The organism is Enorma massiliensis phI, from assembly GCF_000311845.1.
GTDB classification, from domain to species: domain Bacteria; phylum Actinomycetota; class Coriobacteriia; order Coriobacteriales; family Coriobacteriaceae; genus Enorma; species Enorma massiliensis.
This window is the reverse complement of sequence record NZ_HE978574.1, coordinates 354,080-403,466: the sequence shown is the minus strand read 5'-3', so window position 1 is coordinate 403,466 and position 49,387 is coordinate 354,080. Positions and strand designations below refer to the sequence as shown.

General features: G+C 62.1%; 32 protein-coding genes and 1 riboswitch. Of the genes, 12 read left to right on the top strand and 20 right to left on the bottom strand.

All coding sequences use genetic code 11. The features are described from left to right. Window positions 1–283: 283 nt before the first annotated feature. The 5 genes from HGEM_RS01610 to HGEM_RS10395 all read right to left on the bottom strand — a co-directional run bounded on the left by HGEM_RS01610 (window position 284) and on the right by HGEM_RS10395 (window position 13,482). Window positions 284–1,018, bottom strand: coding sequence for a DUF4430 domain-containing protein (locus tag HGEM_RS01610; RefSeq protein WP_019127650.1), 735 nt, complete (start codon window positions 1,016–1,018; stop codon window positions 284–286). Window positions 1,019–1,161: 143 nt separating this feature from the next. Beyond that, a complete protein-coding gene (locus tag HGEM_RS01605) occupies window positions 1,162–8,142 on the bottom strand; it encodes a DUF4430 domain-containing protein (protein WP_020424274.1) in 6,981 nt (2,326 codons plus the stop codon). Window positions 8,143–8,185: 43 nt separating this feature from the next. Further along, a riboswitch (adenosylcobalamin-variant (AdoCbl-variant) riboswitch) is annotated at window positions 8,186–8,292 on the bottom strand. A gap of 172 nt (window positions 8,293–8,464) precedes the next feature. Next, entirely contained in the window at window positions 8,465–9,280 is an 816-nt protein-coding gene (lgt, locus tag HGEM_RS01600; RefSeq protein WP_019127649.1) for a prolipoprotein diacylglyceryl transferase, read from the bottom strand. Between the two features lie 105 nt (window positions 9,281–9,385). After that, entirely contained in the window at window positions 9,386–9,670 is a 285-nt protein-coding gene (locus HGEM_RS01595) for a NifU family protein (protein ID WP_019127648.1), read from the bottom strand. 482 nt (window positions 9,671–10,152) lie between these two features. After that, window positions 10,153–13,482: a DUF6020 family protein gene (locus HGEM_RS10395; RefSeq protein ID WP_230197200.1), complete on the bottom strand. Its 3,330-nt coding sequence runs from the start codon at window positions 13,480–13,482 to the stop codon at window positions 10,153–10,155. Window positions 13,483–14,077: 595 nt separating this feature from the next. Between HGEM_RS10395 and HGEM_RS01580 the strand changes: the two genes are divergently transcribed. Both HGEM_RS01580 and HGEM_RS01575 read left to right on the top strand, forming a co-directional pair. Then, the gene (locus tag HGEM_RS01580) at window positions 14,078–14,608 is read left to right on the top strand and encodes a response regulator transcription factor (protein ID WP_051008420.1); all 531 of its coding nucleotides are present in this window, start codon (window positions 14,078–14,080) and stop codon (window positions 14,606–14,608) included. Continuing rightward, window positions 14,578–14,946, top strand: a complete 369-nt coding sequence (locus HGEM_RS01575) for a sensor histidine kinase (RefSeq protein ID WP_019127646.1) — start codon at window positions 14,578–14,580, stop codon at window positions 14,944–14,946. Before HGEM_RS01580 ends, HGEM_RS01575 begins: the two co-directional genes overlap by 31 nt. 63 nt (window positions 14,947–15,009) lie before the next feature. On the opposite strand, the gene HGEM_RS01570 is transcribed toward HGEM_RS01575, so the two are convergent. After that, a complete protein-coding gene (locus HGEM_RS01570; protein ID WP_019127645.1) occupies window positions 15,010–16,839 on the bottom strand; it encodes an OPT/YSL family transporter in 1,830 nt (609 codons plus the stop codon). Window positions 16,840–16,997: 158 nt separating this feature from the next. On the opposite strand from HGEM_RS01570, the gene HGEM_RS01565 reads away from it, so the two are divergent. Continuing rightward, on the top strand, window positions 16,998–17,912 hold the full coding sequence (locus tag HGEM_RS01565) for a type III pantothenate kinase (protein ID WP_019127644.1): 915 nt from the start codon (window positions 16,998–17,000) through the stop codon (window positions 17,910–17,912). A 441-nt stretch (window positions 17,913–18,353) separates the two neighbouring features. Here the strand turns inward: HGEM_RS01565 and HGEM_RS01560 are convergent, their stop codons facing one another. From HGEM_RS01560 to HGEM_RS01500, 12 genes are all read right to left on the bottom strand, one after another. After that, complete coding sequence (locus HGEM_RS01560) at window positions 18,354–19,298, bottom strand: DUF4368 domain-containing protein (RefSeq protein WP_081580766.1); 945 nt, start codon at window positions 19,296–19,298, stop codon at window positions 18,354–18,356. 4 nt (window positions 19,299–19,302) lie between these two features. Next, entirely contained in the window at window positions 19,303–21,222 is a 1,920-nt protein-coding gene (gene tet(W) / locus HGEM_RS01555) for a tetracycline resistance ribosomal protection protein Tet(W) (RefSeq protein ID WP_000691721.1), read from the bottom strand. 665 nt (window positions 21,223–21,887) lie between these two features. Continuing rightward, window positions 21,888–22,904 carry a hypothetical protein gene (locus HGEM_RS01550; RefSeq protein ID WP_019127642.1) on the bottom strand — a complete coding sequence of 339 codons (1,017 nt, stop codon included), beginning with the start codon at window positions 22,902–22,904 and terminating at the stop codon, window positions 21,888–21,890. 396 nt (window positions 22,905–23,300) lie between these two features. Beyond that, window positions 23,301–28,010 carry a 2-hydroxyacyl-CoA dehydratase gene (locus HGEM_RS01545; protein ID WP_019127641.1) on the bottom strand — a complete coding sequence of 1,570 codons (4,710 nt, stop codon included), beginning with the start codon at window positions 28,008–28,010 and terminating at the stop codon, window positions 23,301–23,303. Beyond that, window positions 28,003–28,818, bottom strand: a complete 816-nt coding sequence (locus HGEM_RS01540) for a TetR/AcrR family transcriptional regulator (protein WP_338081877.1) — start codon at window positions 28,816–28,818, stop codon at window positions 28,003–28,005. The genes HGEM_RS01545 and HGEM_RS01540 overlap by 8 nt, the downstream gene beginning before the upstream one ends. Window positions 28,819–29,382: 564 nt before the next feature. After that, entirely contained in the window at window positions 29,383–30,240 is an 858-nt protein-coding gene (locus HGEM_RS01535; RefSeq protein ID WP_019127639.1) for an HAD family hydrolase, read from the bottom strand. Window positions 30,241–30,475: 235 nt separating this feature from the next. Further along, window positions 30,476–31,297, bottom strand: a complete 822-nt coding sequence (locus HGEM_RS01530; RefSeq protein WP_019127638.1) for a ZIP family metal transporter — start codon at window positions 31,295–31,297, stop codon at window positions 30,476–30,478. Between the two features lie 309 nt (window positions 31,298–31,606). Next, on the bottom strand, window positions 31,607–32,530 hold the full coding sequence (locus HGEM_RS01520; RefSeq protein WP_019127636.1) for a 4Fe-4S dicluster domain-containing protein: 924 nt from the start codon (window positions 32,528–32,530) through the stop codon (window positions 31,607–31,609). A 4-nt stretch (window positions 32,531–32,534) separates the two neighbouring features. Continuing rightward, the gene (locus tag HGEM_RS01515) at window positions 32,535–33,401 is read right to left on the bottom strand and encodes a transporter substrate-binding domain-containing protein (protein WP_019127635.1); all 867 of its coding nucleotides are present in this window, start codon (window positions 33,399–33,401) and stop codon (window positions 32,535–32,537) included. A gap of 79 nt (window positions 33,402–33,480) precedes the next feature. Next, window positions 33,481–34,263, bottom strand: a complete 783-nt coding sequence (locus HGEM_RS01510; RefSeq protein WP_019127634.1) for an amino acid ABC transporter ATP-binding protein — start codon at window positions 34,261–34,263, stop codon at window positions 33,481–33,483. 4 nt (window positions 34,264–34,267) lie between these two features. Beyond that, window positions 34,268–34,942, bottom strand: a complete 675-nt coding sequence (locus HGEM_RS01505; protein ID WP_019127633.1) for an amino acid ABC transporter permease — start codon at window positions 34,940–34,942, stop codon at window positions 34,268–34,270. After that, window positions 34,935–35,234, bottom strand: a complete 300-nt coding sequence (locus tag HGEM_RS01500) for a hypothetical protein (protein WP_019127632.1) — start codon at window positions 35,232–35,234, stop codon at window positions 34,935–34,937. The genes HGEM_RS01505 and HGEM_RS01500 overlap by 8 nt, the downstream gene beginning before the upstream one ends. A gap of 247 nt (window positions 35,235–35,481) precedes the next feature. Between HGEM_RS01500 and HGEM_RS01495 the strand changes: the two genes are divergently transcribed. The 7 genes from HGEM_RS01495 to HGEM_RS01465 all read left to right on the top strand — a co-directional run bounded on the left by HGEM_RS01495 (window position 35,482) and on the right by HGEM_RS01465 (window position 43,566). Then, complete coding sequence (locus HGEM_RS01495; protein WP_019127631.1) at window positions 35,482–36,354, top strand: LysR family transcriptional regulator; 873 nt, start codon at window positions 35,482–35,484, stop codon at window positions 36,352–36,354. A 137-nt stretch (window positions 36,355–36,491) separates the two neighbouring features. Next, window positions 36,492–37,343, top strand: a complete 852-nt coding sequence (locus tag HGEM_RS01490; RefSeq protein ID WP_019127630.1) for a putative RNA methyltransferase — start codon at window positions 36,492–36,494, stop codon at window positions 37,341–37,343. 92 nt (window positions 37,344–37,435) lie between these two features. Then, the gene (locus HGEM_RS01485; RefSeq protein ID WP_019127629.1) at window positions 37,436–38,167 is read left to right on the top strand and encodes a response regulator transcription factor; all 732 of its coding nucleotides are present in this window, start codon (window positions 37,436–37,438) and stop codon (window positions 38,165–38,167) included. Between the two features lie 295 nt (window positions 38,168–38,462). Continuing rightward, window positions 38,463–39,476 (top strand): ABC transporter ATP-binding protein, encoded by a 1,014-nt coding sequence (locus HGEM_RS01480; RefSeq protein WP_019127628.1) that lies wholly within the window; start codon window positions 38,463–38,465, stop codon window positions 39,474–39,476. A gap of 224 nt (window positions 39,477–39,700) precedes the next feature. Then, window positions 39,701–40,549: a hypothetical protein gene (locus HGEM_RS01475; protein ID WP_019127627.1), complete on the top strand. Its 849-nt coding sequence runs from the start codon at window positions 39,701–39,703 to the stop codon at window positions 40,547–40,549. Window positions 40,550–40,740: 191 nt separating this feature from the next. Further along, on the top strand, window positions 40,741–41,655 hold the full coding sequence (locus HGEM_RS01470) for a sensor histidine kinase (protein WP_019127626.1): 915 nt from the start codon (window positions 40,741–40,743) through the stop codon (window positions 41,653–41,655). 135 nt (window positions 41,656–41,790) lie between these two features. Continuing rightward, a complete protein-coding gene (locus HGEM_RS01465; RefSeq protein ID WP_019127625.1) occupies window positions 41,791–43,566 on the top strand; it encodes a 1-deoxy-D-xylulose-5-phosphate synthase in 1,776 nt (591 codons plus the stop codon). 311 nt (window positions 43,567–43,877) lie between these two features. On the opposite strand, the gene HGEM_RS01460 is transcribed toward HGEM_RS01465, so the two are convergent. Beyond that, the gene (locus HGEM_RS01460; RefSeq protein WP_019127624.1) at window positions 43,878–44,996 is read right to left on the bottom strand and encodes an aminotransferase; all 1,119 of its coding nucleotides are present in this window, start codon (window positions 44,994–44,996) and stop codon (window positions 43,878–43,880) included. A 42-nt stretch (window positions 44,997–45,038) separates the two neighbouring features. Beyond that, a complete protein-coding gene (locus tag HGEM_RS01455) occupies window positions 45,039–46,496 on the bottom strand; it encodes a basic amino acid/polyamine antiporter (RefSeq protein WP_019127623.1) in 1,458 nt (485 codons plus the stop codon). A 466-nt stretch (window positions 46,497–46,962) separates the two neighbouring features. Between HGEM_RS01455 and HGEM_RS01445 the strand changes: the two genes are divergently transcribed. Together HGEM_RS01445 and HGEM_RS01440 are read left to right on the top strand one after the other, a co-directional pair. After that, window positions 46,963–47,931 carry a helix-turn-helix transcriptional regulator gene (locus HGEM_RS01445; RefSeq protein ID WP_019127621.1) on the top strand — a complete coding sequence of 323 codons (969 nt, stop codon included), beginning with the start codon at window positions 46,963–46,965 and terminating at the stop codon, window positions 47,929–47,931. A 235-nt stretch (window positions 47,932–48,166) separates the two neighbouring features. Further along, window positions 48,167–49,249, top strand: a complete 1,083-nt coding sequence (locus HGEM_RS01440; RefSeq protein WP_019127620.1) for a 6-phosphofructokinase — start codon at window positions 48,167–48,169, stop codon at window positions 49,247–49,249. The last annotated feature ends 138 nt before the right edge of the window (window positions 49,250–49,387 follow it).

Genomic DNA, 49,387 nt, shown 5'->3' with positions numbered 1-49,387 from the left:
CGCCGGCGGGCGCTCGCCGCTCGCCCGCCGCGCCGCCACCAATACATGAAGCGATGCCTTAAGCAACCAAAAAAGGGGTACACGAGCGCCCGGAACCTAGACCGATGGGCCCACCCACCAGAAAAGGTGTACACGAGCGTCAAAAACGTGCCGAAAACCAGCGATTCGTGACGCTCATGTACACCTTTTGGTCGAGAAGAGGCCCTTTGATTTATGCAGAACCTCTCGATTAGGAAGAACTGTTTGCTTGGAGTGGCGCCTCTCGAGTGAAAAGAACGGGGCCCTATCCCGTGACGGTGTAATACCAGGTCACATGATCACCGTCACTCAGCGCGTACGACCCGGCGGACTGCATGACCACCCGTCCATTCACCATGTACTTCCAACCCGAAACGCCCGGGTAACGGCTATCGTTCTCAAAAAGGCCACCAATGCCTTCGACGTAGACGCCCATCGCCGTGCTCGACGAGGTCACATCGGAGCGAAGCGCACACAGGGCATCGTAGGGCGTGGCCCCTTCCTTGAACGTAAAGGTGCCCGAGCCGCTCACCGAACCGTCTGCCGCGCTTGAATCCACCACGACGGATACAGTAATGGTCTGCTGCTGGTTGTTCGACGTATCTGCATCGCCGTTACCTGCGTTGGACGGAGTATCTCCCCCGCCACCGGTGTTGGCTGCGTCAGACGAAGTGTCCCGATCGGAATCATTGGATGCGGACGAGCCATCAGACGAAGCGTCCGATGTCGAGGTATCTTGGCTGCCAGCCGTTTCCTCTGCAGCGTCCTCTTTCGTCGATTCTTCGGCACCGCCCGCTTCAGCTTGCTGCGCAGCCGTTATCGACGCGCTCCCCGAAGCGAGCACCGCGTTGGAGGGAGACACGTCATCACTCGTCGCCAGCGCGATGCCGCACACCGCGATAAGCGCCACGCAGCACGCCGACAGCACACCGAGCACGATACGCTGACGCATGCTCATGCGCGGTTTTTCCTCCACCTTCTGAGACTGATTTTCTTCCATGTTGGCTGCTCCTTCGCACCGCCAAAGCCAGGCTTGTATTCGTGATGCCAAAGCCGAGAGGGAATTGCTTGCATTTTGATGATGTTGGCCGGGCAGAAACCCCTCTTACGAAGGGCTCCAACCCGGCCTGTTGCGTCATCGGGCTATTCCGAGCGCTCTCGACGTTTCACGTAGACGATAATGACGACAAGACCGCAGACGCCGAGGATGATGCCGGCAATCGGCAGCCAGCGGAAGCTGCGTGGCTGCTCGGCCGCGCCCGCATCTGCGCTGCTCGACACGCGAGCACCCGCGCTCAGCGCCGTTTCGTCAGAAGAGCTGGTCTCCTCGGTAAGGGCATCATCGGCCGCCTCGTCAACCGCGGCATCGTCCGTCGCGATCGGTTGCCGTCCTGGCTGCACCGTACCGGTCGGACGGTGTGCTCCACCGTCGAGGTCGTCACCGCTGTCAACATCGCCCGTATCGTCGCCCGTGTTGGATGTAGAGCCATTCGTATTATCACCGGTCGTTCCATCGCCGTCGTCAGTCGGGGTCGGATCCGGAAGCGCGGCACCCGCCTCGAGCTTGAATAGGGTGCCGGAGTCGTTGACGTAGTAGAGCGCGCCGTCCGCGCCCACGACCACGCTCGCCATGCACCAGTCGGCCTGATCGTCGCCCGGCAGGTAGAGCACCGAGGCGTGGGCATCGCCCAGGTGGTAGAGGTAGGCGCCGCCGGAAACCGCGTTGCAGGTGAAGTACACATAGGTCTCGCCATCGCGCGCGCTCACGGTCGGAGCGCTCTTGACATCACCGGGGAGCTTTGCCTCGTTGGAAAAGCCCGTGATGCGGTGCTCGACGCCCATCGTAGCCAGGTCGATGACCGCGAGCACGCCCGTGGAGTCGTCGTTCGCGCCGCCCACGTAGGCGCGACCGTCCGCAATCGTGGGCGTGGAGGTAGAGCTGTCCGCAAAGCGCACGCTACCCGTCTGGGTGAGCGAGCCGTCCTCGGCGAGCGCCAAGCGGTGCAGGGTGCCGTCATTCGTGACCACGTAGAGGTCGGAACCGTCGGCCACCACGGAAACGTGCGCGTTTGCCCCCAGATCGATGGTTCCCGCGACCTCACCCGTGGCCGGATCGTAGGCGCGCACGACGCCCGCGCCGTCCACCGCCACGAGCCAGTCGCCCGCGAGCACGGCGCCGCACCAGTAGTAGCCTGCATCGCCGTCGCCGGAGGTGGACCAGACCACGGCGCCCGTTGCGAGCTCCACGCAGAAGAGCGTGCCCGTCTCGCCGGTCCAACTCGTGGTGCCAAAGTACGCGCGGCCATCGCTGATGGTGAGCGTGGAGAGCGCCTGCTGGCCCGCCGCCAGCTCATCGGTCAGCGAGACCGTGGTCAGGGTGTCCGCCGTGAGTGCCTGGAGCCGCCCGCCGTGGAGCGGCACCACCACGAGGCCATCCGCGTAGGCCAACCGGCACGCGGAGTCCACCGAGGTGGCGAGCGTTGCCGTGGCCAGGATCTTGCCCGTGGCGGCGTCAAGGACGCGCAGCTCGTCGCCGACGGCCAGGTAGAGGTTGCCGTTCACGACGATCGGGTCGCTCGCGTAGACGGAGCTGGCCATATCCGTGCCGAGGTCGACCGACCAAGCGAGTTCGCCGCCCTCGGTGGGGGTCGCCACGTCCGTGACCGCGCCGGGAGCGTAGGTGGGCCATGCGGCGTCATAGTCCGGGCGGGGCGCGTCCGGGTCAACCTCTACGTCGTTGGTCGGCAGCTCGGCGCCCTGGGCCGAGTAGTACCACGCGATCTCGTCTCCGGGCTTGAGCGTGACCTGGCCCGCGCCGGCGTCGGACGCCGAGCCGTTGACGAAAAGCTGCCAATAGCAGCCCGTATCCTCATCCCAGCCGAGTGTGCGGCCGTCGGTGGAGGTGATCGTGCTCAGGTAATAGCCCCCGGTGCCCACACCCGTGGCCTCGTGCTCAAGGCCCGCACTGGTAAGAAGCTCCTCGGTGAGCTCGGCCGCCGTGGAGCCCTCCGCCAGCTGGACACGCGTCGTCGGGACCCAGCTGGCGTCCTCGCCGTCCGCATCCAGGCCGATCACGGATGCCGTTACCGAGATGCGTGCCTGGCCAATGTCGTCGAGCGAGGCCCCCCAAGCAGAGTAGTACCACGTGATTTCGTCCCCGGCTTGGAGGGTGACCTCTCCGGCGCCGGCGTCGGACGCCGAGCCGTTGACGAAAAGCTGCCAGTACTTACCCGTATCCTCGTCGTATTCGAGCACGCGGCCGTCGGCGGAGGTGATGGAGTTGAGGTACCAGCCCTGGGAGCTGGTGCCGTAGTCGGCCGTGAGGCCGGCGTCGGCGAGCGCGGCCTCGGTAAGGTCTGCCGCCGTGGAGCCCTCGGTCAGCTCGTAGGCGGTGGTAACGACCCACGCCTCATCGGCGCCGGAAGCGTCCACGCCCACAATGCGCACAGTGGCGGTGACGCTGGGGTTCTGCTCCCCGGACGTGCCGAGCACCATGAACGTAGCCGAGACCTCTTGGTTGGCAAGCAGCGAAAACGCCAGCCCCCAGGTCTCGTCGTCCGCGTAACGCTCGGCGTAGCGCGCGTACTTCTCGCTCGAAAGCACGCTCGTGATGGTGACCTCGGTGTTGTACGTCGGCTGCGTAACCACGAGGTTTTCGTGCGCGATAACGCTCGCATCGCTCGAGCGGAAGAGGCGCCAGCCCGCGGAGCCCATGGGGTCGTACCCAGGAAGGTCCGTGGCAATGATGCCGTCGCCTGCCACGCCGGCAGCGGCGCTGTCGTATGCCCATGTGAGCACACTGTTCTCATCCAGATAGGCCTTCTGGAACGCGTGTAGGTTCGTCGTCACGGCATCCGCCGAGGCGTTCTCACCGAGCAGCGCCTGCCCGTAGCCCGCCTTTGCCGCCTCCATGAGGGCAAGCTCGGATGTGATGTCACCTGCCTCGAGCGGCGCAACCGTTAGTTGGATGGTCTTTGAAGCCGTGATCTCGGGGTTGGCCTTGCTCGTCACCGTGAGCGTGAGCTCAACCGGTGCCCCGTCCGCGTCGGGAAGCGGCTGGTAGACGTTACCGCGGTAGCCGTTGACCTCGATGGCGTCGGTGGATGCCGTGTACGTGATGGTGTAGTCCGCGCCGTCAATGCCTATCGCGCTGGGTCGCGGCAGCTGGAGGTCGCCCACCACGGCAGCGGGGTCGACGGCCGCACCATCGGCGCTGTAGGTGAGCGCATCGGCGGTAAACGCCGCGTCGACCTTCTTCTGCAACGCGGTTTGCTCGGCCTCGACCAGCGCCGGGTCGCCGAGCACGGTGACGGTGAACGTCTTCTCGATCGTAGTGGAGGGCCCGTCGCTCGCAACCACGCCAATGGTCGCGGTGAGCGTGACCTCTTGGTCGGCCGCCGTGCGCGTCACGGTGCCGGTGTAGTCGCTCCAGCCATAACCCGAGATGCGCACCGCATCGGAATCGGAACTCCAGGAGACGCTTGACCAGCTCCGCGTGTCGCCCGAACCATCGCTCAGCTTGTAGGGCAGCGTGAGGTTGCCGGTCACGGCGTTGGAGGTGTCGCCGGACGCGAAGCCGATGGAAAGGTCTGCGGCCTTCTCCTCGAGCAGCTCGACCACGCGCGCCTCATCCCACGGGATATTCACCGAACGGCCGGGCGTGTAGGTGGCTGTCTCGCCGTCTCGCGAGAGCTCAAAGGTGAGCCGCAGCTGGCGCCACTGCGTGTAGTTGGCGAAGCCCGTCACCACGTCGGGGTCGATGAAGAAGAACGTGATATCGCCGTTGGTGGCGTCGTTCGCCGTGGAGACGCCGAGGCTCGCCTGCTCGTTCTGGTTGACGAACGCGACGCCCGTCACGCGCACATCCACATCCTCGACGCCCATCTCGGCCAGCTTGGCTTGCAGTACGTCGTTAACGTTCGCATCCTCGCCATAGACGGGCTCGAGCCGCCAGTCCTCTGCATCGAGCTTCGCCACGATGCCCGCGAGTGAATCGGTCCCCACTACGGGGTTCGCGGAGACCGCTTCCACCGCTGAGGCACCGCTCGTGGCGACAACCTTAAGATAGCAGCCCGCAGCCTCAGCGGGGAGCGTAACCTCCGCCCCCTCGCCTATGCACGTATCGAAGGAGCCATCAGACGCCTCGTCCACGTACCAGCGGATGGTCACCTCGCCCGTTACGCTCGTGGTGTACCCATCCACGCCGTTAGCCCACACCGAGGCGCTCACGGCATCGTCCGTGAAGAGCGTGGTGGAGGAAGAGGTGAAGCTTGGCGAGACGCTTACGCGGGCGAGATCGTAGGTGCCCGCTGCGACGACGACAAACTCGTCGCTCGTAACGGTGTTATCGAGGGCGGAAGCGCTCACTTTAAGCGTTGCGCCCACCATGTCGTCCGTAAGCGCGAGCACGCCCGTCGCGGGGTCATAGCCATCGCCGAGTTCCTCAAAACTTCCGCCCGCGCGTGCGATGTACCACGTATAGGTGAGCTGCGCATCGGTGGGTGCGTCAACATCGTAGTAGCCGCTGCGCACCTGTGCCGCAGGCGTGATCGTGGCGCCCGCCTGCGCGCCCTGGCCGCTCGAGGAAAGCTCGACCGACGAAAGCGTGTACTGCCCCTGGAGCATGACAGGGCCCGCTGGGTCAACGTACGTGCTGCCCGAGTACGAGTAGCGGCCACGCTGGTACGTGCTCACCACGCTGCCGTCGCTCACGGCCTGTACGCGCAGGTAGAGGCCCTGGGCATCCCGCCCATCGATGGTCTTGGGGATGGTATAGGTGCTGCCCGTGGCGCCGGGGATGTCGGTGAACTCGGCATCGGACGTAGTGTTCGTCGTGGCGTACTGCCACTGGTAGGTCACCGTATCGGTGTCGGAAACAACCGTGGAGTAGCTGTTCTTGTATGCCGTGGCCGTAAGCGTGGACCCTATGCGCGCATCGCCCGTGACCTCCACGCGGTAGAGCTCCACGGCCCCGGGCATGATGAGAGGCCCCACCGCCGACGAGTCCTCCTCGCCGAAGCCGCCGTCCGCGCGGGCCTCGACGTACTTGCCGAGCAGGTCATACTCATCAACGACTTCCTGCGTGAGCTCGAGCGTGTTGCCCGTGGCCCCTTCGATCTTGGTATCCGTCGCCGACGAGCTGTCGCCGTAGTACCAAGCCCAGGTAACGTGGGTGTCGTCCGTCACGTCACCCGAAGCGGCACTCGCCGTGGCCGTGAGCGTCGCGCCCACATTCACCTTGCCGGACGCGTCGAGCGAGACGGATGTCACGTTGACCGATCCGGGCGCGGCGATCTTCATCGTTGCCGTGGTGGTGTACGTGCTGCCACCCACGTTTGCCGTGATGACGCAGCGCACATAGCAACCTTCGTACTTTGCAAGCTCGAGGCTCTGGCCCGTGGCACCCTCGATGTCCTCGAAGCCCGAGGTACGGCTCGTGGTGCTCATCTGCCACTGGTACGTCACCTTAGAGGAGTCGATGGGTACGCTGCCGCCCTGCTCGCGGGCGAACGCCCACGCGGTGTCTTCAGATGTGAACACATAGCTGCCGCTCGTGGCATCCGCGCTTCCCGCAAGAAACGCCGTGTAGATGTCAACCTGGCCCTCGAGCTTCACCGGGCCGATTGCGTTGTAGTACGAAACCTCGACGTCGTTTGCCCCGGCGCTGGCTTGCACACGGAAGCAGCAGCCGGCGTACTCGTCGCTGTCGACGGTGAGCGTGGGGCCCGTCTCGCACTCAATAACCGTCCAAGTAGTGGAATAGCTCGGCGAGGAAGTCTTGGCGTACATCCACGTGTAGGTGACACCCTCGGTCACATACGTGGGGCTGTACGAGGAGCCCGTGTACGCCTTGGCCTCGAGCGTCACCGGCATCTCGAGCGAGCCCGGCGTGGCAAGCTCCACCCCTGCGAGCTTGACGGCACCCTCGGCCATGACGGTGTCGGACGTGGTCGCGTCCTCCTCGTTCACGCCTGCAGAGGCTATGACGCGGACGTACTTGCCCTGCTGTGCCTCGGTCAGCGTGAAGGTTGGACCGTTGCCTGCGCCCTCGATGTCCTCGAACGTACCGTAACGCGAGTCTCCCTGCTGCCAGGTGTAGGTCACGTTCACGTCGTCGCCCGCCGGCGTGTTGTAGCTCACGTTGGCTGTGGCCGTGAGCGTCTCGCCCGCGCTCGGGCTCGAGTTGCTAAGCGTGACGGAGTAGAGCTCGGCCTGACCCTGCCCCAGCACGGGGCCGGGCAGGTAGTTCTGGTTGATAGTGTCGCCGTAGCTCGTGAGCGGCGCCCAGCGGTCGATGCCGTCCACCGTCACGCACACGATGATGTAGGAACCCGCGAGGTCCTCCGTGACGGTGAGGCTCTGCCCCGTGGCATCCTCGATGGGCGCATAGTCGCTCTTGTCGCTCGATTTCTCAGACGCGGCGTACCACTGGTACGTCCAGCCGTCCTCCGCGTCCACGCGCGAGAGCGACCAGCTAGACGAGCCGTCGTAGAGGTTGGCCCAAAGCACTGTGCCGGCGGAAAGTGACCCATAAGCCTGGCTGTACGAGCTTGTCTCGCTCGCAGAGTCCTGGATGAGCACCTTGGCGTTGGACGTGAGCGCCTGGGTGGAAACATCGCTGGCATTGGCCGAGGCCGCAGTGCTCGACGTCCGCGCCGTCGCGGTGTTCGAGGCTGAGGCATCCGCAGACGAGGGCGCCGCTCCATCGGGAGACTCAGAGCTTGCCGCGCTCCCGGTGCTCGACGCCTCGCTGCCGGAGCTCTCAGCAGCGGTATTCGATGTCGTGCTGCCCGCTCCCTGCGCGGCCTGCTCGCCTTGGCTTGCCGCGTCGTCCTTGCTGGTGTCCGCGCTCGATGAAGCAGGTTCCTGGCCGGTGGCCTCAGTGGAATCTGCCGAGGTGGCGCTCGTGTTACCGCTGGGAGACGTCCTGCTTTGAGGAATCGCGCTCTTCAACGCCTGCGCGCTGGCAGCGCTTTCCGCCGTGGCCGCCCCGGCCCATGCGTAGGTTGGCACCTGCCCCCACACGAGGAGCGCGGCCATGACGGCAGCGACCACACGATGCGAACGTGCGCTCCGCCGTAGCCTGCGTCCGGAGCGCACGCGGGGCGCCTTCCACTTGAACATGCTGACACCTCTCTATCCAGGACCCTGGCCGTATTGGGCCATGCGATGGAGAGGCGATCCGACTTGTCCGCGCGCGGCGATTCGCGCTGCGAGAGTTACGGTTACTGGTATAGCCGGGGACTTTCACCCCGATTCCCCTAGGCACCTGCGTGCCTGCGCAAAACGCGCCATCCATCAGGTCAGTTAAACAGATGTGCCTATTCTAGCCGTTCCCGAGGAAAAAGGGGCGGGCGCAGCGATGGGGGCGGCGCGCTGCCGAACGCGACGGCAGACGACAGCGCGCCGACGGATGCAAACACAGGACGCCGGCGCGCCTACACGCTTATATATAATCGCGCTGCGGGCGCTTGGCGTGCAGCGCATAGGCGATGAGCCCGATGCCGATAACGATGAGCGGCAAGCTCAGCAGTTGCCCCATGGTGATGACATCGCCCAAGATGTAGCCGAGCTGAGCGTCGGGCACGCGCACGAACTCGATGAGGAATCGCACGATCCCATAGCCCAAGATGAACGTACCCATAAATGTACCCTGCGGAAGCGGCGGCTTGCGGCGGCTCATGAGATGGAGGACCACGAAGAGCACCACGCCCTCGAGAAACGCCTCGTAGAGCTGGGAAGGATGACGCGCCACATCGCCCGCGGCGCCACCGAACACCACGCCCCAGGGCAGGTCGGTCGGTTTGCCCCAAAGCTCGCCGTTCACGAAGTTGGCGCAACGACCCAGGCAAAGCGCTATGGGCACGCCGATGACCGCAAGGTCTGCAATGGTCCACGCGGAGATGTGGTAGATGCGGCATACGATAGCGCCGCCCACAATTCCGCCCACGAGCCCACCGTGGAAGCTCATACCACCGTGGTTGGTCATGAAGATCTCGAGCGGGTGCGTCCAATAGAATCCGTCGCCATAAAAGATCACATAGAAGAGGCGCGCGCCGATGACGAGCCCGATCACCACGCCGAAAACGACCATCATGAGGTCGTCGACCGTGAGATTGAGCCCCCAACGACGCTGCGTGCGGTACATCACGATACCCGTAATGAGAGCACCCACAACATACGCGACGCCGTACCAATAGATCGTGATCGGCCCGACCGAAAGGGCCACCGGGTCAAGGCTTTGATAGAGTTCTGTGAGCATACATTCCCTGCCATGTTGAAGCGGGACCGAACGAACCTATTACCCGCATGAGACAGTTGTGCCGGGTTAAACTGTCTCATGCCGGCGCCGCTGTCACACGAATCGTTAGAACGGCGCGTACTCGTCGTACAGGCTCGAAAGCCCACCGTCGGCGTTGTCGTTTACGGCAACAACGCGCGTTACGCCGGGGACGTGCTCTTTGAGCACGCGCTCGATGCCCATCGAAAGGGTGAGCTGGCTCATGGGGCAGCCGGCGCAAGCGCCCTGCAGCTCCAGCGAAACCACGCCGTCCTCATCGACACCCACATACTCCATATCGCCACCATCGCCCTGAAGGTTCGGGCGAATTTGCTCAAGCACCTGCTTGAGCAGCTCTTCATTTACTGCCACAAGGGCTCCTTTCATGCCAATGCGAGCGCGCCGCTCGCAGATGCGTTCATGGTACTACAACGGTATACCCGTCTTCTCTTTCTTCCCTCGTTCTGGTTTACGGGCAGAAAATGTACGAAAAAGCCATCTGGGCAAGCTTCATCCGTAGATTTCCAGCCCGAAACCCTACGACCATGCACACGGGCGCACCGAGAGCATGACGACAACCTGCGAACATGGCGGCGATTGGTGCGAGCGGCGAACAGGCGGAAACCCTAGGAAAACGCTGATTATTAGGCAACGGAGCCATCCGTTCCGTCGTTGTTTCAACTTTTGGGCACTTCCCGACGCGGCGGGCGAGTATGGGCGAGCGGGGGAAAGGGAAAGGCGCAGCTCAAGGGGCTGGCGCCCGCCTGGCGGCGGCGCGGCTACCCGGACCCTCCGCCCGGAAGTGCCCAAAAGTTGCAATCCCGATCACCCGCGAAGATAAGCTCAGCGGCTTCCTAGCGCTGCCGCCTGCGCATCTCATCTTCAGCTCGATACACATCGAGCTCCCAGCGCTTTCTGGTCGCCTTGGCCACGGTGTCCAAGATGCATCCCGTGCTAAACGCAAGCGCTCCGCAGAACACGAGCCCAACGGCCAGAATCGCCGAAGGCACCTTGCTCACGTACCCCGTCTGCGCGAACTCGGCGACCACGGGAATGCCCGCCGCCAGGCCAAGCGCCACGAACACCGCCGCCACAAGCGAAAAGAACTTGAACGGCAGGTAATCCTTGAAGAGCGACCCGATTGCCATGAGCACGCGAACGCCATCGGAAACCGTCGAGAGCTTGGAGACGCTTCCCGCCGGGCGATCGCGATAATCGATGGGCACCTCCTTGATGCGCCAGCCCTTGTCTACCGCGTGGATCGAAATCTCGCACTCCAGCTGGAACCCGCGCGAAACCACGGGCAAGCTGCGCACGAACACACGGCTGAAGGCCCGGTAGCCGGTCATGACATCGTGGAACGCGTAACCGTACATAAGGCGGATGAGCCAGCGCACGAGGTTATTGCCGAAATCGTGGAAGGGCCTCTGGTTCTCTTGTGCATAGCTGCCGTTGGAGAGACGGTCGCCTACGGTCATATCGGCTTCGCCCGCAAGAATGGGGTTAATGAGAGCGGGCGCGGCATCGGCAGGGTACGTGCTATCGCCGTCGACGAGCAGGTAGCAGTCCGCTTCGATGTCGCGGAACATCTGGCGAACGGTCACCCCTTTGCCCTGGCGCGGCTCAAAGCGCACCTGAGCCCCGTGCTCGCGTGCCACCTGGGCTGTCCGGTCGCTCGAGTTGTTGTCGTACACATAGATGCTGGCCCCAGGGAGCACCTGCCGGAAATCATCGATTACCTCGCCAACGGTCAGTTCCTCGTTGTAGCAGGGAATGAGCACCGCCACATGCCCTTTGGCGGTCGGTGCTGTCTCGGTAGCTTCGGGCGTGGCAGCGTCCACCGTGCCAGCGCTCGCATCTGCGGCAGCAGCCGCACACGCGGCCATGTTCGATGGGCTATCCATAGAAGACCCTCCTGTGGTCGAAATCAAAACAAACGTAGAAGCGCGGCGCGCGCGATCTCGGGGGTCGGGCGCCATGATGACGAGCGCCAGGAACGGCACGAGCAGGGCCACCGGGTAGGCATAGCGAAAATACGTGGTGGCGTTACAGGGGCCCACGAGCGCAATAAGCAGCACGACCCATGCCGGCACGAGAAAGACCGCTGCATGCGATCGCCGTCGTCGCACCGCATAGGCCGTAAGCAGCACGAGGGCCCAGTCGTAGAGCGCCGCCTGCATGGTGAGCGTGAGGAACGGAAGCCTCTGGAAGAGCAGCCGGTACCCCGAGCACAAACCGTCAAGCGCACGCACGAGTGGATGGTCTAGCTGATGAAACGAGAAATACGAGGCGATATCCGAGTAAATGAGGTTCGTCTCGGTGTTCGCCATGACCAGGCTGCTGAAGTACGAGGTGTAGCTCCAGCTCATCGCATGTGCAGGATAGAAGTAGCCATAGTAGTTCGCCGCCGTTGCAGAGATGAAGCAGCCGGGATCGCGAGCAAACAGTCTCGCCCATGTTTGCCAGAATGCGGAAAGGTCGTCGGATGAGGCCTGTTCCTTATACGTCGCCTTCACCGGGTCCGATTTGCTCGGATCGTAGAGGCGGGCGAGGCTCGGAGCATCGAGAACTCGATCGATGGCGCGAAGGTCCTCAGGCTGGACGGCATCGGGGCGATCGCGCATGAAGCGCGCGACTTGCTGCATGGGAATGGAGAGCGCCTCGCGCTTGCTCGACGGCGTGATGGCCAGAGCAGGATAGACCACGCGCGCGAGCAGCAGATTCACCGCTATGACGAGCGCCAGGGCGATCAGTGGGATGCGAAGAAGCGATCGCGCGGAGACAGGCCGGAGGCCCTCTCGTGCCAAGCGGCGCTGCATGCGCCAAAGAAGCAAGGTTGCGGCGAGGGCGCCACCCGCCACGGCGACGACCATACCGCTTCTCAGCAACGCGGTGCCAAGCGCCCCGGCCACGAGCAGCACCGCATGCCGGCGCGAAAAAGCGATTCGCCCGTCAAACGATGCAGCACAAAAGACCAGGTAAACAAGCTCGATCGCGAACAGCAGCAATGCAGATGCGAAGAGCACGTCCTTGGTTACCAGCACGCTGTAATTCGAATATGCCGGCACGAGCGCGATGAAGCCGAGCGCCACGAAACGCGGAGCACGAGGCGTGCCCACGATCTGGGCGATGCGAAACGCCCACGAGATTGCGAGGATGTCGACTGCCCACTGAAGCACCGCGTAGATGAATATGCCGAGGTTCTCGCTGCCTGCAAGCGAGATGCCCGCCTGAACGCAGAGGCCTACGAGCGCCGTATGCAGCGGCGGATGGTGCTGGGTGAGCAACACGCACGAATCGAGCAAATCGACGGAGCTGCTGATATGGTTGGGCAGCCCGAACCACTGCAGTATCTGCGTGTTCGTGTCCCACATGAAAAGCGCAGGAGCATACCCTATGAGCACCGGAAGCCAGCACAGTGCCAGCACAAGCGCCGGGGCCGCAAAAGGGTGCCGGTCGAATGCACCGAGAACGAGGCGCACCGCGCGCCGGAGCCTCCCGCACGACGGCGAAACGGATCGGGCGCGATCACCCGACGGGCACGTGCCATGCGCGCGGAGGCGATCCAGACCTTCGAATGCGAGCTCGACAAGCGCCCGCGCGGGCAGCAGCCATCCTATGAAATACCAGCATGAACGAATGGCGGGGGTGATGCCGCCAACGATATAGGCCGCGGAGCCGGCTTCGTCGAAGCTTCGCCCAAAGAGCATTGCCGCTGCGAAGAGCACGGCAACCACCCAGGCGGAAGCTCCTCCACCGCAGCGGTGCTCCATGAGCATCCCCGCGTCCGCCGCAGAAGCACCGCGGGCAAACCTAGGCATACCGTCTTCTGCGGTAGAAGCGCTGCGAACGAGCACGCCCGTGCCCTCAGACTCGGAAGCGCCGCGGTTTAGCGCGGAAGCGCTCTCCCCTGCAGGAGAAGCGCCGCGGCCCGCGCGACGAAACAGGGCGAACAGCGCCGCGGTAAGGCCGAGCACGGCCAGGGCCCCATCGCGCGCGGGAAGCGAGCAGAGCAGCTCCGCCACGATGTACGAGGTGCCATGCACCTCGCCGAACAGATGCGTTATCTCGCTGTAGGTTGAAGATGCTCCCGAGAGGTCGAGCAGAAGGCCCGAAGCGCACACGGCAGAACACAACAGTACCGCAGCACTTCCGCCACGGCGCACGCACAGAGATTTTGACATTACCCCCCCCCAGCCGGTTTTTCAATCTGAACCCAAAGATCCAGATCCGGCTGAAACGGAACTAATTCACGCCCGGCGTGCCCCTAGCGACACGCCACGCCTTGCGCGCACGCGGTAGCCTATCACGGTCCCCCACCCGAATGCGAGTACAGCAGGCTGCTAGAGCCCAAACACTGCGCAATACCCATCAAGGTAAAGAAAGGCATAATACGATGTAAACGGACCCTTTCAAAGGTGTAACAAAAGGAAAAACAGTGCGAAGACAAGAAGCACCTGCTGAAAAACCGCAGGTCCCGGTGCTTTTCCGAGCGTTCACGATTCCATCATAGTTTTTTACTCTTGAGGTTCGTTTAAGGATTCGTTTTTATGCTGAGCTCACGCTCTGCGTCGTATGGCCCCACCTAGTTCTCTACGCAGAGCGCATATCCCGCGCCGTCGTCAACCTCCCTTATTGCAGCAGCGGCCGGGTCCAGCACCCGTGCGCAGGCCCCCGATCTACTGCGCACGGGTTTTTGCATCTACCGCGGATGCGCCTCCGCGCACTCGCATGGAATATGCGCTATCGTGAAACCACGATGCCGAGGAGGGAGCACGCATGCGCGTTTTAGTAGCCGACGACGAGCAAGACATGGCCCGCGCTCTCGAAGCGATGCTCAAAAGCGATGGGTACGAGGTCGATACCGTCTACGACGGCCAAGCGGCGCTCGACTTCGGCGAAACCGGCACGTACGACTGCATCGTGCTCGACATCATGATGCCCTACCGCGACGGCCTCGACGTGGTGCGCACCTTGCGCAGCAAATCGGTCCGCACGCCCATTCTCATCCTCACGGCGAAAAGCACCCAAGAAGACGTGGTCGGCGGGCTCAACAGCGGTGCGGACGACTATCTCACCAAACCGTTCTCCATGGTCGAGCTCCTCGCCCGCGTGCGCGCCCTCTGCCGCCGCAGCGACACCTACGTGCCCGGCGTACTCACCGCAGGAGACCTCAAGCTCGACCGCACTGCCCCCTCGCCTGCACCATTGACACCTTCGAAGCAGCGGCGACGCGCGCGAGCGTGGCGGACGGGCTGGAGGGAATCTCCGCGCGCGAGGTGGACAAGGCCGAACCGCGCATCATCGTGAGCGGAAGTCCCGAGGAGCTCGACCGGCTGGTGAGCGTGCTCGTAGACAACGCGGTCAAGTACTGCGACGATAACGGATCAATTCGCGTTCGCCTTGAGCAGCGCAAACGCGAAATCGTGCTCACCGTGACCAACCCGTGCGCCTCGCTCACCACGCAAGACACGCGACGCATCTTCGATCGGTTCTATCGCGCCGACGCATCCCGCTCGCGCTCGACCGGCGGAAACGGCATCGGGCTCTCGATTGCCCAAGGGATCGTCTCGCGGCACGAGGGGAGCATCCGTGCGAGGAAGCTCGGTGCCGAGCTGGAAATGCGAGTCACGCTGCCCAACGGTTAGGCACGACGGGACGCCTGCAAGATGTTCGTGGCTCGAGCCGGAAGGTTCAGTTTTGCCAACGGTCTACCCCGCAAGGCCTGCCGCGACGCTGGCGAACGCCACGATTACGCCCACGATAGACTCGCCACCGAGCACACCCGAAGCCACCACGGCGCCCGTCTCTTCCGCCGCGCCCTTCTCGATTCCGCGCGCAGCCACCACGCGATCGAACACAACGCGGATCAGCGCGCCCACCGCCGTGGTAAGCGACATGTAAAACGGCAGGTACACGCCAAGGCCGAGCATCATGGCAGGGATGCCCGCGCAGTAGAGCACCGTGCCCGCAACGACGCCCACGACGAACGCGGGGACGCTCGGAATGCCCGAGACCATCGTCGCCACCACCTGGGCCTGAGCCGCCACGAAGAGATTGTCGCCACCGAACGCATCGGTTCCGTATGCCGCTACGAGGGCAACGAGCACGGCAACGGCCACGACCGTGCCCAAAAGCGCTCCGATAACCTGGCCGAGCCACAGGTCGCGCGGATCAGTGCCGATAATCTGGCCCGTCTTGAAATCGCTCATGACGTCGCCCGCAAGGCCGCAAGCCACGGCAATCACTCCGGCAACGAAGAAGAGCTGCACCTGGGTCACATCGGAAAAGGCCGCCACGAACAGCAGCACGATGAGCCCGAAGATCTCCATGGGGTCGATGCCGGACTGGCCGACCGATTGCGCGCTCATGATGGCCGTCACAAATGAGAGCAGCACGATGGCCACAGAGACGAACGGGCCGAACGAGAGAGCGATGCAGCACACGAGCGCAGCCGCCGCCACGAACAGCGCGAGCAAGCCGGCATCGAAACGCGAGAAGTAGTCGGTGAGGCCGCCGAGCGAGGCGCGTGGCGCGGAGTGCTCGGGGGATTCATCAACGCGAGTTCCGCACGAGCCGGAGGCGCCAGCGGCGCCTCCACGCGAGCAGGACTGCTCGAGCGGGGAGGAATCCCCCGAGCACTCCGCGTTTCCGGCGCCCTCGCTACCCATCGCGTCCTCTCCACTTTCAGAAACAGAGGATGAGCTACGCCGAGCTCTCGCCCGCCGCACCAGCGGGAGCACGATATCGCGCAGCACGACACCGAATCCCGACCCCATCATGAGACCCATGCCCAGGCTGCTCACGATGCCCTGCGCAGTTCCCAGATCCCACAACCCCGCTGCAGTGCCACCCACGATGATGCCGAAGCTGCCCAGCACAGCGCCGACCATCCACCATGCAATCGAGCGGCCCCCAACAAGGAACCCGACCGAGAAGCGCATGGGCGAGGCCTGGATACCGAACGAAATCCCCGGGATGGGCAGCGTGGCCACCAGCGACGGTATAACGCCGAGCACATCGCGAAGGATCGCCCAGAGCCCGGCGAACGCCATCGACCCGAAGAGCTTGCGCCCCGTCGACCCGCCCGCCGTGCTGGCGAGCAAGGTCTCGGCCGCTGCCGTGCCGATGGGGTATTCCAGATCGGAATCTTCAACAAACCGTTTCCGGATGAGCGCCGTGCACACGAGGCCCAACAGCGTGCCCGCCAGCGCAACGGCAAGCATCTCCTGCCAAGACACCTCGTCCGCCAAACCAAGAATCCAGATACCGGGAATGGTGAACGCTAGGCCTCCCGCAACCATGGAGCCGGCAGACATGATGACCTGCGTGATATTCGCTTCGTTGAGGCTTGTGTGGCCGAGCGCCCGCAAAAGCACGAGGGCCGTGATAGATGTGAAAATGGTTGGCCACGGCAACGCGCCCATCTTGAGCGCAGTGTAAACAGACGAGGCCGTGATGATGACGCAGCCGATGCAGCCGATCAAAATGCCGGCAAAGCTCAGCTGCCCGCGCAGTGCGCGCGTGCGTGCTTGGTTCATGTTCGCTCCTTCGTATATCCGCTCCCCCGCTTGGGGAGTCGGGTTACGGCTCAAGCGCGTTCAGTATACGCTAAGGAATAGAGAATCGGAACCTGCCCGAGCATAGTTCGACTCGCAACATGCGACAATGGAGGCATCTATCGCGCAAAGGAGGACTCGTGGCCCACGTACTTGCCGCAGACATCGGAAACACCACCGCTCGATTTGGCCTGCTCGAAACGGCCAAAGCGGGTGCTGAGGGCGCCCCAAAGCTTCTCAGCGCATGCGAGGTCACCACGCGCCAGCCCATCACGGCAGACGAGGCGCGCATGCAGCTCGGGCAGATTCTCAGCGAGCTGACGGGCAAGGCATCCTCGCGCGGAGGCACGTGTCCTTCTCCCGAAGGCTCCATCCTCTCTTGCGTGGTTCCCACCCTCACCGGCGCATGGCACCGAGCGCTTGCGGACACCGTTCCTGGCAGGCAGCTCGTGGTGGGACCCGGCTTGCGATCGGGCGTTAAGCTGCGGTTCAACGACCCTTCTGAAGTCGGGCCAGACCGCATCGCGGACGCCGTCGCGGCACGCGCCGCCTATGGAGCGCCCGTTGTGGTGGTTGACTTGGGAACCACCACAAACTTCGAGGCGATTGATGCCAGCGGTGCGTTCTGCGGAGGCATCATCTCGCCGGGTGTTGCGCTCGGAGCGCGGTCACTCGCCGAAGCCGCGGCGCGCCTGCCCATTATCGAGCTTCGCGCACCCGAGCGCGTGCTCGGACGCTCTACGCGCGAAGCCATGCAGTCTGGCGTCGTGCTCGGAGAGGCGGCGCGCATCGATGGCTTGCTCGATGCAGTGCTTGCCGAGCTTGCGAACAACGGCAAGAGTGCACGCGCCAGATTGGGCGAAGGCTCGGCTGCGCATGAAAACGAGCGCGACGAAGCCGATGCAGGTGCCGCCGCGCCGGTGGCCATTCCCATTGTCATCACGGGAGAGAATGCCGGCGCCATCGCCGCGCTCCTGCACCACCAGACACTCGTCGACGACGCCCTTACCCTTCGGGGGCTCGCCCTCATCTGGCAGGCTAATCAACGAGGATAGCGCTGGGCAAGCGAGGCACGGCGGGCCACAGCATGGCGTCGCGGAGGCACAGCGCGGCAGAGCACGCTCGCTTGCCTGCACAGCGCCGCCGCTGGCACACTCGCTTGCCTGCACAGCGCCGCCGCTGGCACATTTGCAACCCGCGCGGCCCCACGGGGAAACGCATCTCAGCGGAAGAGACGCGGCGCAGCCCCGCGACAGGCTCATTCGGCTCATTCGCTACCTAAATCAGGCTGCCACGTGCCGCTTAACAAACTTGCATGCCGTTTTACGCAATAAGGCGAAGAAAAATGCTTCTTATTGCGTAAAACGGCATGCAAGTTTGCAACAGACGCTTCAACCACGTGCAAGTTTGCTAATGTGCGATAAAGAAGTAATAGAAGTGTAAAAAATTTTGCCGTTCCTATCCGGCACTTAGGGCTGTGTCGGATAGGTCAGGCGTTAGGCTTCCGGCAAGTCTATCTTGCCGACAAAGCTGTAATAAATCTCAATGTCCTGCCTGCGGGTGCCGTTCTCGTCATAGCTGCACTCATGCACGACGATTTTCTCAATCATTTCCCGCAAGAGGGTGGGGGTCAATTCTTCAAAAGCAAGGTGCTTTCTCACAATCCCCATGAATTTCTCGGCGTTGACGGTGGCGGCCTGCGACTTGGAAAGTTCCTCCTGCAAAGCGGCAGCCCGGTCTTTCAGTTCCCGCTGCTCCTGCTCATAGTCCGCCGACAGCTCCATGAAACGCTCGTCGCTGATTTTGCCGCTTACATTGTCCTCATACAGCCGCTTGATAATGCGGTTCACTTCGGCAATGCGTGTCTGGGCCTGTTCAAGCTGCTTCGTGGCTGCGGCGGTCTTTCTCTTGCCGCCGATTTCGTTCTGCTGGATGAGCAGCTTTACAAAGCGGCTCTCATGCCTGGCGGCGTATTCCGTCACTTGCCGGAGATTGGAAAGCACGCCCGCCGTCAAAAGGTCGGTGCGGATAAAGTGTGCCGTACAGTCACGGGTACGCTTCTTGTAGCTGCCGCAGATATAACAGTCCTGCTTGCGGTTCTTGTTCTGATACCGCTGCTGATACAGCACATGGCCGCAGTCGGCGCAGAACAGCATACCAGAGAACAGCCCCACTTCATCATAGCGGTTCGGGCGTTTTCGCTGCTTGCGTAACTCCTGCACACGCTCCCATGTTTCCGTGTCGATAATCGGCTCATGGTGATTTGGGAAGATAGCCTGCTTCTCGATGGGGTTCTCAACGCTGTGCTTGACCTTGTAAGAGGGCTTCTCCGTCTTGAAGTTTACCAGACAGCCAGTGTACTCCCGGTTTTCCAGCAGATGGACGACGGTGTTTGTCGCCCACTTTCGCAATAGCCAGCAATGAACGCTTGCATTGCGCAAGACGTTACATTATCTTCTGAAACATATAGCGCACCTTGTCCAGGCGGCTGTTTGGACGGCGGGGCTGGATGACTGGCTTGCCGACAGCGGCCTGATACCCTTTCAGTTCTGTAAGGCATACGCTCTGCCCGTTGGTGTAAAAGGCCAGATCAGTACGGTATGCCTGTATACAGCGGGCGGGAATCTCGCCAGTAAAGACAACTTCATCCTTTTTTACCTGGACCGTTTCGATGGTGGCACAGTATTTCGGTGCATCATGATAAGCCCTGGAAAGATATTCCCGGGGCGCATAGAGGGTGAAGGAGAGATAAGGTTCCAGCAGTTGCGTCCCTGATTCCTTCAATGCCTGTTCCAATACAATCGGGGCCAATGAGCGGAAGTCCGCCGGCGTGCTGACCGGACTGTAATAAAGCCCGTATTCAAAGCAAATCTTACAGTCCGTTACGTTCCAGCCGAACAAGCCCTGCTCCAGCCCGTAACGGATACCATCCCTGACAGCGTTTTGAAAACTCTGGTTCAAGTATCCCAGCGAAACCCGGCTCTCGTATTGTACACCGGAGCCAAGCGGGAGTGGTGTAACAGACAGTCCGATGGATGCCCAAAACGGGTTGGGCGGCACCTCGATATGGATGGTGTGGCTGGCTGCTTTGAGCGGCCGCTCCATATAAATGACGGTGGGTTCCTTTACCACTGTTTCAAGCTTGTATTTTTCCGACAGCAAAGCGGAAACAACCTCCAACTGCACCCGGCCCAAAAAAGAAAGAATGATCTCATGGGTGATGGAATCCACCTCGCAGCGCAAAAGCGGGTCAGTATCCGCAAGTTGCGTAAGAGCGTCCAGCAGCCGTTCTCTTTGCGCTGCCGTTTTCGGCGCAATCGACGTCCGCAGCATGGGGAGGGGGTCCTCACGCCACCTTTTACGAGGGAGCCGGGTTGGGTCCCCTAATACATCGTTTAACCTCACGCTGTCGCTGGGAAGGATAACAATTTCACCCGGATAAGCGGTGTCTGTCCGAACAATTTCCCCTTTGGATGGAATACGCATCTCTGTGATTTTCAGCTTTTCTCTCCCGGCCAGGGCCACCGTATCCCGCAGGCGCAGCGTTCCGCTGTATAGCCGTAGATAGACACGCCGCTGGCCGCAATCTGTATACTCCACCTTGAAAACGCTGCCGCATAGGGCGGCGCTCCCCTGTTCCCCAATCGGTTGGAACAGCCCTGTCACCGCATCCATCAACGGTTGAATGCCAAGGCCCTTTTTGGCGCTGCCATAATAGACCGGGAACAGGGAGGCGTCTTGAACCCGCCGCTGTTCCTCCCGCACAAGTTTTTCCCGGCTGATTGGTTCTCCTGCGATATACTTTTCCAATAATTTATCGTTATTTTCGATGACCGCATCCCATGCTTCTATGTCGGTATTTTCCTCCAGGACTATTTCCGGGGACAGCGACACCGTCTGCTTGATGATAATATCGGCGGAGAGCTTATCCCGAACAGACTGAACCACGCTCTGCAAATCAACGCCAGCCTGGTCGATCTTGTTGATAAAGATAACGGTGGGAATGTTCATTTTCCGCAGGGCATGGAACAGAATACGGGTCTGGGCCTGCACGCCATCTTTAGCGGAGATCACCAAGATGGCCCCATCTAAAACAGCCAAAGAGCGGTACACCTCCGCCAAAAAATCCATGTGGCCGGGCGTATCCACAATGTTGACTTTACATCTGTGCCACTGGAAGGAAGTGACTGCCGCTTGAATGGTAATCCCACGCTGCCGCTCCAAAAACATGGTGTCCGTCCTCGTTGTCCCTTTTTCGACGCTCCCCGGTTCTGAAATGGCTCCGCTGGCATATAGCAGGCTCTCCGTCAAGGTCGTCTTTCCAGCGTCTACATGGGCAAGAATTCCAATATTGATTATTTTCATGTGATTGTCCTCCCTTTACTGCCCCGAAGGGCATAAAAATCCCCAGCAGTAAAATACTTTTACCACTGGGGATGATAATTTGCGGACATACACCTGTTTGTGAGTGCTGTTTTTGGGGATATGTCAAAATTGATAAGGCAAAAGTATTCTTAAATTGGGTACAAAAAACTAAGCCCCTACAAAAGGGACTATCATAATCCTTTGTTCCCACTATTTGATTATAGTTTTATTTAAGAATACCTTGCCGCATATTTTTTACTCCTTTTCTGTTATTGAATTATTATATCACATCAGTTTTAGGAAAACAAGTATCTAAAAGAAATTTTTCTTCCCCTTATATGTAACAATCATACCGGCTTCCTAACGTTCAGAATGGTTTCTACTGTCTGCTGCGGTGTTTGGTTGGAATTGTCCAGCCAAAAGCCGATCCGTGGTGTTGTCTGCATTTTACTAAATACAAATTCAATGTATACAGAAAGAAATATATAAGGAGTGGGAGGGATTCCGCCGTAGTCGGCATTGTAGGAAAATCCAAAAGTTTAGATTTTCTCAAAATGCTTATCTTTTGGTCTTTGGTTCGGAATAGTGTAGTGCTGGCGGTCTATCTATTGTTTTCGGTTGCTTGCTTCTTTACCGTACATGAGCATTTGTAGCGGGCTTGTCAACTACTTCTTCGTCCTGCCGTCGCCGGTCGCTCGATAGTCGCCCGGAGCGAGCGTGGAAGGCGTAACGCCTCCCACGGAGAGCAGATAGACAAGCCGACCCGAAGTGAGAACGTCATGCATGGAAAACCGCACCACCGGCATGCCGAGCAGCGTTAGATGCGACTCGCGCCGACGCTCACGCGCGAGCACCTCAGTCGTGCTCCGCCCCTGTGTGAGTTCGGGGTCGTCATACTTATCCAATCCGTCGAGTTCACCCAAGGCCGCAGATCCGTCTTTCAGAAGGAAGAGGAAATCTGGCCGCACCTCTCGCCAGGGCTCAACAGGATCCGAGAATGCAGGCTGGATATCAGACGGAGGCATGCCCGCCTCAATCATCACGGCGCGCGCAATCGACTCGCCGCCGCTCTCTGCCCTTCCATCGGCAAAAGCCGCGGCACGCCGAGCAATCGCGGCGCCATGCTTCGATCCGGAAAGCTCCTCAACGATGAATTTCAGAACGTCCCGATCGATATCGAACGTGCGGAGCAGCCCATCCGCCACCGCCAGCGCATCTGCAAACGGCGCCGACGCCATACTATCCACCGCGGCCTCTACCAGCGATATCACACGCACACCATCGACGCAGGTAATCTCGTGTGGCGTCATGCCATGCCGCTTGAGCATGCCTCGGCTCTTTGACGGCGCGGATGCCTTCGTAACGCAATGAACCGCATCGAGAAGATGGTAGGAGACGGGCAGGCCATGGATGAGCGCCGCGCTATGGGAGCAGAACACTATATCCTGGTCGCGTGCAGCAAGCGCCCGCACGATATGAAGGTGCCGCGCATCGGGCCGCAGCGCATTCCAGTAGTCGTTCGTTGCGAACAGACGTGGGAACGGCTCCACCACGACACCCTGAGCAACGTGCCGCCGCAACAGCTGCACCTCATTCCGGTCGCGCGCGGCAAAGCACCTGCCACGCCCTTGCTCATCACGAATGAGCTGCTCAAGCTCCGCCCAGCGCTTCGACCTCCGCATAGCGCCACCCCCGACCACGAGACTGAGTTTGTAGCGCTCATTCTACATGCCGAATTACGCAATAAGACGGAGAAAAATGCTCCTTATTGCGTAATTCGGCATGAAAGATTCATTTTGTCGTTTTTACGCCCGAGAACGCCGCCCGGAGCGGGCACCCTCCGCAAAGAGAAGCGCCCCCGCAGCCGGCTCCGCCCAAAATCGGGCGCCCATGCAAAGGGGAGCGCCTTCGCAAGGGGGGCGCCCGACATCATCAGGAGGTAGCAGCGCCGCCCGCAGACGGCTGAAAGCGGCATCACCCGACCCAGCTGAAAGTAGCGGCGCCGCCCGCCCCAACCGAGAGAAGCGGCACCGCCTGGCACCGCCCGGCGCCGGCAGCATCGTCGGGCACCGGCAGCGCTACTTGACTCCCTCGCCCAAACGCTCGGCCACGGCCGCCACGGCGTCATCGGTAACGGCACCGCACGCAGAACACGAGCCGCCGGCCGCGCCGGCACCGCCGCGCGCGCCACTCCCCGCATCATCTCCGTGATACGGCCGAAACTTGCTGTCATCCATATCCATCGCAAGCGGCTTCACGCTCTCCATGGTGAAGCCCTTCCCTGCGCGCAGGTTCTCCTTCGCCACGCTGATCATGAGCTTGATGCGGTTGAGCTGGTTCACCTCCGAAGCACCCGGGTCGTAGTCCACGGCCACGATGTTGCTCTCGGGATGCTGCCGGCGCAGCTCCTTGATCACGGCCTTGCCCACCACGTGGTTCGGCAGGCATGCGAACGGCTGCGTGCAGATGATGTTCGGCGCGCCGTGGTCGATGAGGTCGAGCATCTCGGCCGTAAGCAACCACCCTTCGCCCATGTTGTTGCAAAGCGAAAGAACCTGCGTGGCCTTCTGAGCCATCACGCTAATGGGCTCGGGGCGCTCGAACCGGGCACTCCGCTCCAGCAGCTCGTCCACGGGCTTGCGCATCCAGTCGACCAGGCCGATAACGGCATCCATGGTGGCTCGCGATGCAGCGGAGCTCCCCAGCTCGTCCTTCTGCACCTTGGCATTCGACATGGAATACAGGAAGAAGTCGAGGAGCCCCGGCACCACGGCCTCGCAGCCCTCGGACTCAATGACCTCGACCACGTGGTTGTTAGCCGTGGGGTGGAATTTGACGAGAATCTCGCCTACTACGCCCACGCGCGGCTTGGTGCCCTCGCCCACGAGCGGCAGCGTATCGAACGCGCGGATCGCCTCGCGCGAGAGCCGCGTGAACGAACGGCGCGTGAACTTGGGCGCGAGCTTGCGGGCGCGCTCCATGTATTCCTCGAAGAGCGCGTTGGCAGAGCCCGGCGTGGCCTCGTACGGGCGCGTGCGGTAGAGCATCTGCATCATCACGTCGCCGAAGAGCACGCAGTACACGGCGGCCTTGAGGAGGTTCGGCGTGAGCTTGAAGCCGGGGTTCTGCTCGTCGAGCTTCACCGCGGCCAGGCTGATCACCGGCACCTGAGGATTACCGCTCTCGCGCAGCGCCTTGCGGATGAGCGCGATGTAGTTGGTGGCGCGGCAGCCGCCGCCCGTCTGCGAGATGATCACGGCGGTGCGGTTAAGGTCGTACTTGCCGCTCTCGATAGCCTCCATGATCTGGCCGGTCACGAGGATCGACGGGTAGCAGATGTCGTTGTTCACATAGCGCAGGCCCGCCTCCACGGCGCCGCGGTCGGTAGAGGGCAGCAGCACGAAGTTGTAACCCGCCGCCTTCATAACCTCTTTGACCAGGTCGAAGTGGATGGGCGCCATCTGCGGGCAGAGAATGGTGTAGCCCTCCTCGCGCATCTCCTCGGTGAACTGCACCTTGGGGAAGGCGGCCGAGTTGGCGCGGCGCTGCGCGGAGAGTGCGTACTTGTGCGTAGAGAATGCCGGGGCATCCTCGCTCGGCGCCACGGGGGCGGCGTCGCCCTGCTCGTAGGCCTCGCCGGCGCGGGCGGCCTCAGCGGCGCGCTCCGCCTCCTGGTCCTTCAAGGCAGCCATGAGCGAGCGGATGCGGATGCGCGCAGCGCCGAGGTTCGAGACCTCGTCGATCTTGAGCACGGTGTAGATCTTGCCGGAACCCTCAAGAATCTCCTGCACCTGATCGGTGGTGAGCGCGTCAAGGCCGCAGCCGAAGGAATTGAGCTGGATGAGGTCCAAGTCGTTGCGAAGCGTCACGAGCTTAGCCGCACGGTAGAGGCGGCTGTGGAACATCCACTGGTCGACCACGCGGATGGGGCGGTCGGGTTTCACGAGGTGCGCGACGGAATCCTCCGTGAGCACCGCGAAGCCGAAGCTCGTGATGAGCTCGGGCAGAGCATGGTTGATCTCCGGGTCGTTGTGGTACGGGCGCCCGGCGAGCACGATGCCGTGGCCGCCGTGCTCTTCAATCCAGTGAATGGCCTCCTCTCCCATCTCCTGGATGCGCTCATGGAAGCGCGCGTCCTCCTCGTAGGCAGCGTTCACCGCGGCGTCGATCTCGGAACGGGTGATCTTGGGCCCGCGCACGCGGCCGCGGCCCTCCTCCGCATCCTGCACGCGCTCGAGGGCGATGAGCTCGTACAGACGGCGCTTGAGCTCGATCTTGTCGTGATACGGCACGAACGGGTACATGAACTCGACGTTCTTGCTCGCAATCTCGTCGATGTTGAGGCCCAGCGCCGTGGGGTAGCTCATGACGATGGGGCAGTTGTAGCAGTTGCCCGCTGCCGGGTCTTCCTTGCGCTCCCAGCGGATGCACGGCATCCAGATGAAATCGACGTCCTTGTCGATGAGGTTCATCACGTGGCCGTGGCTGAGCTTAGCCGGGTAGCACACGGACTCGGATGGCATGGACTCGATGCCCGCGTCGTAGGTCTTCTTGCTCGAATCGTCCGAGAGCACCACGCGGAAACCCAACTTGGTGAAGAACGCATGCCAGAACGGATAGTTCTCGTACATGTTGAGGGCGCGGGGGATGCCCACGGTGCCGCGCGGGGCGTCCTCCTCCGCCAGCACGGAGCGGTTGAAGAGCAGGTCGTTCTTGGCAGCGAAGAGGTTCGGCACCTCCTGCTTCTTGGCGTGGTTGCCCGCGCCCTTCTCGCAGCGGTTGCCGGTAATGAAACGACGGCCGCCACCGAAATCGTTGATGGTGAGCTGGCAGTTGTTGGAGCAACGGCCGCAGCGTGCATGACGCTGGGTCACGGTAAGGGCGGCGATCTCTTCGGCGGAGAGGATGGTCGAGGTACCCTCGGCGCCGGCGCGGTCGCGCGCGAGGAGCGCCGCACCGTAAGCGCCCATGCAGCCCGCGATGTCCGGACGCACGGCGTTCACGCCGGTAAGGAGCTCGAAAGCGCGCAAGGTGGCGTCGCTCATGAAGGTGCCGCCCTGGACGATCACCTGCGTGCCGATCTCTTTAGGATCACGCAGTTTGATGACCTTGAACAGGGCGTTCTTAATCACGGAGTAGGACAGGCCCGCAGCGATGTCGCCCACCGTGGCGCCTTCCTTCTGCGCCTGCTTCACGCGGGAGTTCATGAACACGGTGCAGCGGCTGCCCAGGTCGACGGGCTGCAGGGCGCCGATGGCTTCGCGAGCGAATTGCTCGACATCCATATCCATGGACACGGCGAAGCTCTCGATGAAGGAACCGCAGCCCGAGGAGCAGGCTTCGTTGAGCATGATGTGCTCGATGACGCCGTCCGCCACGCGCAGGCACTTCATGTCCTGACCACCGATGTCCAAGATGAACTGCACGCCCGGCAAGAAGGCCTTCGCACCGCGCAGGTGAGCAACGGTCTCGATCTCGCCCGAGTCGGCCTTGAGCGCCTCGATGAGGAGCGCCTCACCGTAACCCGTGGTGGTCACATGGCCGATGGTGCAGCCCGCGGGAATGTGCGCGTAGAAATCGGCCATGATGGTCTTGGCCGTGCCCAAGATGTCGCCATTGTTGTTGCCATACCAGGTGTAGAGGAGCTGGCCGTCCTCGCCCACCATTGCGGCTTTCATGGTGGTGGAACCGGCGTCCAGGCCGATGAACACGCGGCCCTCGTAGCCCTCGAGCTCGCCGCGCGGCACGACTTCCCGGTCGTGGCGCTGCTTGAACTCCTTGTAGTCGGCATCGGTCGCGAAAAGCGGGTCCAGGCGCGCCACCTCGGAGCCCTGGGTGTCGCCGAGCGCATCAATGGCGGCAATGAGCTCGGGGAAGGTGCTGAGCTTTTCGGACTCGTGCGCCATGGCGGCGCCGCTTGCTACGAAGAGGTGCGCGTTCTCGGGCACGATGCGATGTTCCTCGTCAAGCTCGAGCGTGATGTAGAAGCGCTCGCGCAGCTCGGAGAGATACTGGAGCGGGCCGCCGAGGAAGGCCACGTTGCCACGGATGGGGCGGCCGCACGCGAGGCCCGAGATGGTCTGCGTTACCACCGCCTGGAAGATGGACGCGGCCACGTCCTCCTGGCGCGCGCCCTCGTTCAAGAGCGGCTGCACGTCGGACTTGGCGAAGACGCCACAGCGGCTCGCGATGGGGTAGATGGTGGTGGCACCCTTGGCGAGCTCGTTCAAGCCGGAGGCGTCGGTGTGGAGCAGCGTGGCCATCTGGTCGATGAACGCGCCCGTACCACCAGCGCAGGTGCCGTTCATGCGCTGCTCGATGCCCTGGTCGAAGTAGATGATTTTGGCGTCCTCGCCGCCGAGCTCAATTGCCACGTCCGTCTGGGGAATCATGGTCTCCACGGCGCGCTTGCTCGCGATGACCTCCTGCACGAACTCAAGACCGAGCCACTGCGAAAGGAGCAAGCCGCCGGAGCCTGTAATGGCACAGGTCATCTGCGCCTCGGGAAGCACCGCGGCCGCCTGCACGAAGAGGTCGCGGGCGCAAGCGCGCACGTCGGTGTGGTGCCGCTGGTACTTGGCATAGACGATTTGGTTGTCATCGTTCAGCACGGCGAGCTTGACGGTGGTGGATCCCACGTCGATGCCTAAATGCAGGTTGCTTGTTGCGGCATCAGGATTCCAGATTGCACCGTCTGATACCGCGCCCGCCGTCGCGCCCGGCGCCTCGGCAGCCATCTCCTGCTCGGGCATCTCGTCCACTTCGCCCATCACGGGAATCTTAACCATTGAAGTCCTCCTTGATGTCAGCATCATCCGTTGCGTCATCTAGCGGGCCGAAGAGGTTCAGCCCCATGAGCTTCATGCCGTATTCCGGCACGTTGATATCAATCGGCTTGCCATAGAGGTCGCCCGGGCGCACGAACGCCGCGACCGTCATGATGCGCGCCATCGTTTCGGGGGTCTCGCGCAGCCCCCTCGCGAACCACCTCTGTACGATGCCCATTTCCGCGGCGACCACGTAGGCAAGGTAGTAGTCGAAGAATGCACCGAGCACGCCGGGGAAGATGCCCGTTTTCATGCGATCGGCAACCGTGTCGCGAGCGATATCCATGATTCGCTGGACGAACGCAGGGTCACCGCCCGGGCCCAGCAGCGCACCGATCACCGCACCGTCGCGTTTCAGATAGGCGAGCAGCTCGACGGAGCCCGGTGCGGGCTCGAGCTCCTCGATGTTTCGGTACAGAGAGGCAAGATCCGCCGCGGCCACGCGGGCGATGCGAGCGCGAATCTCGTCCAAGATGTTCGCCTCGACCTGCTCGATGAAATCAGGGATATCGCGGTAATGCGTGTAAAACGTGCGGCGCGTGAGGCCGGCGCGCTCCGTGAGCGCGGCGACCGTGACCGCATTTACGTCCTCGCCATCGCTGACCAGCTCTGCAAGCGCCCGGCGCAGCATACGCTGCGAACGCAAGCTGCGGCGATCGCATTTAGCGGGCGCCGGAGTCGCGGGAGCCATCGAAAGGGTTGCCGGGGGCACCTGCCGGACCGACTCCGCCGCAGGTGCTGTTACCGCTGCTGATGCAGATGGAACCATATACCATCTTTCTCGTGTGCGAAGGCCCATTCCTTCACGCGCTGAGTATTATTGCACACAGCGTGCAATATCATTCACACGCGCGCCGGCATCGCCGCGTCTTCACAAGTGTTAGGAGCTTGTTAGCGCTGTGACACGCTTGCCGCAACCAACCGGAGGAACAACGCGGCGCTTTTGCGATTCGTGAGTATCTGTCGCCGCCGCAGGCGCCCGCTGTCACCGCAGGCTCCCCCGCCGCCAAGGGCATCTCGCCACCGCAGACATCCGCCGTCACCGCAGACATCCGCCGTCACCATATGCCCGATTGCCCCCGCCGCCAAAAAACTCCCGCCAAAGGATCGAATTTCTCTCGCCCCACGCAGTAGCCCGATAGGAAGCAACCCTTGTAGCTGGGCTTTCTTCCGGCAAACAGGCGCTTGTACCCGGCGGGCCCAATAAAATTCGAGCCTTTGGCGGGAGTTTTGCTTCGATGACGCGAAATTCTAAGGTTTCGGTCCCGCCCAACCGGTTGAATCCGCGGCAGTCACGCCAACAAGCAGGCGACGCCTCGATTGCGGCAATCAGCTACTCGATTACCACGCGCCCGCGCTCGCGACGGAGCGTCCGCAACATGTGCCGCGGCACGGCGTGTAGATAGCACGGCCCGATAACGTTGCCCGCCGCGCGCTTGGCTTCGTCGCTGCCGTTCGCAGTGGCATAAGCATGTTCAAATCTCTCGAGCATCACCAAATCGTTGCCGCCGTCACCGTATACGGCTACTTCGCTTTCGGCGTAGCCAAGATGCTCGGCGAGCCACGCGACGCTCGCGCCCTTGTTGACCCCGACCTGTGTGATTTCGAACATCACAGGGTTGAAGGGTGCATTAACCAGCGTATCGCTATGCTCGGCAAGATATGCTTTGAGCTCGCGTTCGAGCCCGTCGTCCGAAACACGGCAGTTGACCTTGCATATCTCGTGCGCGAGCACCTCGCCCATCGACTGGGAGAAACGGCGCTCCCCTCCGCCGCCGCGACGCTGACGCATGCCACGCATCACGATGCGTCGCACCAAACCGTCGCGGCGGAATCCCGCCTCATGGTCCTCGCGGGTGCCCGTGATATAAGAACCCTCTGGCGCCACGCAGTCGAAGCACACATGGGGAAATGAGCGCATGAGGTCTTCGAGCTCCGCCGGATCAAGCGGGAACGTCTTGATAATCTCCCCCGCACCATCGCGAATGATGGAGCCGTTTGACCCCACGGCTTCAATCGGCACGTCCTCGAAACCAAGGTCCCGGGCAGATATGACCGTGCGCCCCGTCGCGAGCACCAGATGCGCTCCGGTTGCCACGATGGCCCGCGCAGCGTCGAGGATGGTTCGGTCGACGTTGTGAAACGCGTTGAAAAGTGTGCCGTCGAGGTCGCTCGCGAAGAGCTTGATCATGGGTCCTCCTGGTTCAGCCACGTCGAGTGTGATACATGATACCGTCGCTATCACGTCGACCGAGCGCGCGAAGCCCCGGCCCGCATGGCAGGCGGACGGTGCCGGCAGCCAAACCGCTGCGACACACATACGCCATTCTCGCACGAATCGCTGAACAAGATGATGAGCGTTTTATAAGGCTTGGCGGACATTTTGGCAACCGGCGCCTTTTCGTTCCCGGCGCCTCGACCCTTATCTATCCCAGCGCGACATCCAGGACCATCATGACCACGAAGCCTACGATCACGCCGAGCGTGCCCACATTGGAATGCTCGCCCAGATGCGCCTCGGGAATGAGCTCCTCGACCACCACGTATATCATCGCGCCCGCGGCAAAGGCGAGAAGCCACGGCATGAAGGGGCTGATCCACCCCGCCGCCAAGACCACGAGGATGCCGAATACGGGTTCGACGATGCCGGAAAGGCTCCCCATGGCGAACGCCTTCATGCGGCTCATGCCCTCGCGACGCAACGGCAACGAGATGGCAGCGCCCTCGGGAAAGTTCTGCAGGCCTATGCCCAGCGCCAGCGCGAAGGCCATGCCCAGATACGCCTCTCCTGCTACCCCCTGCGCCTGCGAAGCCATGGCAAACAGCAGGCCAACGCTCATCCCTTCGGGAATGTTGTGGAGTGTCACAGCAGAAACCAAAAGCGTCGTGCGCTTCCAGCTGGTTTGGATGCCCTCGGGCTCATCGCTTTCCGCATGCAAATGCGGCAAGAGCGAATCGAGCGCTATAAGGAACGCGACTCCCAAGAGAAAACCGCCCGCGGCTGGAATCCAGCCGATCTGCCCCATCTCCTCCGCTTGCTCGATGGCGGGGTTCAAAAGCGACCATACGCTGGCGGCGATCATCACACCCGCGGCGAACCCGAGGAAGATGTGATGGGTGAGCTTGCCTTTCTCGGGGTCCTTGCCAGTGAAAAACACCACGGCCGAGCCCGCAGTGGTCATGAGCCATGTGAAACCGCAGCCAAACGCGGCCCAAGATAGCGCCTGCAACGTCGAAGCGTCAAACATATTCGGTCCTTTCGTCTTCACTCATCCTACCCGGTTTACACGAAAGAACCTATTCGGGCCCGCGGCGCTCCACAAGAATCCGCCAGGAAAATGCTGATTGATGGACACCGGGGACATCCCGCCCATCGAGATCTCAACTTATGGGCACTTCCTCGTGCGGCGGACGGGTACGGGCGAGCGGGGCGGAGGGAAAGGCGCAACTCAGGGGGCCGGCGGCCTCTCGATCGCGGCGCGGCTACCCAGACCCTCCGCCCCGAAGTGCCCAAAAGTTGCAATCCCAATCGCCCCGAAGAAGAAATCAGCGTTTCCCTAGGCTCCGAAGTATGCCGCGATCTGGGCCATGCGCTCGCTTTGAGCGACGCCGAAGGGGCACCGATGATCGCAGTGACCGCAACCGATGCACTCCCCTGCATGATGTTCCAAATTGCGATAATGCTCGGCCGCCAGCTCATCCCCCACACACGCCAAGTCGTAATACTTGTTGATCAGACCGATCTGGATGCCGGCCGGACAGGGCTGGCAATGGTTGCAATACACGCACCGCGCCTCGCGCGTTTGCGGGGCCATGGACGCGAGGACGGAATAGTCGCGCTCCTCGGGTGACGCCTCGAAGAAGGAGAGCAGATCGCGCAGGTCGGACACGCCGTGCACACCCGGCAGCACCGTGAGGACACCCGGCTTATCGAGTGCGTACTGAATGCATTGGAAGCGCGTGAGCGCCTGGCCGAACGGTGACTGCTCGGCATCGAGCAGCTGGCCGCCCGCAAACGGCTTCATTACCGCAACGCCCACGCCCGCGCGCTCGAACTCGCGGTATAGCAGCGCGCGGTCGGCGGCCTCGCCCTGACCATATTCGGACTCGTCGGTATAGTCGTACATGGGATTCAGGCTGAACATAGCGAGGTCGAAGGATCCCGTTGCGAGCAGCTCGCGCGCGATATGCGGGCTGTGCGTGGAAAACGCAAGGTGGCAAATGGTGCCGTCGGCTTTGCGTGCCTGAGCATAATCCCATATGCCGCCGTTCATCACGCGATCGAGATCGGCATCTTCGTCGATGCAGTGAATAAAGCCGAAGTCGGCGTAATCGGTGCCGATGGCTGCCAGGCGCTGCTCGAACTCCGCAATAGCGGGAACCGCCTTGGTCGTCCACCCATACGCTCCGCTTTCGTACAGCGCTCCGATATGCACCTGGATGTGCACCCGGTCGCGATGACGGCCGAGAACGTGCCCCATCGGATTACGCCTGGCTAATATCCATGCCGAAGAACTCATTGGAAAGCTCGGCGAGCGTGCCGCTCTCGCGCAGCGAGGCGATTGCGTCGTTCATGGCGCTGAGCAGGGATTCCGTAGCCGCCTCGCGGCGCAGCGGGAATGCCACATGGGTGGGTTCACTGTTCTCGGCAGCAATTTTGAGACCGGCCTCGGGATGCTGCTCCATGTAGTCGTAGAACACGACCTCGTCGTTCAGCGTGGCGTCGATGCGCCCTGCCTCGAGCAGTTCAATGGTCTGGTTGAAATCGTCAACGCCGGTATTGGTGGCGCCATAGCTCTCGGCGAGCGTTGCGTAGCTCGATCCCAGCGTGTTCGCCGTCGTCTTGCCGCTGAGGTCGTGCATACTCGCGATATCGGAGTCTTCCGTGGTGATGACCACGATCCGAATGTATGCGTACGGGTCGGTGAACGCGTACTTCTCCTCGCGCTCCGGGGTCACCGAAACACCGTTCGCCATGGTGTCGTAGCGCCCCGAATCGAGACCCGCAAGCAGGCCATCCCATTCGCCTTCTGCGAACTCGGCATCGACGCCCAGCTCTGCAGCGATGGCGCGCGCGACCTCGATGTCAAAGCCGGTGAGCTCCCCCGCCTCGTTGTGGAACGTCCAGGGGCTCCATGTGCCCTCGGTGGCAAACGTCATACTCCCGCGCTCTTGTATCTGTGCGAGCAGGTCGTCCGAAGCGGCCGCAGAGCCGGAGTCGCCGACGCCCATCGAGCCTGCACCATCACCGTCGCCGCTGCAGCCCGCAAGGCCGGCGAGCGCCGCAAGGGCACCTGCACCCACAATAACTTCCCGGCGGCTCAGGGCCTGTTCATTCATCGTGCTAACCATAGTGTGTCCTTTCCTTCTAAATCCCAGTGGTTCGTAGACACCGGGTGTCTACGATTCATGGTTCGCGGACACCGGGTGTCTACGATTCACCGAGTGTCTGCGAACCACGTACGGTGTCTAAAAACGCGCGGACGCGTTCGTTGGCCGGGTGGTCGAAGAACTCCCGCGCGGGCGCCTCGGCCTGAACCACGCCATGCTCCATAAACACCACGCGGTCCGCAACATTCCGCGCGAAGCCCATCTCGTGCGTCACGACCACCATGGTCATGCCGTCTTGGGCGAGGTCGCGCATGACGCCGAGCACCTCGACCGTCAGCTCTGGATCGAGCGCCGAAGTTGGCTCGTCGAAGTAGACAACTTTCGGGCTCGTCGCCATGGCGCGCGCGATGGCAACACGCTGCTGCTGACCGCCAGACAGCTGCACCGGGTAGGCATCGAGCCGGTCTGCCATGCCCACGCGTTCCAAGCACCTCACGGCGATCTCGCGTGCCTCGTCCTTAGGCATGCGGTGCGCCACCACGAGCCCCTCGGTCACATTGCCGAGTACCGTTCGGTTGCGAAAGAGGTTGTATGACTGGAAGACGAACGCCGTGTTACGCCGAATCTCGGCAGCCTCCTTCGCGGTAACACGGGCCAAATCGAAGTGGGCTCCATCGAGCGCAAGCTCGCCCGCATCGGCGTGCTCGAGCAGGTTTGCGCAACGCAACAGGGTCGTCTTGCCTGAACCCGAGGGCCCGAGGACGGCCACGACCTCGCCGCGCTCAACCGCCAGGTCGATGCCGTGAAGCACCTCCGCATCGCCAAACGCCTTGCACACCCCCGCGAGCTGCAGAATGGGCGCTGTCGTAGAAACCTCAGCCATGGTCCTACCCCCTCTCCATGCCGCGCCTCGCGAGCGCGCGCTCACCCCAACCCTGCAGCCACGTGAGCGCCGTGGAGAAGATCAGGTAGATAACACCGACTTCTAGATACAGCGGCAATGCCTCGTACGTGCGCGAAACGATGCGCTGCGTGGCCATGAGCATTTCGAGTACCGTGATGTTCGCAGCAAGCGAGGTATCTTTCACAAGCGAGATGAGCTCGTTGGAAAGCGGCGGGAACGCCGTGCGAAGTGCCTGCGGCAGCACGATGCGCCGCATAACCTGCAGGTAGGTCATTCCCACGCAGTACCCCGCCTCAAGCTGACCCGCTGGCACGCTCTCGAGCGCGCCGCGAATGGTTTCGGCGGAATACGCGCCCGTGTTGATGGAAAACACGATGATGGCCGAGGGCCACGGATCGAGCGTGATGCCAAGATCAGGCAGACCGTAAAACACCACGTAGAGCTGGATGAGGAGCGGCGTGCCGCGAATGATCCAGATGTAGAGACGTGCGAGCTGGCGCAACACGGGAATGCGCGCATACTGCACGAGCGCCACAACGACGGCGATTCCAAGCGCCAATACGAACGAGATGAGCGCCAACGGAATGGTTGCCGTGAGCCCTGGAATGAGAATCTGCACGAAGGAATCGGCCAAGATGCCCAGCACGCGATCAGACATGGTCCGCCCCTTCGCCGCCTCGGGCGCCCTGCGGCGCGGTCGGCTGCGCTGCTGGCCGCGCCACCGGCGGTGCATCAACGCGGCCCATGCGGTGCAGCACGTGATCGATCTCGTCGATGCTTCGCTGTTTGTTGTGCACGTCGTCGAGCAACTGCTGGCGTTGGTTTAGGAGCACGCGCTTCGCTTCGCGGAGGCGCCCTTCCTCGCACGCGCACGCCGCGCGCGCCGCCAGCGCGGCATCGCACTGCGCAGTCTCAAGGCAGCGGCCCAGATCATCTGACAACTCGCCCATTTCACCCTCTCCTTTCAGGGGTCATCCTAGGGCGCAGGACATAACATGTAAAATACTTATATTGCATTGGCTATTATTCGGTAAACGTATGATACTATCGACCAAGCGCATGCGGGCGCGCATCGCGGACAGGTGCATGCAGGGCACATCGCAGTCAGGTGCATACAAGCGCACGTCGGGCGCTATCGGCAAACGCGTGCAAGCGCACATCGAGCGTCGGCACCACCTCTTGAACGGAGGCCAACCAGTGGAACTTCGCGCCCTGAGCTACTTTCTCATGATTGCCCGCGAGGGGACCATCTCCGGAGCGGCCAACGTGCTCCACCTTTCACAGCCCACGCTCTCACGCCAGATGCAGGAACTCGAGCACGAGCTCGGATGCACGCTGTTCGAACGGGGCAAGCGACGGATCGAGCTCACCGAAGAGGGCATGCGCTTGAGGAGCCGTGCGGAGGAGATCGTCGACCTCGTCGACCGCACGGAGCGGGATTTTCGCACATCGCCCAACACGCTTGCCGGCGAGGTGCGCATCGGCGGCGGAGAGACCCCGGCCATGTCGCTCATCACCGATATCATTGCCGAGCTGCAAAGCGCCTATCCGCTCATGACATTCAGCCTGTACAGCGGCAACGCCGTGGACGTGAGCGAGCGCCTCGAGACCGGGCGCATCGACTTCGGTCTCTTCCTGGGCCCGACGGACCTGGGACGCTTCGAATCGCTCCCGCTACCTGCGCAAAACGCCTGGGGCGTGCTCATGCGCCAAGATGATCCGCTAGCGGCGCGCGAGCGAATCGCGCCCGAAGACCTCATAGGGAAGCCCATCATCCTATCCCAGCAAGCCGGAAACGAAATGAGCCGCTGGTTCAAACGCGACCTGGAAGATCTCGATGTCGTGGCGACGTACAACCTGCTGTACAACGCTGCCCTTCTCGCGCGCAGAGGCGTTGGATACGTGCTCGGCCTCGAGGGCATCGCCGCTACCTCCCCCACGAGCGAGCTCGCGTTCCGCCCGCTCGACCCTCCGCTCACCGCCGACGTTTCCATCGGATGGAAGCGCTACCAAAGCTTCTCCCCCGCCGCGAGCGTCTTCTTGCAGAGCATCCGCGAACGATGGGGATAGCGGCGCGCGTGAGGAGACTTCGGAGAGCTTCGTCGCGCGCGGCTCCCCTTTAGCCCCGCCGTGAGACGAATACGCGCCCTGCACTATAATCGCTGACAGGCACGAAGCATCGAACACCATCGACCGGAAGGCATCACATGGACGAACGGAAGCGCGCACGATTCCTGCGGTGCAACACACTTCTCGCCTGCCCGGTATGCCGCCTGCCGCTCGAGCTCCACGGCACCTCGCTTGCCTGTGAGGCGGGTCATCGCTTCGACCTTGCCCGCCAGGGATATGTGAACCTGCTGCGCGGGAGCAAGAAGCCCGCTCGGTATGACCGCGAGTCGTTTCACCTGCGGCGCACGGTGTTCGAAAACGGCCTCTACGAGCCGATCGCCGAGGCCCTGTGCCGTGAGGTAGCCTCCTTGGGAGAAACGGCACGTCGCGTGCCCCGTGTACTCGATGCCGGATGCGGCGAGGGCTACTTCGCCCGTACGGTGCGCGCGCGAACCGGAGCCGAGGTCTGCGCCTTTGACATCTCGAAGGATTCGGTGCAGCTTGCCGCCGGCCTCGATGCCGATGATGGCATCGCCTGGCTCGTCGCCGACCTCGCCGCGATCCCCATCCTCGACGGCAGCATCGATTGCGCGCTCGATGTGTTCTCGCCCGCCAATTATGATGAGCTCCGCCGCGTGCTCGCGCCCGGAGGCATTGTGATCAAAGTCGTCCCCACCACCCGGCACCTCCACGAGCTCCGCGAGCGCGCCGCGGGGCAGCTCGTCCACAGCTCGTACTCCAACCAGCGCGTACTCAATCATTTCTCCAGCTGTTGCACGCTCCGGAACCATTACACGGTCTCGAGCACGCATCCCATCAGTCCCGACGCGCTCGAAGCGCTCATCCATATGACGCCCCTGCTCTTCAACGTCGACACGGAGCGCATCGACTGGAGCGGGCTCACGCACGTGACCGTCGAGGCCGAGGTGCTCATAGGCACCTTCGAGTAACGCGGCTGCGGACGGCGGGCTACAGGGTGCCGGGGCAACCAGCTCGCCGGGTGGTTATACTTGATGCGGTCATGCGAGAAGGGAGGCGCACCGTGGCTACGCGCGTGCTGATCATCGAGGACGACGCCGACATCAACCAGATCGTCGCCACGCGCCTTGAGCGCGACGGCTACCTGTGTACGCAGGCGTTCTCGGGCAGCGAGGCGAAGCTGCTTCTCGAGCGGGGGCTGAAGGAGCGCGCCGAGGGAAAAGCCATGGGTGCGGCATTCCCCTTCGACCTCATCATCAGTGACCTCATGCTTCCGGGCACAACCGGCGAGGAGCTCGTGACGGCCATCCGCGAGAACGGCGCGGACGTGCCCGTTATCGTGATCTCGGCCCGCACCACCGCGGCGGACAAAATCGACCTGTTGCGCCTTGGCGCAGACGACTACCTCACCAAGCCCTTCGATCTCGACGAGCTTGCAGCACGCGTCGAGGTGCAGCTTCGCCACCGCGGCCATACCGTGGCAGCAAGCGGCGCCAAATCGACGCTGCGCTTCCGTGAATGGGAGCTCGACCACGAGGCGCGAACCTTCACCGCTGCCGGCACGCCCGTAGATCTCACCCGCATCGAGTTCAACATCGTTGAAATGCTCATGCGCCACCCGAGCCGTGTCTTCACCAAGCAGGAGCTCTTCGAGGGCGCATGGGGCGAGCCGTACGCAGCCGACGCGAACACGGTGAACGTCCACGTCTCGAACATCCGGACGAAGCTCAAGCCAACGGGCACCGCCGATTACATTAAGACCGTCTGGGGCATGGGCTTCAAGCTCGTCGGCTGAGGGACCGCCGACACTCCGTGGGTCATTTTGGGACGTGTTTCAAACGACTCATTTGGGTCATTTGAAACACGTCCCAAAATGACCCAAAATGACCGCGGCAACCCACTCCGCGCCCGGCGCGGGCAAAACGTGCAAAAACAGACATTCCCGTGCGGAGCAGCGGTCCGCGCCCGCACGATGCCCCGGCGCATTTTGAATCAGGCTTTAGACTTCCTTAAAGGTTGCTTCAAGGTTCATGAAGAATCGCCCTCCATACTTAATGCCAACAAACGGAAACCCAGAGATTGGAACCGCTATGAACGTCATCCAGATCAACGGCCTCACCAAGGCGTACGGCGGAACGCGCGCCGTCGATGGCCTCAACATGCGCGTGGGTCAGGGCGATATCTACGGCTTCGTGGGAAAGAACGGCGCGGGCAAATCCACCACCATGAAAATGATCGCCGGGCTCGTAACGCCCACATCCGGCAGCATCAAGCTCTTTGACGAGCAGCGCACGGACGGCGGGTTCTCGAGCGCCTTCTCGCGCATCGGAACGCTCATCGAGCAGCCGGGCCTGCTGCCGAATTTCTCGGCATTCGAGAACCTCATGATGAAGGCACTCTCCATCGGCGTTGTCAGGCCGCGCGAACAATGCGCCGAACTGCTGAAGCTCGTGGGACTTGAAGACGCCGGCGCGCGCAAGACGAAGAAGTTCTCCCTTGGCATGAAGCAGCGCCTGGGCCTCGCTCTCGCGCTCGTGGGCTCGCCCGACCTGCTACTCCTCGACGAGCCGTTTAACGGCATCGATCCGGAAGAAACCCGCGCGCTGCGCAGCGTGCTCATGCGCCTCAACCACGAACGCGGCGTGACCATGGTCATCTCGAGCCACGTGCTCGACCAGCTCAACCGCATGGCAACGCGCTTCGGCGTCATCCGAGAAGGCAGCATGGTGCGCGAGTTTACCGAGGAAGAGCTGCATGCCGCCTGCGGGAGCTCGGTGCGCGTGAAGACCACCGACCCCGCGCGCAGCCTCGCCATCCTCGAGGAGCATCTGGCGGGAGCGACGTTCCGCGTTGAGCCGGACCAGGGCATCGTGGTCGCCGGAGCGGGTGGGACGCGCCACGCGGCCGCGGCGTTTGGCGGCGCAGCGGGCGACGCGTCGGCGAGCGGTGCGCCCCGGGCAGAGGAGATTTCCCGCGTGCTCTCCGCCGCCAATCAAACGATTGTCGAGCTCAGCGTGCTCGAACGCGACATCGAAGAGTATTTTGTGGAACTCATGGGAGGAACAGACAACGCCGCCCTCCCCACCATCGAACCACGGAGGTAGGCCATGGGAGGCCTCATCCTCGACACCATCCTCATCGGCGCCATCGCGTATCTGCTTTCCTCGGGGCGCCGGCGCTAGCAGGCAAGACGTGCTCGAAACGCCGCCGCTAGCAGGCAAGGCTCCTCCGAAACGTTAGGGTGCCGCCGCTTACGGCCCCGAACGTATCCGAGGCAAGAACACCGCCACAGACACCCCTCTCGCAAGAACTCTTGAAAGGAACTCCCATGCTGAACCTGCTCAAAGCCGACCTCTACCGCATCACCCGCGTCCACGGCCTGCGCGGAGCCCTCTGGCAGTACCTCGGATTCTGCCTGGCAGTATATGCCTTGCTGTTCGGTTCGTTCCTCATGTTCGATCCATCCGGCGATATGATTCGCAGCTTCACGGTATTCTCTGCCCCAAGCACTATGCTTGGCTCCATGCTCGGCAGCCTCATACCGCTGTTCGTCTGCTTTTTCGTGGTTGAACACTGCCTCGCCGACTTCAAGGAGGGCTTCGTGCGCAGCCTCCTGCCTGCCCGCACCGGGCGCCTCTCCTATTTTGCGGAGCGCATCGTGTTCGCCGGCGTCGTAACGGCCATCGTGTTCGCCTCGCTGAGCCTCATCACCCTTGCGCTGGGAGCCGTATTCGGCATGCGCTTCGAGACGATGGATGACCCGCTGGCCTTCATCGCGTGGACGGCCGCATCGTGCATGAACGTCTGGGCGCTTGCCGTGCTCTCGCTCATCCTCGTCTACGCTACGCGTATCGTCCCCATGAGCTACATCGGCTCGTTCATGCTCTGCAGCGCGATCGTTCCCGAGACGCTTTCGCTTGCATCCGGCCTCATCCAGGCGTATGCGCCCGGACTCATGGGCGTTGCCGATGTGCTCAGCGAGCTTGTGTGCTGGATACCCTCCAACTTGACCAACTGGCTTTTCGCTGGTGGCGCATCGTCGATGGCCGCGGGCTGGGGCGCACTCGGCGCCGCGCTGCCGGGCACGGGCCTCACGCAAGCGATCGTCGCACCCGTGCTGTGGATCGCCGCTGCCAGTGCCCTCATCCTCGCCATCGGCCGCAAGCGCGACATCTAACCTGCAACATGATTCGCCCGTGGTTCGCCGGCACCGGGTGTTGGCGAACCACTTGCCCCGTGGGTGGTTCGTGGACACCGGGTGTTGGCGTTTCATCTGACGCGTAGACACCGGGTGTTGGCGAACCATTCCGGGCGCCACGCTACAATCGTGAACGAGGTATCAGACGTCCAACGTAGGAAAGGAGTGCCATGCTCGCCGCCGCCCTGCTCGTGCTCGGCATCGCTCTAGGTGCCCTCATCACCATGGCGACCTACGCCACCGAGCTCCGACGCATCGCCCGGTTCCTGCAAACGCGCGAACCGCGCAGCAACGCCCGTGCCACCACCGCGGTGGGCGTGCCCGGCATCCGCGACCTCGCCGACGCCGTGAACACCGAGCTCGACCGCTCCTCACGGGAGCGAGTCGACGCGCAGCGTCACCAAGATGAGTTCCAGCGCGACCTCTCGGCCCTCTCGCATGACATTCGCACGCCGCTCACCGGCGCCAAAGGGTATCTCCAGCTTGCCTACGACGAGACCGATGCCAGCACTCGCCAGCTCCACCTTGCGGCCGCGACCTCCCGCATCGATAGCACGACGGCTTTGCTCGACGAGCTCTTCGCCTATACCAAGTCCACCGACCCCGACCTCACGCTCAACATGCAGCCCGTTGCGCTTCGCCCGCTTATCGAACGCGTGCTGGTAGGCCATTATCCCGAATTCGAGAAGCGAGGTTGGGAACCGGAGCTCTGCATGCCGGACGAAGCCCCGGGGCGAGACCTCGTCGTCCTGGCCGATCCCGATGCCCTCGCCCGTATCCTGGAGAATCTCGTTACCAACGCCGTGCGCCACGGCTCGGGCGCGCCGAGAGTCCTCGTGCAGCTCACGGACCAGAAAGAGACCGCCGTCACGGTCGAGAACCCGGTAGCGAGCACGGCCAACATCGATACTGCGCGGCTCTTCGACCGCTTCTACCAGGCCGACTCCGCCCGTCACGCCGCCGGAAGCGGCCTTGGGCTCGCCGTCTCGGCCAACCTTGCCCATGCCATGGGCATGGAGCTCACTGCGCACCTGAGCGATGCCGCGGCACGCTCGCTGTCCATCACCCTCACTTGCCCCAGGTAGCATCGGCCCTCCACATTTTTCGCCCGCGCCGTTCGCAGAGCGTTCACACATCCCTCAGCGGAATGTGAGAAACTAAATGTTCTCGAAACGACCAGAGGGGGCGTTTCGCATCGGACGGTACGGAGCGCGCGCGTCATGCTTCTCGAACACATCGCATCACCACGGGACGTGAAGGCACTCGATGCCACGGCGCTCCCCCAGCTATGCGACGAAGTTCGCCGCGCCATCCTCGAAAACGCAGCTGCTGTTGGCGGCCACCTCGCCCCCAATCTCGGAGTCGTTGAGCTCACCGTCGCGCTGCACCGCGTCTTCGATTCGCCGCGCGACAAGATCATCTTTGACGTTTCGCATCAGAGCTATGCCCACAAGGTGCTTACCGGGCGTGCTGCGGCGTTCACCGACCCCGCGCATTACGGCGAGGTCTCCGGGTTCTCCAATCCGCACGAGTCAGAGCACGATTTCTTCTCGATGGGCCACACCTCGACCTCCATCAGCTTGGCGTGCGGCTTGGCCAAGGCGCGCGACCTTGCCGGCGAGCGCTACGATGTCGTTGCCGTAATTGGCGACGGCTCGCTCTCGGGCGGGCTCGCATTTGAGGGGCTCGACAACGCCGCCGTTTTGAACAGCGGCATCGTTATCGTGGTTAATGATAACGACCAGTCGATCGCCGAAAACCATGGCGGAATCTACGGCTGCCTGGCGCGCCTGCGCACCTCGGGCGGAACTGCCTCGAACAACATCTTCCGCGCGATGGGGTTCGATTATCGCTACCTCGAAGAGGGCAACGATGTTGGTTCCCTGGTCGAGGCGCTCGAAGCGCTTCGCGGCATCGACCATCCCGTGGTACTGCACGTCCACACCACCAAAGGTGCCGGCTATGATCCCGCGGAGCGTGCGCCCGAGGTTTGGCACCATGTTGGCTCCTTCGACATCGAATCGGGCCGCAAGCATACGCTCATCTCGGGCGATGTCCCGGAGGGCACCTATGCCGATATCACCGGCGCACACCTGCTCGAGGCCATGAAGCGCAACCCGCGCGTTGTTGGCGTGACGGCGGGCATGCCCTATGTCATGGGCTTCACCCAGGAGCGCCGCGCCCAAGCCGGGCAGCAGTTCGTGGACGTCGGCATCGCCGAGGAGCATGCGGTTACGTTCATCACGTCGCTCGCCGCGGCGGGCGCCTCGCCGGTGTTCGGCGTGTATGGCGCATTCCTGCAGCGCTCTTATGACGAGCTCTGGCACGATCTCTGCCTCAACTGTGCTCCGGCTACCATTCTCGACATCGGCGCGTCGGTCTTCGGCGCTTCAGCCGAAACGCATCTCAACTATTTTGACCTCGCCATGCTGGGGAGCTTGCCCAACCTGCGCGTGTTCGCCCCAACCTGCGTCGAGGAATACCTGCTTATGCTCGACTGGTCGCTTGGCCAGCGCGAGCTGCCCGTCGTGATTCGCGTGCCGGGGACCAAACCCGTTTCGCGCCCCGACCTTGTGGCCGATCTTGACGATGCGCCCGATTTCTCCAAGCCGACATACCGTGTCGTGAAGCATGGCCAGGATGTTGCCGTACTCGCCTTGGGCGATTTCTTCGAGCTTGGCGAACGGGTCGTAGCTGCCCTTGCTGAGCATGGGATCCAAGCCACACTCGTCAACCCGCGCTTCGCCTCGGAATTTGACGAGGAGCTCATTTCTTCCCTGCCCGATCGGCACCGCGTTGTTGTCACGCTGGAAGACGGCGTCCTCGCCGGCGGATGGGGCGAAAAGATCGCCCGACGCCTGAGCGACCGTGACGTGCGCGTTCGCTGCTACGGCATCGATAACCACTTCCACGACCGCTTCGACCCTCGCAAGCTGCTTGAGCAGAACGGCGTCACCGTCGAGGGAATCGTCCGCGACATCACCAGCTTGCTGTAAGGTCATTTTGAGTCATTTTGGTCATTTTGGGACGGGTCCGTTTTGACTCATCCGCACCCCGCCGGTCATTTTGGGACGGGTCCGTTTTGACTCATCGCGGAGGCCCCGGCTCATCGCGGCTGTTCTGGTCGCCCGTGCTTGCCCCGGCCCATCACAGAAACTTCCGCCGCACGCGTGACGCCCCCGCCCCATAACGCGAACAAGAAACCGCCGCCAGGACGTTTGATCCCGACGGCGGTTTTCAGATAGCGACAGAATGAGTCAAAACGGACCCGTCCCAAAATGGCCAAACGGACCCGTCCCAAAATGACTCAGTCGAATTCGCGCAGCGCCTCCGAAAGCAGCGCCAAGCCACGACGAAGCGTCTCCTCAGATGCGCAGTAGCCCAAACGCGCGCCGCAGGGCAGCTCGAACCGGCTACCCGGCACCAACAGCACGCCGCGCTCGCGCAGGAGCTTCAGGCAGAACTCCTCGTCGTCCATAGGGATATCGAACTGGATGTACGACGTAGACACCCCCTTGGGCGAAACCCAGCGCACGCGCGGCTCCTCATCCACCCAAGCCTGCGCAATGTCTCGGTTGCCTAAAACGATAGCGCGGTTACGCTCCATAATCCGCTCGCGATTACGCAGCACATGGACCGCCAAAGCGTCGTTGAACACACCTCCGCAAATGAGCGTGTAGTCGCGGTACGTGCGAATCCGGTCCGCCACCTCGGCATTCGACACCGTCCAGCCAATGCGCGCGGCCGGCACCGAGTACGTCTTGGAAATACTGTTCGTCACCACGGCGCGGTCGTACAGATCGGCCATGGAAACAAATGAATCCGTATCCTCCAGCGGCAGATACACCTCGTCCGAAAGCACATAAGCGCCCACCGAACGCGCAATCTCGACAATTCGCTCAAGCGTCTCGCGCGAGAGCACGGTGCCGAGCGGATTTGACGCGTTGTTAATGCAGATGAGCTTGGTATTCGGCCTCACGAGCCGCTCGAGCTCGGCAATATCCGGCTGCCAGCCAAGCTCCTCCTGAATATGCCAGTACTCCACATCCGCCCCGAGCGTGCGGGGAATCTCGTACAGCGGCTGGTAGGTTGGATACTCCGCGATCACGTGGTCGCCCGGTTCCACGAGCGTCATAAGGGCGAGAAGGTTCGCGCCGGTAGCGCCATTCGTCTGCAAGATGTTCTCAGGCTCGACGTTTTCGTAAAGCTTCGCCACCTCCGCTTTGAAGTCGGGCGAGCCCTCGATCCAGCCGTAGTTCATCTTTTCCCGGCCAAGCTGCTCGTAAAAACCGGCGCCATCCGTGCCGTCGAGTCGCAAGATCTCGTCCATGGTGAGCGACGCGATGGTCGACTGGGCAATATCCACCGTCGCGTTCTTCTCGTAAACGTTGAGCCAGTCCTCCACGCCGATGGTTGCAATCTTCATCTTCAATCCTTTCTAGCAGCCCAATTGCGTTGATTGCAGTGGTTACAAGCTGATGATTCCCATGCCGAGCAGCACGAGCGAGAGCACGCCCAAAGCGGTGACCACCACGATGCCCACCTTATCGATGCGGCCCAGGCCCTCTCCCTGGTCCTTACGCGCCTTAGCGTAAACCACGAACCCGGGGATGTAGCCCACGCAGGTGAGCAACAGGAACGACCAGCCGTTAAAGAGCACGCCGACCACCAGGAACACCGACGCCACCAAACCTATGGCAAGCTGGCCCGCCTCATGACGTTCGCCAGAAAGCTTGACCTGGTACATCGCCGCGAGCGCCCAGGTGATGACGATCGAGACCGTGCACATGGAATAGGCGAAGTCGTAGGCATCGGCCGAAAGCAGCAACAGCAGCATGAACGCCTGGGTGCAGCCTCCCACCACAACAAGGCTCATCTGCGGAGCGCCCTTCTTGTTCAGGGCACCCCACGAAGCGGGGAGCAGCTTCGCCTCCGCCATCTCGGACGTCGTCTCGGCCGGAAGCATCGTGAAGGAAAGCCAGGAGCCAAGGATCGAGATGATGATGGCAATCGAGATGAACGCGCCACCCCAGCCCGGCGCCATGTCCTCGAAGACATAGAGCATTGCAGGGTAATCGAGCATGGCAATCTCGCTATACGGCATGTAGCCATACGGCAGCACGGAGCAACCGATGTAGACGGCAAGCAGGCAAACGAGGCCGATGACCGTCGCCTTGCCCACATCGCTCTTGCGCGCGGCGCGCGACGACATAACCGAAGCGCCTTCGACGCCCACGAACACCCACATCATGATGATGAGGCAGTTGATGATCTGCTGGGGCACATCCCCCAGCGCAACCGCATCTGCGCCGGCCGAACCCGCAGCGACCGCGTTGTTATAGACCGTTCCCCAGAAATCAGCAGTAAACACCCCCGCGTTGAACATGAACACCGAGAAGATGATGAACACGGCAAGCGAAGCCACCTTGCACACCATCACGACCGCGTTGAGCACCGAGGCGCTCTCTACACCGCGAATGACGAAATAGGTGAGCAGCCACATGACCACCGACGCGATGGCGATGCAGGGCACCGTATTTCCCGGAAGGAACGCTGGGAAGAAGTAACCGAGCGTGGACATCATCATCGTTGCGAAGGCAACGTTGCCGAGCCATGCGGAAAGCCAGTAGCCCCAGCCGGAGATGAAACCGGCAAAAGGTCCGAAACCCTCTTGCGCATACGAGAAAATACCCGGAAGATCGGGACGACGAGCCCCAAGGTTATTGAGCGAGAGCGCCAGAGCCAAAAAGCCCACGCCTACGATGAGCCATGCGATGAGCGCCGCTCCGGGCGAAGCGACCTGCGACAACTGGCCGGTGATGGCGAACGCGCCCGATCCGATACACGAGCTCACCACCATACCGATAAGGCCGAAAAGCCCAATGCCCTTGCGCCCGACTTCCTGTTTAACAGTAGCTTCTTCCATAGATATCGCCCCTCCCTGGACTTCCGGCGCGCTTCATGCGCCCCTATCGACCAAGCTGCTCGGCACGGCCCACAGATCAGGTTTTGCAGAACAGCCCTTACAGCCAACGAGGCGAGAAGGCAATGAGGAAGCGCTAACCCCATACAGCCGGCACGGCACCGCGCCTTCCGCCTCAGCACGAATCTACGGCGAGATGGATGCATGCGGAAAGGGCTAAGCAAGATGTAGCAAGGGACGTAATTGAGTTCTAGCTTTGCGCAGAAGGGCCCTAAACCCGCAATAAACCGCAGGTATATCGGCAAAGACTCATTATCTCCGCCCAGCCTCCACGCCCGACCGCTCGCAGAGAACACGGCCATCTTGCATGAAAAGTTCTCTATGATGAATAACCTGAGCGGCATAGCCACGCGTGGCGTTGACGTGCCGGCAGGCATCGCGCTTCAAAGCATCTAGGGGGGGTGCAGCTATGGACTTCGTCGTTCTCCATTTCACGCTCTTCGTGCTGCTCGCCTCCATCCTGACGTCTGCCGTGTGCCTCTCGGCGTACTTGGTATCACGCCGACAGCTCTTCCTGCTGGGCGCCGTGGGATTCTTTTTCTACTTCTTCGACGTTGCCTGGGTTTTCCAAGACAACATCGTCGGCTTCGGACATATGTGGCACGACCAGCTCTATATCGCGGTGCGCTCGATCGCCACCATCGTCTCCGGCGTCGGCTTCATGTCAACGTTCTGGCTCGTTATCTGCGAATACCTCGGGCATAGCAGCTTGAAGATGCGAGTCATCCCGTGCCTGGTGTTCACCGCGGTGAGCATCATCGCCCTCATCGTTCCGTTGCCGGAAGACGACAACCTGGCGCGGTTCATCTTCTATACGCCGCGTGCGGTTTTCCTTGCTTGGATGCTGTTGTATACAGGAGCACGCTACGTCTTTACTCGCGACGATTTCGAGCGAAAGCGCATCGCGCGCGCCAAATGGATCTATCTCGTGCTCTGGGCGCTCGGAGCCGGCATGGTCATCGAAGACGCCGCGTTTTTCCTGGGCCCGAATCCCACGGGCTTCATCATGGATTTGCGCGCCGTCGCGCCCGAGCGCAATTACTCGGAGAACGCTCTCATGCTCTGCTGCATGCTCGTTGCGTGCCGCAGCGCGCTCATAAGCCTTTCGCTGAGGTTCGAAAACCCTCCGCAGCGACAAACGGAGCAACAGGAAGACTTTGTAGAGGCGCATCTGCCGCTTTACGCCAAGCGCCACAAGCTTTCTCCGCGCGAGCAAGAAGTACTGCGCATGGTATTGGGCGGCATGGACAACCAGAACATCGCTTCGGCCCTCTCGCTTTCGCTCAGCACGGTTAAGGTGCACATTCACAACATCCTGCGCAAAACCGGATGCCGCGATCGGCAAGAGCTTCGGCAGGACTATTGGACAGATGCGTAAACCATTTTGAGTCATTTTGGGACGGGTCCGTTTTGACTCATCCGCACCCCCGCCGGTCATATTGGGACGGGTCCGTTTTGACTCAGGACAGGGCAACCTTGGCTCATTGCACTGCACCTCCCCTATAAGGCGCGCCGCCCACATTCCAATATGGCTGCGTCAAAACAACCCCGTCCCAATATGACTCACTCGGAGTACACTTAACGCATGCATCACTCCGGGGAAGGGGATCATCATGACACTTCGAATTGGCTTGCTCACCAGTGGCGGCGATTGCCAGGCTCTCAACGCCACCATGCGCGGCATCGTCAAGACGCTCATCAACAAGAGCTCTGAGCCCGTCGAGATCTACGGTTTTGAGGACGGCTACCAGGGCATGATCTATCGGCGCTATCGCAAGATGGATGCCCACGACTTCAGCGGCATCCTCACGCGCGGCGGCACCATCCTGGGAACGAGCCGCACGCCGTTCAAGCGCATCGACACGCCCGAGGCCGACGGCGTGGAGAAGGTTCCCGCCATGAAGCAGACCTATCACGACCTCAACCTCGATTGCCTCTTCATGCTGGGCGGCAACGGCTCCACCAAGACGGCAAACCGCCTATCGCAGGAGGGCCTCAACGTTATCGCACTGCCCAAGACCATCGACAACGACACCTGGGGAACCGAGATGACGTTCGGTTTCACGAGCGCCGTGGAGATCGCCACCAAGTGCATCGACGACATTCACACCACCGCGAGCTCACATGGCCGCGTATTCGTGATCGAGATCATGGGCCACAAGGTTGGCTGGATCCCGCTGTACGCGGGCGTTGCCGGCGGTGCAGACGTAATCTTGATTCCCGAGATTCCGTACAGCATGGACAACGTGATCAAGACCATCGAAAAGCGCATGGAAACGGGCAGCCGTTTCACCATCATCGCGGTGGCGGAGGGCGCCATCTCCAAAGAGGACGCCGCGCTGTCCAAGAAGGAATATAAGAAGAAGGTAGCGGCTCGCACGAGCCCGTCGATCGTGTACGACATCGCTAAGGAGATTGAGTCGAAGACCGGACGCGAGACCCGCGTTGCCATCCCCGGCCATACCCAGCGCGGCGGCATCCCCGATGCTCAGGACCGCATCTTCGCCACGCAGTGCGGCGTGGAGGCGGCGCTCGGCTGCCTCGAAGGCGAGTTCGGCTTCATGGTCGCGCAGCGCGATCGCCACATGTGCCGCGTGCCCCTTGAAGATGTTGCCGGCAAGCTTAAGTACGTCGACCCCGAAAGCGATCTCGTGCGCGAGGCAAAAGCGCTCGGCATCAGCTTCGGCGACGAGTAAGCGACGCACATCGCGTACTGCGACCTCGTCTCGCGCGGCCGCAGTACGCCCGCTCTGCTTTGCAGCGCGCGCCGCACACCGCGCCGACGCTACGCGCCCGCCACGCCCTGCGTCTAAAAATCGCCCTGTCACAGAGTA

Bases quoted from the DNA above. Each gene is read 5' to 3' on its own strand.
- HGEM_RS01610 (WP_019127650.1), bottom strand. From the start codon at position 1,018: ATGGAAGAAAATCAGTCTCAGAAGGTGGAGGAAAAACCGCGCATGAGC.
- HGEM_RS01605 (WP_020424274.1), bottom strand. From the start codon at position 8,142: ATGTTCAAGTGGAAGGCGCCCCGCGTGCGCTCCGGACGCAGGCTACGG.
- lgt (WP_019127649.1), bottom strand. From the start codon at position 9,280: ATGCTCACAGAACTCTATCAAAGCCTTGACCCGGTGGCCCTTTCGGTC.
- HGEM_RS10395 (WP_230197200.1), bottom strand. From the start codon at position 13,482: ATGTCAAAATCTCTGTGCGTGCGCCGTGGCGGAAGTGCTGCGGTACTG.
- HGEM_RS01580 (WP_051008420.1), top strand. From the start codon at position 14,078: ATGCGCGTTTTAGTAGCCGACGACGAGCAAGACATGGCCCGCGCTCTC.
- HGEM_RS01570 (WP_019127645.1), bottom strand. From the start codon at position 16,839: ATGAACCAAGCACGCACGCGCGCACTGCGCGGGCAGCTGAGCTTTGCC.
- HGEM_RS01550 (WP_019127642.1), bottom strand. From the start codon at position 22,904: ATGCGGAGGTCGAAGCGCTGGGCGGAGCTTGAGCAGCTCATTCGTGAT.
- HGEM_RS01545 (WP_019127641.1), bottom strand. From the start codon at position 28,010: ATGGTTAAGATTCCCGTGATGGGCGAAGTGGACGAGATGCCCGAGCAG.
- HGEM_RS01540 (WP_338081877.1), bottom strand. From the start codon at position 28,818: ATGGTTCCATCTGCATCAGCAGCGGTAACAGCACCTGCGGCGGAGTCG.
- HGEM_RS01535 (WP_019127639.1), bottom strand. From the start codon at position 30,240: ATGATCAAGCTCTTCGCGAGCGACCTCGACGGCACACTTTTCAACGCG.
- HGEM_RS01530 (WP_019127638.1), bottom strand. From the start codon at position 31,297: ATGTTTGACGCTTCGACGTTGCAGGCGCTATCTTGGGCCGCGTTTGGC.
- HGEM_RS01520 (WP_019127636.1), bottom strand. From the start codon at position 32,530: ATGGGGCACGTTCTCGGCCGTCATCGCGACCGGGTGCACATCCAGGTG.
- HGEM_RS01515 (WP_019127635.1), bottom strand. From the start codon at position 33,401: ATGGTTAGCACGATGAATGAACAGGCCCTGAGCCGCCGGGAAGTTATT.
- HGEM_RS01510 (WP_019127634.1), bottom strand. From the start codon at position 34,263: ATGGCTGAGGTTTCTACGACAGCGCCCATTCTGCAGCTCGCGGGGGTG.
- HGEM_RS01505 (WP_019127633.1), bottom strand. From the start codon at position 34,942: ATGTCTGATCGCGTGCTGGGCATCTTGGCCGATTCCTTCGTGCAGATT.
- HGEM_RS01500 (WP_019127632.1), bottom strand. From the start codon at position 35,234: ATGGGCGAGTTGTCAGATGATCTGGGCCGCTGCCTTGAGACTGCGCAG.
- HGEM_RS01490 (WP_019127630.1), top strand. From the start codon at position 36,492: ATGGACGAACGGAAGCGCGCACGATTCCTGCGGTGCAACACACTTCTC.
- HGEM_RS01480 (WP_019127628.1), top strand. From the start codon at position 38,463: ATGAACGTCATCCAGATCAACGGCCTCACCAAGGCGTACGGCGGAACG.
- HGEM_RS01475 (WP_019127627.1), top strand. From the start codon at position 39,701: ATGCTGAACCTGCTCAAAGCCGACCTCTACCGCATCACCCGCGTCCAC.
- HGEM_RS01470 (WP_019127626.1), top strand. From the start codon at position 40,741: ATGCTCGCCGCCGCCCTGCTCGTGCTCGGCATCGCTCTAGGTGCCCTC.
- HGEM_RS01465 (WP_019127625.1), top strand. From the start codon at position 41,791: ATGCTTCTCGAACACATCGCATCACCACGGGACGTGAAGGCACTCGAT.
- HGEM_RS01460 (WP_019127624.1), bottom strand. From the start codon at position 44,996: ATGAAGATTGCAACCATCGGCGTGGAGGACTGGCTCAACGTTTACGAG.
- HGEM_RS01455 (WP_019127623.1), bottom strand. From the start codon at position 46,496: ATGGAAGAAGCTACTGTTAAACAGGAAGTCGGGCGCAAGGGCATTGGG.
- HGEM_RS01445 (WP_019127621.1), top strand. From the start codon at position 46,963: ATGGACTTCGTCGTTCTCCATTTCACGCTCTTCGTGCTGCTCGCCTCC.
- HGEM_RS01440 (WP_019127620.1), top strand. From the start codon at position 48,167: ATGACACTTCGAATTGGCTTGCTCACCAGTGGCGGCGATTGCCAGGCT.